Genomic DNA, 57,671 nt, shown 5'->3' with positions numbered 1-57,671 from the left:
CCACGGTGCGCCGCCACAGGTGACCGGCGTAGGACAACACGTTGTGCTTGTGCAGCAGCGTCAGCTGCTTGCGCTCCCGGGTCTGGGCACGGGCGAAGGCATCCCGGACCGTGCGTTCCACGCCGAAGCGGGTGTTCACGCTGACCTCGGTGGCCAGTTCCTGCGCAGTGCCGACGCGCAATGCGCCACCGTTACCGGTGTAGGGGCCCTCGGTGCCTTCGCGGACGACGACGAAGTCGATGCCGTCGGGGGCGACTCGGGCGACATCCAGTGGCGAGGACACTCCGGGGAACAGCTTCGCCGGGCGCAGGTTGATGTAGTGGTCCAACTCGAAGCGGATGCGCAGCAGCAACTGCCGCTCGAGGACGCCGCTGGGGACGGTGGGGTCACCGATGGCTCCGAGCAGAATGGCGTCGTGGTCGCGCAACTCCTGCAGAACGGAGTCCGGCAGCGTTTCACCCGTGGCGTGCCAGCGCCGCGCACCGAGGTCGTACTCGGTGCGGGCCACCTTCGCCGTGGTCACGGCATCGAGGACCTTCAGACCTTCGGCGACTACTTCGGGGCCGATTCCATCGCCAGCGATGACAGCCAGATTCACGGTTTCGGCAGAATTCGACATGTTTCTAGCGTAGGACGGCGTCTTGCCATTCGATATGCAGGTCTCGCAATGAGAGACACGAACGAGGTGCCGGCGTAGCTCATTCGGACCACTTCTCACCGGTTTTCCGGCATTGCTAGCGGTTGTGGTCTACGTCACTTACCATTGCGTAGCCATGACTAGCGCAGCCCCGATCTCGCCTGTGGCTAGTGCCGCTCCCCCATCGCGCAATGCTCATCGAGTCGCCGCCGAACGGCCGCTGCGCAGCCACCGTCCTGCACTGGACGGCGTCCGAGCGCTAGCCGTTCTTCTTGTGATGATCTATCACGCCACCACGCACCAGCCCCGCGGAGGCTTCCTCGGCGTGGACGTGTTCTTCGTGCTCTCGGGCTACCTGATCGCCGGGTTGTTGATCAAGGAGGACTGGACCTGGGGCTCGATCGATCTGGTCGCCTTCTACATACGACGCGCCCGCCGGCTGTTCCCCGCACTGATCGCCGAAGTCCTGGCCATCGCCGCTGTGTGCCCGCGCGTGCTCTCCGAGCAGGCGGTCGTCGGCATGCGCGGCGACGGGTTGGCCACGCTGTTCTACGTCGCGAATTGGCGATTCATTGCCACCGGGGACTCCTATTTCGCGCAGTTCGGCGACCCCTCGCCGTACCGGCATATGTGGACCCTCTCGATCGAGGAGCAGTTCTACCTGATCTTGCCCCTCCTGCTGATCGCCTTGATCGCACTCACCAAGGCGAACCTGAGGTACATCGCCGGCGCCCTCATAGCACTGGCCGCGCTGTCCGCGGTGTGGATGTGGACGCTGTACGTGCCCGGCGAGGATCCGTCACGGGTCTACTACGGCACGGACACCCGCGCTCAGGACCTCCTGCTGGGCTCGGCGCTGGCCTGCGGGATGACCCTGATCAGCAAGAACCCAGGGGGCCAGCGGGCGCGGCTGATGACCCTCATCGGCGCACTCGGGTTCGGTGTCGTGGTCGTGTGTTTCCTGGCCCTCGCCGAAGATCAACCCTTCCTGTACGGCGGTGGGTTCCTGGTCTTCTCCCTTGGCACCTGCGCGTTGATCGCCTGCGTTGAACTGAACCAGCACGGCCCGTTCGCGCAATTGTTCGGCTTCGCGCCGTGGGCCTGGATCGGCAGGATCTCCTACGGCCTGTACATCTACCACTGGCCGGTGTTCCTGGTGATGAAGCACTCCGCGCTGAGCGGGCCGGCCCTGTTCGGTGTCGAGTTCGCCATCACCTTCGTGCTTGCCGCACTGTCGTACTACCTGCTCGAACAACCGATCCGCCAGCGCGGGCTCAAACCATTGATCGGGCGCAAAGCCGCGGTCACCGTGGGTTGGCTGTGTCTGCCCGTGACCGCTGCCCTGACAATGGCCCTCACGCCCGCGGCGACTGCCAGCAGTCTGGTTGTCGTGGCCAAACCCGGTCAGGGTTCCGATATGGGCACCCTGAATCCCACTGCGGCCATGAGGGTCCTCGTCCTCGGCGACTCGGTCGGCTTCTCGTTGGGCTACGCCTTTGATCAGAAGGCGTGGCCCAAGGTCCAGGTGACTGGCGACGTCATCTTCGGCTGTGGAACGGCCGAACAGCACCTGGCGATCAACGGCGTCGATCAGACACCGAATCCGACCCAGTGTCAGGACGTGTTCGCCAAATGGCCCGCCGACGTCGCGAGCGACAACCCCAACGTCGTTCTGTGGTCGCTCGGGGGTTGGGAAGTGTATGACCACGTCGTCGACGGAAAGATCCTGAAGGTCGGCTCACCCGAGTACGCGAACTACCTGACCTCCAGACTCAACCTGGGCCTGAGCAAGCTGGGCTCGACCAAGATCGTGATTCCCAACGTGGCGTGCTACGCCCAGGCCAGTTACATCGTGGACGGTCAGGACATGGCGCCCAACCGCAACGATCCCGCCCGCGCCAGCGCGGTCAACAAGATCCTCGACAACTTCGCCGCCGAGCATCCGCAGCAGGTGCACATCTTCAACGTGGCCAGCAAGCTGTGCCCCGACGGGTCCCCGAAGCTGAAGGTCGATGGGGTGCAGGTGCGAAGCGACGGCGTTCACTACACCCTCGACGGAGCCCGGCTGTTCTGGACCTGGGTCATGCCGACATTGCAGAAGGTCACCGGTATCACCGTCGACTGACCGTGCCTCCTGGCTGCCAGGAGGTGTGCGGCATGGCTCGGATCAAGACGGTGGTCCTGCGGTATCTGCCGGCGGAGGTTCTCGCCCTGGCCGGCATGGTGCTCGGGTGGTGGCTGGGCACGCGCTGGACGCAGTCGCCGTGGTTGATCGCAGGTATCGTCACGATCGCGGAGAACGTTGGCTTCTACGGTTACCTCGCGGTCGCCGTGTGGCGGGAGCAGACGCCGCAGAATCCGAGCCTGCGACGCCGCTTCCAGCGCACCGCGCTGCTGCTCGGAGCGGAGTTCGGGCCGGCGGAGGTCGTGGACTGCCTGCTGATCCGGCCTGCCTTCATGACGGCCGCCATCGTGTGGCTGGACAGCACTGGCTGGGGCGTCGCGGTGGGCAGTTACGCCGCTGATGCGGTGTTCTGGACCCTGGCCGGGGCGTCGTACCTGCTGACCGTGAAGTTCGGGTGGCGGCACCGGAGGATGGAACTGGTCCGGGCCGCCCATCCCGCGCAGGCACCGTCCGACCTCTCACCCGACACCTTCCTGGCGCGGCCAGCGGTCGCGAGAACCCTTGCAGTGCAAGGCACGCCGGTGCTCTTTCTCGAACCAGACGTGGTGGCGCGTCGCTACGAAGACCTTCGCCGGGCTCTGCCGTACGCCGAGATCCACTACGCGCTGAAGGCCAACCCGCACGGTGCCGTGATCGACACCCTGCTCGGATGTGGCGCGTCCTTCGAGGTCGCCAGCGTGCGCGAACTCGATGCTCTGCTGGACCGACACGTCGACGTGTCCCGCGTCATCTACACCCACCCGGTCAAGTCCCCCGCCGATATCCGGTACGCCGTCGGCTGCGGGGTGCGGACCTTTGTGGTCGACGCACCTGGGGAGATCGACAAGCTTGCGGGGTACGACGTGTCCGTCCTGGTGCGCCTGGCGGTGGACAGCAGCGCCGCACAGATCGACCTGTCGGCCAAGTTCGGCGCCTGCCCGGACCTGACCCGGGATCTGGTGTTGGCCGCCCACGGGGCCGGACTCACGGTCGCGGGGCTCAGCTTCCACGTCGGCAGCCAACAGTGCGACATCGGCGCGTACACGGCGGCAGTCACCAGTGCGCTGGCCCTGATGGATGAACTGGCTGACCTCGTGCCGATGGACACCTTGGACATCGGCGGCGGGTTCCCCGTTGCCTACGACCGCCCCGTGCCGTCGATCGAGGCCATTGCGGCGGCGATCACTGCGTTACTCGAGCCGCGTCTACCGCGGTTGCGGATCATCGCGGAGCCCGGGCGTTTCCTGGCCGCAGACGCCATGACTCTGGTCTGCAGCGTGGTCGGCACCGCGGAGCGCGAGGGGCGCCCGTGGTACTACCTCGATGACGGCGTGCACGGCTCGTACAGCAACGTGCTGCAGGAACGGATACGCCCCCCGATGCGACCACCGGTGTGGGGCAGCCTGGCTCCGTCGGTACTCGCCGGACCCACGTGTGACTCGATCGATGTGGTCGCCGACGGCATCCTGCTGCCGCCGCTGGAGGCGGGCGACCGGGTGGTGAGCCCGACGATGGGTGCCTACACCGCCGTGACGGCAAACGGTTTCAACGGCATCGCGCCGACTGCGATCGTGGCGCTGCCCGCCGTACGCCGTCTCAACGCAGTGCGGCCGCCTGCCCCCACGGTGGGGAACAGACGGCCGCTATCGGCGCTGCCTCAGCGCGCCGCCGAGCCCTCGACGTAGTCCTCATCGCGGCTGCCGGACCAGGAGAAGTGCGAACGCAGTTCCTTACCGGTGGCCTCGATCGGGTGACCGGCCTCAGCCTCACGCAGCTTCAGGAACTCCGGTGCGCCGGCGTCCTGGTCGGCGATGAAGCGCTCGGCGAAGGCACCGCTCTGGATGTCGGCGAGCACGCCCTGCATGCGCTCCTTGACCCCAGCGTCGATGACGCGCGGGCCAGAGACGTAGTCGCCGTACTCCGCGGTGTCGGAGATCGACCAGCGCTGCTTGGCGATGCCGCCCTCCCACATCAGGTCGACGATCAGCTTCAGCTCGTGCAGCACCTCGAAGTAGGCGATCTCCGGCTGGTAGCCGGCCTCGGTGAGGACCTCGAACCCGGCCTGGACCAGGTGCGACATGCCACCGCAGAGCACCGACTGCTCACCGAACAGGTCGGTCTCGGTCTCCTCGGTGAAGGTGGTCTTGATGACGCCGGCGCGGGTGCCGCCGATCGCCTTGGCGTAGGACAGCGCCAGGTCCCAGGCCTTGCCGGTGGCGTCCTGCTCGACGGCGACGATGTCGGGAATGCCTCGGCCGTCGACGAATTCGCGGCGGACGGTGTGCCCCGGCGCCTTGGGGGCGACCATCGCGACGTCGACACCCTCGGGCGGGGTGATGTAGCCGAAGCGGATGTTGAAGCCGTGGGCGAAGAAGATCGCGTCACCGGGCTGCAGATTCGGCTCGATGTCTTCGCGGTAGAGGATCCGCTGCACCTGGTCGGGGGCCAGGATCATGATGACGTCGGCCTCCTGCGCGGCCTGGGCGACGGGTACGACGCGCAGCCCCTCGGCCTCGGCCTTCGCGGCGGACTTGGAGCCCTCGCGCAGACCGACCCGGACGTCGACGCCCGAGTCGCGCAGGTTGAGGGCGTGCGCGTGGCCCTGGCTGCCGTAACCGATGATCGCGACCTTGCGGCCCTGGATCACCGAGAGGTCGGCATCGTCGTCGTAGAACATTTCAGCCACAGCTGGGTACTCCTTTGTGAGTGTTATGCGGTTCAGGCGCTCTTGCGAGCGCGGTCGGTGATGGATCGGCTACCCCGCCCGACGGCCACCAGGCCGGACTGGACGAGTTCCTTCACGCCGTACGGTTCAAGCACTTCGAGCAGCGCGATCAACTTGTTCGGTGCCCCGGTCGCCTCGATGACCACCGAGTCGGCGGTGACGTCGACGACGTTGCACCGGAACATCTGGGTCAGCTCGAGGATCTGGCCACGCGTCGTACCGTCGGCGCGCACCTTGATCAGCACGATCTGGCGCTGGACGGCGGCATCGGGTTCCAACTCGACGACCTTCAGGACCTCGACCAGCTTGTTGAGCTGTTTGATGACCTGCTCCAGGACCAACTCATCGACGTCCACGACGATGGTCATCCGCGAGATCTCAGTGTGCTCGGTCTCGCCCACCGCGAGGGAGTCGATGTTGAAGCCGCGGCGCGAGATCAGGCCGGCGATCCGGGCGAGCACACCGGGTTTGTTCTCCACCAGCACCGAGAGCGTGTGCTTGGCCATCAGTCGTCCTCACCTTCGGATTCGCGGTCCCACACCGGGGCCATCGAGCGCGCCACGGTCACCATGTCGTTGCTGACACCGGCCGGCACCATCGGCCACACCATGGCGTCACGCTCCACGACGAAGTCGATCACGACGGGAACGTCGTTGATCTCCAGCGCCTTGGCGATCGTGGCGTCGACGTCCTCGGCGCGTTCGCAGCGCAGTCCGACACAACCGTACGCGTCGGCCAGTTTGACGAAGTCCGGGACCCGGGCGCCGATGGCCGTGTGCAGATCGGTGTTGGAGTAGCGCTCGTTGTAGAACAGCGTCTGCCACTGGCGCACCATGCCCAGACTGGAGTTGTTGATGATGGCGACCTTGATCGGGATGTTGTTGATGACGCAGGTCGCGAGCTCCTGGTTGGTCATCTGGAAGCAACCGTCACCGTCGATCGCCCAGACCGTCCGGTCCGGTTCGGCGGTCTTGGCGCCCATCGCGGCAGGCACCGAGTAGCCCATCGTGCCGGCGCCACCGGAGTTCAACCACGAGTTCGGGCGCTCGTAGTCAACGAACTGGGCCGCCCACATCTGGTGCTGACCGACACCCGCAACGTACGTCGCGTCCGGGCCGGTCAGCGCACCGATCCGTTCGATGACGTACTGGGGTGACAAACCCTCCTCGGGAGTCGTGTAGCCGACCGGGAAGTCCCGCTTCCAACCCGTCGTACGCTCCCGCCAGGGGGTGAAGCGGCTGGGGTCGATGTCGTCCTTCAGCGCCCCGATCAGTTCGCGCACGACCTCGTCGATGTCACCGACGATCGGCACGTCGGCCTGGCGGTTCTTGCTGATCTCGGCCGGGTCGATGTCGGCGTGGATCACCTTGGCCTCGGGTGCGAACGACGCGAGATCACCAGTCACCCGGTCATCGAACCGCGCGCCGAGCGTGATCAGCAGATCAGCCTTCTGCAGTGCGGTCACGGCCGGAACCGACCCGTGCATCCCGGGCATCCCGAGATGCAGCGGGTGGGTGTCCGGCACGGCGCCGCGCGCCATCAGCGTGGTCACCAGCGGGATCTGGGTGAGCTCGACGAGCTCCTTCAGAGACTCGCTGGCCCCCGAGCGGATCGCTCCTCCCCCGATATAGAGGACTGGCTTCTTGGCCGCGCGGATCAGTTCGGCGGCCGCTTTGATCTGCTTGGGGTGCGGACGCGTCACCGGGCGGTAGCCCGGCAGATCGACCTGCGGCGGCCAGGAGAAGGTGGTCTTGGCCGTCAGGGCGTCCTTGCTGATGTCCACCAGGACCGGGCCGGGTCGGCCGGTCGCTGCGATGTGGAACGCCGCGGCGATCGCGGATGGGATCTCGTCGGCGTTGGTGATCAAGAAGTTGTGCTTGGTGATCGGCATCGTGATGCCGCGGATGTCGGCCTCCTGGAAGGCATCGGTACCAATGGTCTTGGAATTGACCTGACCGGTGATCGCCACGATCGGCACCGAATCGAGGAACGCGTCCGCGATCGCAGTGACCAGGTTGGTGGCACCCGGACCGGAGGTGGCCATGCACACACCGACCTTGCCGGTGGCAGAGGCATAGCCCTCGGCGGCGTGACCGGCGCCCTGCTCGTGTCGCACCAGGATGTGGCGGACCTTCACCGAGTCCAGCAGCGGGTCGTAGGCCGGCAGGATCGCGCCGCCGGGGATGCCGAACACGGTGTCCACGCCGACGGACTCCAGCGACAGGACCAGACTCTGCGCACCCGTTACCTGGATCGGCGGGGTCGGAGGGGTGTCCGGCAGCGCCTGCGGGACGTCTCCGGCGCTGCGGTCACGCGCCTTGTGCTGCAAGGGCGTCACCTGGGCCGGGCTCGGGATGCGGGACGCCGCCTTGGGGGCCTGCACATTCGTCACGGTGGTCACCTGTTCTTGGTCTGCTGGGTCGGTATGGCGCTCGCGGGGCATAAAAAAACCCTCAGCCGCTGGGGCAGTGAGGGTAGGCGCGCTTGCTGATCTGGTCAGCTTGCGCGCTTGCGGAGTACGAGAATGCGTGCCACGTCAGTCAGTGTGTGCCTCGGGTCGCCAGATGGTCAACATGATGAGATGCGAATCTCACTATTCGGTCATGTGTCGTGCAGCCGCGACTCCTCACGGTTTGGAAGGCGCTGCACCTCGATACCGACATCCGAGGTTAATCCAGTTCCAAACTCCAGACGCCGGTGGCAGAACGCTCGCTATTCGTCAGTCGCAGAGCCCATGCTGCGACTCCTCGACCTCACACTCCGGCGCCCTTCGCTGCGCTCAGGACACCTCCGCGCTCGCTCTTCGTCAGTCGCAGACCGCCCCGCCCGAAGCGCTGCCCACCAGCTTTCGATACTTGGCCAGCACCCCACGGGTGTACTTCGCCTCTGGGTGCTTGACGCCCGACGTACGCCGATCGGCCAGTTCCGCGTCATCGACCAGGAGGTCGAGAGTCCCCTGCGCGACGTCGAGGCGGATGCGGTCGCCGTCCCGCACGAACGCGATCGGGCCTTCGTCCACGGCTTCGGGAGCTACGTGTCCGACGCACAGACCCGTCGTACCCCCGGAGAACCGGCCGTCGGTCAGCAGCAAGACGTCCTTGCCCAGCCCGGCACCCTTGATCGCGCCGGTGACCGCGAGCATCTCGCGCATCCCCGGCCCACCCTTCGGCCCTTCGTACCGAATCACGACGACGTCGCCGGCCTTCAACGAGCCGTCCTCGACAGCATCCATGGCCGCCCGCTCGCCATCGAAAACCCTTGCGGTGCCTTCGAATACGTCGTTGTCAAAGCCAGCAGACTTCACGACAGCGCCCTCGGGCGCGAGTGAACCTTTCAGGATGGTGATCCCGCCGCTGGGGTGGATCGGCGATGCCATCGCACGCAGGACCTTGCCGTCGACGTCCGGCGGGCGGATGTCGGCGAGGTTCTCGGCCATCGTCCTACCGGTCACGGTGAGACAGTCGCCGTGCAGCAGACCCGCGTCGAGCAAGGCCCGCATGACGACAGGCACGCCACCGACACGATCGATGTCGGTCATGACGAACGCACCGAACGGTTTCACGTCGGCCAGGTGCGGCACCTTGGCGCCGATCCGGGCGAAGTCGTCGATGCTCAGGTCGACATCGGCCTCGTGGGCGATCGCGAGCAGATGGAGCACCGCGTTGGTGGAGCCGCCGAACGCCATGACAACGGCGATCGCGTTCTCGAAGGCCTCCTTGGTCATGATGTCGCGGGCGGTAATGCCCTTTCGCAGGAGTTCCACGACCGCCTCCCCTGACTTGCGGGCGAACCCGTCGCGGCGGCGGTCGGTCGCGGGCGGGGCGGCGCTGCCGGGCAACGACATCCCGATCGCTTCGGCGACCGAGGCCATCGTGTTGGCGGTGTACATCCCGCCGCACGCACCTTCACCGGGGCAGATGGCGCGCTCGATCGCGTCGACGTCGTCCCGCGACATCAGACCGGCTGCACAGGCGCCGACCGCTTCGAACGCGTCGATGATCGTGACCTGCTTCTCGGAGCCGTCGGAGAGCTTGGCGATACCGGGCAGGATCGAGCCGGCGTAGAGGAAGACGCTGGCCAGGTCGAGTCGCGCGGCGGCCATCAACATGCCCGGCAGCGATTTGTCGCAACCGGCGAGAAGCACTGAGCCGTCGAGGCGTTCGGCACTCATCACCGTCTCGACAGAGTCGGCGATGATCTCGCGGCTCACCAGCGAGAAGTGCATCCCTTCGTGGCCCATCGAGATGCCGTCGGAGACACTGATCGTCCCGAACTCGAGCGGGTACCCGCCGGCGGCGAAGACACCGTCCTTGACCGCCTTCGCCAAGCGGTCGAGCGACAGGTTGCACGGGGTGATCTCGTTCCACGAACTGCCCACTCCCACTTGGGGTTTGGCGAAGTCCTCGTCGGTCAGGCCGACCGCTCGCAGCATCCCTCGCGCGGCGGTCTTCTCCAGACCATCGGTGACGTCGCGGCTGCGGGGCTTGATGTCCGGCGTACCTTCGCTCATAACCAGAGTCTAGGGACGCCGGCAAGGGTGCTGCCTCCTTCAGCAGCCACACCCACAACCACAACCGCAGCCCGGCTCCTGCGCGGACTCGAACACCTCAAGGCGGCAGGCGCACGATGCGAGGACGGGCACGTCGGCGCGCGCGGCCGCTCCGGTGAGCAGTTGTTGGATCACGCGCGCCTCATCCACGCGACCGAGCCGCTCAAGACACTCGTGGTAACCGTGCAGTGCCCAGACGTTGCGCGGGTGGTGCACCGAGCGACTGATCGAGGGATCGAAACCCAGGTCCGCGGCGTACACCTCGGCGGCTTCCTGCACCCGGTCCTGCTCGAGCAATAGGGCACCGAGGGCGTGGCGGGTCGGCTGCATCCAACCCCATGGCTCGTCATAAGGCAGGGCGTCGTCCCGCTCGACGGCCGTTGCCAGCAATGCGAACGCGTCATCGAATCTGCCCTGCCGGTAGGCGATTTCACCGTCCAGCATGGCCGAGGCGACGCCGAGGATGTCTCGCGCGGTGTTGTTGAACAGGTAGCGAGACTCCGGTACCTGCGCCACGGCCTGCTCGAAGTCGACCTGCCCGGCCAGCGCGGCCGGCACGTCACCGAGGGCAGCATGTGCCAGAGCCCGCCCGTAGCGGACCATCGCGGTAGTCGTGCAGTAGAGGGCCCGATCCTGCGGCAACGGTTCCTGCGTCAGTTCGGCCCACCGCCCGAACCGGACGAGGACATGCACACGCAGCGGCACGAACGCCTCGAGCCAATCGGCCATCGGCGGCGATTCGACGGACAGGACCTCGGGAGTCAGTTGGTCCCGCAACTCGTCGGCCGCCGCAATCGCATCCCCGAACCGGCCAAGGAACATCGCGGAGTAGACGATGAAATGCAGGTCGTGCGCACGATAGAGCGAGTAGAAGTTGAACGGACCCTCGCGCTCTACGAACCGTCGATCAGCTTGCACCGCAGCATGATTGGCCACGATGGATGCCTGGTAATCACCGCACAGCACATCGATGTGGCTCGGCATGTGTTGCAGATGGCCCGCGTCGGGCACCAGTCCCCGCAGCAGGTCCGCGCTGGGGATGGCCGCTTCGGGCCGGTCGGACATCTCCAACAGGTGAATGTGCAGGTGCAGCACGCCCGGATGTTCAGTGCCTCCAGGCAACGCCAGGGCCGTGTCCAGCAAGGCCTCGGCCTCCAACGCTCGCGAGCCGGGCGCCGGCTCACCGGTGAGCGGATCCCACAAGGCCCACGCCGTGACGTTGACCAGGGCATCGGCCGCGAGCGCCAGCACGTCCAGGTCGGTGGGGTAACGGTCGGCCAGTGCCACCATCGCATCGGCGTACGCCGCGTGGCCGGCCGGCACTAGCGACAAGTCGTCCGCGTCGATCCCGTCGAACCGGGTGGCGAGGGCGGCCGCGAGCTCGCCGTCCAGTCCTGGTGCCTGGCCAGCCAGCTCGAGTTCGGCGCGCGCTCGGGTCAGCGACGCGGCCAGGTCGAGCGGATCGAAGGCGTCCCACCCCTTGTTGTAGTTGGGGCCGACGGCGTAGGCGATGCCCCAGTGGGCCAGGTGCAACTGTGGGTCCGCTTGCAGGGCTCGTTCGAAACAGGCGATGGCTTCCTCGTGATTGAAGGCGTAGGCCCAGACCAGCCCCCGGTCGAACCATCGCTGCGCGGTCGCTGACGCCGTGCCGGTGGCGCGGCTGTAGGAGCCGAGGTCGAAATAGCCGTCGTCGGCGGCGTCGCGCACACACCCAGGCTACTGAGCGCGTCGATACGTGACCTGGCAATCTCGCTAATCTTGCAGGGTGCGGGATGGTGAGGTGCTGTCAGTGAATCTGGGCGACGTCAAAGCGTTGCCCGGGGTGCGCGGGCGCACAGCGATCGACAAGCGTCCGACAAAGCACATCGACGTACGCGACCCTGGGCCCAAGAAGGGTGGGCTGGGCAGCGGGGTGGTCGGCGACGGGATCGGTAGCCACAAGCATCACGGCGGCTACGCCCAGGCCGTATACGCCTACGCCACAGAGGATTACGCGTGGTGGGCGGCGCAGCTGGGTCGGCCGCTGGAGCCGGGACTCTTCGGGGAGAACCTCACGACGCGCGGGCTGGAGCTGACCAACGCTCTGGTGGGCGAGCGCTGGACGATCGGGTCGGTGGTGTTGCGGGTGGAGGTGCCACGGATCCCGTGCGCCACCTTTGCGGCGCGGATGGGCGAGAAACAGTGGGTACGCCGATTCACCGAGGCCGGGCGCACCGGCGCCTACCTGTCAGTGCAGGTGCCGGGACGTATCTCGGCGGGCGATGCCGTGAGAGTGTCGCGACCAGCCCACGACATCACGTTGCTCGACGCGTTCCGGGCAGTCACCGGAGACCGGGAGTTGGCTCGGCGGGTGTTGGATGCGGGCGTGCTGTATCCGAGCGAACACGAGTACCTCGCGCGTTCGACGAATCACTAATCCGTGCTCGAGGCGCCAAGCGCAGATGACACCTCAACGGCCGCGCTGGTCAGGGTAAGCGACTTCCCGTTGACCTGCATGGTGCAGGCAGCCGTGGCGTGCAGGACGAAGATCGGTTTGGAATCGAGCTCACCGCTGGCCTCGAATTTCCCGTCCCGACCTGCCACTGCCGGGATCGTCAGCTTCACCACATCCTCGGCCTCGAACACGCGCACCTTTACTTGACTGGCGTCCAAGCACTGGCCGCTGACGCGAATCAGACGTCCGGTCAGATCTGCTCGCAGCTCGGGGGTTATCGGTCGGGACGGAGTCGTGGTCGTGCCCATCTCGATTCCCACGCGGTAGGTCGTCGCGGTGTCCGAAGACCCCTCACCGCGGCATCCGGTAGCGGCCATCACCAGCAGTCCGGCAGCGACCACTCGCTTGCCTCTAAAGCCGAAGTAGGCCACAGCCGGCCTACCGCACCAGGCGGTTGGTCGAGGTCAGAACCTGCACTTGCTGGGTCGGCCCCGCAATAGTGGCGGTGCCGGGAATGTCCGCCCAGTCGCCGCCGTCCACTCGGAACTGTCCGCCGTACGTCGTGCTCACCCCCACCGTGAACGTCCCCGGATCGTTGTAGGCGTGCGTGATGTCGCCGTTCGGGTACGCCCCGCCGGAGCTCTGAGTTGGACCACTGCCTGCGCCGTCACCGAACTGGAAGTTGTTGGACTTGAACGTGGGTCGGATTTCGACGCGATGCCCGATCAAGGTTGTCGCACGGACCTCGCCCGGTTGGTAGCCCGCCTGCGGCCACACCAGCGCAAAATAAGTCGGCAAAGTGACCAGGGTGCGGTTGTTGACCGGTTGGATCGACAGGCCAGGCTTGGCGAACGGGGTCTGCTTCCATTCCTTCACGATCATCGCCATCGTCAATTGCGGCCGGTCCGCGCCACCGGGGAGCAAGGACGTGTAGCAGGTGTTTCCCACGAATTCCCAGTTAACAGGGGTGGTCTCGTCCTCGGGATGGCGGTAGATCTTCACGTAGGGACCGCTGGCGTCCGGCACGTACTGGCAGCCGGTCATGGCTTGACCACACGCATTCCCACCGTCAGCGTCCTCTGGACCGTTACCCGGACAGTTCATCGGCACCGAGTAAACAAGAGGCACTTTCTTGCGGACCTTCTTGCCGCCCTCGACAACATCCTTCTCTATATATGTCGGCTGGCCCTTCGTCTCGGCCGCAGTCATGCCCGTGTAAATATGTCCATGGTCGGTGCACGACTCACCAACACATGGAGGGCGCTCTGCCACCGCAGGTGCAGACGCCGATGCCAGCACCAGTACTGCGGATAGGGCATAAATCGGGAGCCGCGCACTACGTCTAAGCCACATCGCGCTGAACATCACTCACAAGCCATCCGCTCTCGGTCCAACGGAGCAGAAAGACTTCGACCGCGGCAGCCACGTGCTGGGACGTCTGCGAACCATCAGCGGACTTAATGGGCACGTCGGCCGCTTTGAACGCGACGCCAATGTGTGCGGCAGGCGGCGACTGATCGATAAGGTCCGCTTTCACATCCCACCCTGTACCGCCGGGAAGTTGATCACCGACGATTTTCTGGTCGTGTTGCGCGAAGTAGGCAGCGGATGACTCCCACCGATCGCACGTCTCACAGGTGTCTAGGGAAAGACTCTTAACCAGTCCCGTCTGAGGCTTGCTCCCTGCGTAATTCACCACCGCGACGTAGTACTTCACGAACGCGATCGCGCCGTCAGTCGTCTTCTGCTTCGCGGCATCCGGCAGCCCCTTGATTCCCAACGCAGGGTTGCCCGTAGCGGGTGCGCTCGGCGTACTGGAAGCCGGTGAACTAGCCGACGTCGGAGACGCGGGTGCCGACGACACGGATGTCGATGAGCTGGGTACCGACGGGCTGGTTGCCGCTGACGAACCCCCTGCGTCCGTCTTCCCCCGCAACCAGCCACGCCGGTGACCACCGTGAGCATGATCGCCGAACACATGAGCGCACGCGAGCGACGGCCATTACCCATCCCAGGCACGACATCCCCTCCTTGCAGTCGTCCAGGTCCCGCCATTCTGGTGGCGCCCGACAAGCGGTTTGGGGTTATCCACCGTAAAGAATTCGTAAAGCGCTACACCCGCGCGGCGGTGTGCAAAGCGGTCAGGCGGGCGGTCCCTGGCGCGATGTCGACCCAGTCCACATCGACCGCCAGCACCGCGGCCGTGCACGTGGGAAATCCCTCTTCCAACGCACCGAGTGCTGCCTCATCCCCGTGGCCGTCAGCGAGCAGCGCCGCCAGCAGCGGTACGCCCGGCGAGTGACCGACCAGCACCAGATCCCTGGTGTGTTCGCTGGCTTCCCGCAGCACCTCGATGAGCGTCTGCGGATGCGCCAGGTAGATCCGGCGATCGTTCTCCACCAATGCGCCGATGCCGCTCGCGTCGACGACGCCGGCCCAGGTTTCGCGGGTGCGCACGGACGTCGAGCAGAACACTTCCGACGGTGAGATTCCTTGCGCCTTCATCCAATGCCCGAGCGCACGAGCATCAGCAGCGCCTGTTTGCGTGAGGGCTCGCTCGTGATCCTCGGCCAACCGCGGGTCTTCTGCCTTCGCGTGCCGGATCAGCGTCAGTCTGCGGGTCCGCGCCATGCGCTCAGGATGACACGACGTGCTGCAGACCGTCGCCTGCGACATACCGCCGCAATTGCTCATCCACGAAGCGCCGAGCCCGCGGCCAGAAAGCCGAGCTCGCCCCACCGACGTGCGGGCTGATCAGCACGTTCGGCAGCTGCCACAGCGGGTGATCGGCGGGCAACGGCTCCGGGTCGGTGACATCGAGCGCGGCACGCAATCGCCCGGAGCGGCACTCCACGAGCAAGGCATCCGTCTGCACAACCTTGCCGCGGGCAACGTTCACGATCAGCGCGTTATCGGGCAACGCCGCCAGGAATTGCGCGTCAACCATCCCGCGGGTGGAGTCGGTGAGCGGTACGACGACGATCACCACATCGTGTCCCGGCAGCAGCGCTGGGAGTTCGTCCGTGCCGTGCACGATGTCTACCAGGTCATCACCGGCACGGGCCCGCGATGCCACAGGCGTCACGGACGCCTCGAACGCGAGAACCCGACGAGCCACGGCTCGGCCGATCTCGCCGTACCCGAGGATGAGCACGTTCCTGTCCGCCAGAGACGGATAGTCGCCGTCGTGCGTCCAGCTGCCCGTCTGCGCGGCCCGCACGAAGTCGGGGATGCCGCGCTGAGCGGCCAGCGTCAGAGCCAACGCCAACTCGGAGGTGGACGTGTTGTGAATGCCCGCACCGTTGGCCAGCACGACGCCCGCGGGCAGGGTGGGTAGCACGTGCTCGTACCCGGCCGTCACCAGCTGAACCGCCTTCAGAGAGTGCAACTCTCCTAGATCGTCGAAGGCGTGCGGGCGCGCGTCGTACGGGCCGATGAAGACCTCGATGTCAGGGCGCGGAGGTGTGCCGAGACCGTCGAACAGCACGGCCTCGACACCCGGCACGGCGCTGACCGTGTCGAAGAGTTCCTGGTTCCCGACCGATACGACTGTCACAGATCAATGTGAGCACGGGCCTATCCGGCGCCTGACACCGGGATCCTCAGGTCAGACGGGACAGCAGCAACTCGCGCACCTTGGCCGCGTCCGCCTGCCCCTTCATCGCCTTCATCACCTGACCGATGAGGGCACCGGCCGCCTGCACCTTGCCGTCGCGGACCTTCTGTGCCACATCGGGATTCGCGGCGATGACCTCATCGACCGCAGCCTTCAACGCGCCGTCGTCCTGCACCAACTGCAGGCCACGCGCGTCGGCGACAGCCGTCGGGGTGCCCTCGCCGTCCAGCACGCCCTCGAACACCTGCCGGGCCATCGCGTCGTTCAACCGGCCGGCCTGCACCAGGGCGTCCAACTCGGCGATGTGCGCCGGCGTCACACCGAACTCGTCCAGCCCCTTGCCCTGCGCGCTGGCGCGGCGAGCGATCTCTCCGGTCCACCACTTGCGCGCCGCAACCGGCGTCGCACCAGCGGCAACGGTCTCCTCGATCAGCTCCAGGGCACCGGCGTTGATGACGTCCCGCATCTCCAGATCGCTGTAGCCCCAGTCGGATTGGAGACGACGGCGTCGCACGTTCGGGGGCTCGGGCAGCGTCGCGCGCAACTCCTCGACCCACGCCGGATCCGGCGCGATCGGCACCAGGTCCGGCTCGGGGAAGTAGCGGTAGTCATCCGCATCCGACTTGGGCCGGCCGGAGGTGGTGACCCCGGTGTCCTCGTGCCAGTGCCGCGTCTCCTGCAGGACCGGCTGCCCCGAGTCGAGTACGGCGGCCTGCCGGCTGATCTCGTACCGCACCGCCCGCTCGACCGAGCGCAGCGAGTTGACGTTCTTGGTCTCCGTCCGCGTCCCGAACTTCTCCGCGCCCGACGGCTTGAGCGAGACGTTGGCGTCGCATCGCAACGAGCCCTGTTCCATCTTCACGTCGGAAACGTTCAGCGCCTTGAGCAGATCGCGCACCGCACCGACGTAGGCTCGCGCGATCTCCGGTGCTCGATCCCCCGCTCCCACAATGGGTTTCGTGACGATCTCGATCAGCGGGATGCCGGCCCGGTTGTAATCGACCAGCGAGTACTCGGCGCCCTGAATGCGGCCGGTCGAGCCACCGATGTGCAGCGACTTGCCGGTGTCCTCCTCCATGTGGGCCCGCTCGATGTCGACCCGGAAGACCGAACCGTCCTCCAACTCGACGTCCAGATACCCGTCGAAGGCGATCGGCTCGTCGTACTGCGAGGTCTGGAAGTTCTTGGGCATGTCCGGGTAGAAGTAGTTCTTCCGGGCGAACCGGCACCACGAGGCGATCGAGCAGTTCAGCGCCAAGCCGATCCGGATGGCCGACTCGACACCGATCACGTTCACGACCGGCAGCGCACCCGGCAGGCCCAGACACACCGGGCAGACCTGGGTGTTCGGCTCCGCACCAAAACCAGTCGCGCAACCACAGAACATCTTGGTGGCCGTACCGAGTTCGACGTGCACCTCGAAGCCGAGCACCGGGTCGAACCGGGCCACGGCATCGTCGTAGTCGACAACCTCTTCCAGCACCGCGCTCATCGGACAACCTCCTTCGCCTGCAGCGCGGGCGCTTGCGCGAGCAGCGGCCCACCCCACTGGTCCTCCAGCAACCGCTCCAGCGCGGCGCCCACGTTGTAGAGACGATCGTCGGCCTGGATCGGGGCGAGCACCTGGAAGCCACTGGGCAGACCGTCCTCGGCCAACCCGTTGGGCAGCGAAAGCCCTGGCACACCAGCCAGATTCGCCGGGATGGTCGCGACGTCGTTGAGATACATCGCCATCGGATCGTTCAGCTTCTCGCCCAGTTTGAAGGCCACCGTCGGCGCGGTCGGCGTGACCAGCACGTCGGCCTGCTCGAACGCCGCGGCGAAGTCCCGGGCGATCAAGGTGCGGACCTTCTGCGCCTGGCCGTAGTAGGCGTCGTAATACCCCGAGGACAACGCGTAGGTGCCCAGGATGATCCGGCGCTTGACCTCGTCACCGAAGCCCGCGTCACGGGTCGCCGCCATGACCTGCTCAGCGGACGGCGACTCGACGCCCTTCGGCGCAACCCGAAGGCCGTACCGCATCGCGTCGAACTTGGCCAGGTTGGACGACGCCTCGCTCGGCAGGATCAGGTAGTAAGCGGCCAGGCCCTTCTCGAAACTCGGGCACGACACTTCCACGATCTCGGCGCCCGCCGCGGACAGCAGATCCAGCGACTCGGTGAACCGCGCCCGCACCTGCGGGGCGAAGCCCTCCCCCGAGATCTCCTTGATGACGCCGATCCTTAAGTCCCTGACGTCGCCGCGGCGGGCCGCCTCGACCACCGGCGGCACCGGAGCATCGATCGAGGTGGAGTCCATCTGGTCGTGCCCGCCGATGACGGTGTGCAGCAGCGCGGCGTCGAGCACCGAGCGGGTGCACGGACCCGCCTGGTCCAGCGAGCTGGCCAGTGCGATGAGCCCGTAACGCGACACCCCGCCGTACGTCGGCTTGACCCCGACCGTGCCCGTCACCGAGGCGGGTTGGCGGATCGAGCCGCCCGTGTCGGTGCCGATGGCCAACGGTGCCTCGTACGCCGCAACGGCCGCGGCGGAGCCACCTCCGGAGCCGCCGGGGATGCGGTCGAGTGACCACGGGTTGTGGGTGGGGCCGTAGGCGGAGTGCTCGGTCGAGGAGCCCATCGCGAACTCGTCCATGTTGGTCTTGCCCAGGATCGGCAGGCCCGCGGCGCGCAGCCGCGTGACCAGGGTCGCGTCGTACGGCGGCACCCAGCCTTCGAGAATCTTGGAGCCCGCGGTCGTCGGCAGACCCTTGGTCGCCACGACGTCCTTCACCGCGATGGGCACGCCGGCCAACGGGCCGAGCGGGGCTCCGGCGGCACGCTGCTCGTCGACGGATCGGGCCGCAGCGATCGCCCCCTCGGCGTCAACCTGCAGGAAGGCGTGCACATCGTCATCGACGGCGGCAATGCGGTCCAAGTGGGCCTGGGTGGCGTCAACAGCGCTGAGCTCACCGGCGGCCAGCGCGTCCGCGAGCGCGGCGGCGGTCAGTCGGGTGGGGTCGGACACGTTCACTCCTCGTCCAGAATGCGCGGAACCTCGAAGCGCTGCGCCTCGGCCTGCGGCGCGCCGGACAGCGCCTCTTCGGCGGTCAGGCTCGGGCGCACCACGTCGGGGCGAGTCACGTTGGTCAACGGCAACGGGTGCGACATCGGCGGGACGTCGTCGGAGGTGATGTCACCCACCTGCCCGACGTAGCCGACGATGGTTTCCAACTGGCCGGCCAGCGTGTCCAACTCCGCATCGGTGAGTTGGATCCGCGCCAGCATGGCGACGTGCGCGACATCGTCGCGCGAGATCGAGGACATGTCCGCCAGTCTAATGCGGCGCCCGTGCGGGAATTTCCGGCACTGAGGCCGCGCGAGGAGACCGCTCAGTCGCCGGTCAGGGCCGCCAGCACCAGTGCGGGCTCGGGGTTGGTATGCGCCTGCCCGTCGATGACGACGGTGGGAACGATCTCGTTGCCGTTGTTCACGCTGCGCACGAAGGCCGCGGCGTCCTCGTCCTGCCAGATGTTGTGCCAGGTCGCGTTGTCGCGCACCGCACTGATGGTGTCCTCGAGCTTGGCGCAAAAGCCACAACCGGGTCGCCAGTAGATCGTCACATCACTCACGAGGTGGTCAACCAGTCCGCCGCGGCGGACATTCCGTCCACCACTAAGCTGGAGTTGCATAGTCCGACGATGGGAGTTAGCTCATGCCTGGGATCACCATTTCGTCCGAGTACGGCGCGGGTGGCGCCCTCGTCGCACCGAAGGTGGCGCAGCAGCTGGGCCTACCCCTGTTGGACAAGGCCATCGATGCCGACGTGGCGCGATCACTCGACGTCAGCGAGGCCGAAGCGCACCACGGTGAGCGCAAAGGCGGCTGGGCGGACCGGTTCTTCTCCGCGATCGCACCGGTCGCGGACACCGTCTTCGGTGACACCGAGCAGTACAGCCACGCTCCGAACGAGTTCCGCGATCAGGCGGAGAACATCATGCGTTCGGCGATCAAGACCGGTGCCGTGGTCTTCGGCCGGGCCGGGGCCGCCGCCCTGGCGGACCAGCCCGATGTGTTGCGCGTACGGCTGTACGGCGAGTTCGAGGACCGCGTCGCCAACCTGGTGCGGACTGCATCGGTGAGCGAGGAGCAGGCTCGCTCGGACATCGCATCGGTCGATGGCGGACGGGCGAAATACATGCAGCACCTCTACGAGCGCGACATCACCGACCGGTCGCTCTACCATCTGATGATCAACGGCCCGACGCTAACGGTGGACGAGTGCGTCGGAGTCATCGTCGCGGCGTACGGCGCCCTGAGCGAAGCCTCGACGGCACCTGCCGCTGGTTAGGCTTCCGGTCCTTCTGCGGCAGGATCGGCCGGCGGGCCGTCTTCCAGCAGACTCACGAAGCCGGCCTCATCCAGGATCGGAACCCCGAGCTCCTCGGCTTTGGTCGCCTTCGACCCCGCTCCGGGCCCGATGACGACGAAGTCAGTCTTCTTACTCACCGAGCCGGCCGCTTTGCCACCGCGAGCGATGATCGCTTCCTTGGCCTCGTCGCGGCTGAACGCTTCCAGCGACCCGCTCACCACGACAGTCAGGCCCTCCAGGGTGCGGGGCACGGACTCGTCCCGCTCGTCGGCCATCCGCACCCCATCGGCTGCCCAGGTGTCGACGATGGCGACGTGCCAGTCGACCGTGAACCACTCGATCACCGCATCGGCAATGACCCCACCCACGCCGTCGACACCGGCGAGCTCCTCCGCGGAGGCGGCCCGGATCGCGTCCATCGAGCCGAAGTGGGTGGCCAACGCCCGAGCCGCGGTCGGTCCGACGTGCCGGATGGACAATGCGACGAGAACCCGCCACAACGGCTGCTCCTTGGCGGACTGCAGGTTCTCCAGCAACCGGATCCCGTTGGCGGACAGCACCTTCCCGTCTCGCACGGATGCGGGATCGTCAGTCTTCTTCGCCGTCCGCGTGTACAGCGGGACCCGCGCCAGGTCGTCGGCGGAGAGTCGGAAAAGGGTCGACTCGTCCTCCAACACCTTGCTGTCGAGCAGAGCCGTCGCGCCCTCCCAACCCAACGCCTCGATGTCGAACGCACCCCGACCAGCCAGACTGAACAACCGCTCGCGCAACTGCGAGGGGCAGCTACGGGCGTTCGGGCACCGGATGTCCTTGTCGCCGTCCTTCTCGTAGGCCAGCTCGGTGCCGCACGACGGACAATGCGTCGGCATCACGAAGGGCCGCTCCGACCCGTCCCGCAGGGCCACGACCGGCCCGACGATCTCCGGGATCACATCGCCGGCCTTGCGCAGGACCACGGTGTCGCCGATCAGCACGCCTTTGCGCTCGACCTCGAACGCATTGTGCAGCGTGGCCATCTCCACGGTTGACCCGGCCACCTTCACCGGCTGCATCACCCCGAACGGCGTCACCCGCCCGGTGCGACCGACGTTGACCTGGATGTCCAGCAGCTTGGTGTTGACCTCCTCCGGCGGGTACTTGAAGGCAATCGCCCAGCGCGGTGCCCGCGATGTCGCGCCGAGGGCCCGCTGCAACGCGACCTGGTCGACCTTGACCACCACGCCGTCCAACTCGTGCTCGACGGAGTGCCGGTGCTCCCCGTAGTACTGGACGTAATCGCGCACTTCGGCGGCGGTGATGAGCACCTTGGTGTGGCTGGAGGTCGGCAGACCCCAGCCGTGCAACAACTCGTACGCGTGCGACTGGCTGTCGATGTCGAACCCGCGCCGCGCGCCGATCCCGTGCACAAGCATCCGCAAGGGCCGCGATGCGGTCACCTTCGGATCTTTCTGCCGCAGGGACCCCGCGGCGCTGTTGCGGGGGTTGGCGAACGGCGGTTTGCCCTGCTCGACCAGCGAGGCGTTCAACTCCTCGAACGCCGCCACCGGGAAGAACACCTCGCCGCGCACTTCGACCAGCTGCGGCACGTTGTCGCCGACCAGTTGCAGCGGCACGCCCTTGATGGTGCGGACGTTCAGTGTGACGTCCTCACCGGTGCGCCCGTCGCCGCGCGTGGCCCCCCGCGTCAACCGGCCGTTCTCATAGGTCAGGTTGACCGCCAGACCATCAATCTTCAACTCGCACAACCACTTCGGCTCCCCCGGCGCCTCGCGCTCGGCCCGCTCCAGCCAGGCGTCGAGTTCCTCGAGCGAAAAGACGTTGTCCAGGCTGAGCATCCGCTCGCGGTGCTCGACGGGGGCGAACTCCGTGCTGAAGGTGCCGCCGACCTGCTGGGTCGGCGAGTCCGGCGTCCGCAGCGCCGGGTGGGCTTCCTCCAGTTCCTGTAGGCGACGCATGTCCGCGTCGTACTCCGCGTCGCTGACGGTGGGCGCGTCCTTCAGGTAGTACTCGAACTGGTAGCCGCGGATCTTCTCCGCCAGATCGGTCCATTCATGCCGGGTGTCCTCGTCGACATCCATCCCAGCCGCGGTTTCGATGGGACTGTCGGTGCGCTCGCTCACCGGACCATCGTGCCGCAGAGCACCGACAACGCCGTCAGGCAGCCGCCCGTTCGGCCAGCGCCGATGCGGCGTCCACGGCCAGCCGCTGGATCCGAGCTGCCTCCCGCCGGGTCGCCAGACCGCAGGCGGGAGTCACGACCAGGTCGGCCAACGCAGCGTCCGGCAGGCCGACCCGATGCCAGGCATCAGTCAGGGCGTCGACGAACGCACCCGGATGCGTGCCAACCGCGTCGGTCGGGATGGCTCCGGCCCACAGCGTGCGCCCGGACTCGATGAGTTCGGCGACACCCTCCCAGGCCGCCGGGGACAACAACGAGGTATCGAGGCTGATCTCGGTATCGACCGAGCGCAGCAACGCCGTGGGGACTTTCGGGGCGCAGCAGTGCACGACGACTCGTCCGTCGTGAGCCTCGCGCACCGTGGCCAGTCCGTCACGAACGATCGGCAGGTCGACCGGCCGCACCTGGTTCAACCCTGACGCCGAACGCAGCGACCCCGCCAGCACTGCAGGCAGACCCGGCTCGTCGAGTTGGAGGATGACCTGCGCACCGGGTACGGCGGCCCGCACCTGGCCAGCCAGGACCCGGACCGCCTCGGCCAGGGACTGGACCAGGTCACGGCACGCGCCGGCATCGGTGACGACTCGTTCGCCGCGCGGCAGCCAGAGCGACGCAGCCAGGGTCCAGGGCCCGGTCAGTGCCACCTTCAGCGGACCCTGCCACCCGTCGTACGTCTCGGCGAGCACTTCCAGGTCATCGCGCAGGAAGGCGCGCCCGCGACGAACGTTGCGATCGGCCGCCGGCGCCAGACGCCACCCGGACGGCTGCAGGTCCACCTCGAGGTCAACCAGGGCGGCGGCGGTGCGGCCGATCATGTCGGCGCCGGGCCCACGGTCGGGCAACTCGACCAGATACGGAATCCCGTTGTCGCTCAACAGATCCCGCACCTGCCGGGCGGGAGTCACCGGGTCGGTGCCGGGCCACGACCCGACACCGGAGGGCAGCGTCACGAGCGGCCGGTGGCGCTGATGGTGGCCGAGCCGACGACCCGGGTGCCGTCGTAAAGAACCACGGACTGACCGGTGGCCACCCCGCGAGTACGCCGATCCAAGACGACGCGAACCTGCTCACCGTCGACGGTGGCCAGGGCGGGGAACTCTTCGCCGTGCGCCCGCAACTGGGCGCCCACCCGGATCTCGCCAACGGGCGACGGTCCGCACCAGCGCAGGTGGTCACCGTCGATGACGTCGACACCCAGCAGGTCCTCGGTGCCGACCACGACGGTGTTGCTGGCGACCTGCACGTCCACGACGTAGCGGCGAGCGCCGTCGGCTCGCGGCTGCTTCAACCCCAACCCGCGGCGCTGCCCGACGGTGTAGGCGAAGGCACCCTCGTGCTGGCCGACGACGGCACCGGAGTCGTCGACGATGGGCCCGGGCTCCGAGCCCAGCCGCTTCGCGAGGAAACCGGCGGTGTCGCCGTCGGGGATGAAACAGATGTCGTGGCTATCGGGCTTGCGGGCGATGTAGAAGCCCCGCCGCTCGGCCTCCGCCCGGATGTCCGGCTTGATGGTGTCCCCCAGCGGGAAGAACGAGCGGGCCAACTGGTCGGCGTCCAGCACGCCGAGCACGTAGCTCTGGTCCTTGGCCATGTCCACGGCGCGGTGCAACTCGCGGCCGTTCGGTCCCTCGACGATCTGCGCATAGTGGCCGGTGGCGACGGCGTCGAAACCGAGGGCCAGTGCCTTGTCCAGCAGGGCCGCGAACTTGATCCGCTCGTTGCACCGCAGGCACGGGTTCGGAGTGCGGCCAGCGGCGTACTCGGCGACGAAGTCCTCCATGACGTCTTCCCGGAAGCGCGCCGCCATGTCCCACACATAGAACGGGATGCCCAGCATGTCGGCGACCCGGCGGGCGTCCCCGGCGTCCTCGATGGTGCAGCAGCCACGGGCGGATTCGCGCAGCGTCGCCGCCGACTGCGACAGCGCCAGGTGCACGCCCACGACCTCGTGTCCGGCATCCAGCATCCGGGCGGCGGCGACCGCCGAGTCCACTCCCCCGCTCATGGCGGCCACAACGCGCATCAGGCGACCTGTCCTGCTCGTTGGGCCCGCTCGACGCAGGACGGCAGCACTTCCAGGAAGCGGTCGACGTCGGCGTCGGTCGAGGTGTGGCCGAGGGTCAGCCGCAACGCACCGCGCGCACCGCTTTCCGGGATACCCATCGCCAGCAGCACGTGACTGGGCCGCGGCACGCCCGCCTGGCAGGCCGAACCGGTGGAGCACTGGACCCCGGCAGCGTCCAGCAGATACAGCAGCGAGTCGCCGTCGCAGCCGGGCACGCGCAGGTGGGCGTTGCCCGCCAAGCGGTGGTCGGCGTCACCGACCACGTGCCTGCCGCTGACCTCGATCCCGAGATCCAGCCCCAGAGCCTCCTCGATGAGGCGATCGCGTAGTCCGACCAGGTGCTTGCGGTGGGTGTCCAAGGTGGCGACCGTCTCGGCGACCGCTACCCCGAAGCCGCGGATCCCGGCCACGTCGAGGGTCCCACTGCGCAGGCCGCGTTCCTGCCCGCCCCCGAAGGTGCCGGGTTGCAAGACCGCGTCGCGTCGCGCGATGAGCGCACCGACTCCGGTCGGACCGCCGAGCTTGTGGGCGGCGATGGCCATCAGGTCAGCCCCGCTGGCAGCAAAGTCGACGGGCAACTGTCCGGCCGCCTGCACCGCGTCGGTGTGGAACGGGACACCGACCGAGTGCGCGATCGCGGCGACCTCGGCGACCGGTTGGACGGTGCCCACTTCATTGTTGGCCCACATCATCGAGACCAGCGCGACGTCCTTGGGGTTGCGCTGGATCAGTTCGGCGACGGTGTCCGGATCGTGCCGGCCCTGTCCGTCGACCTCGATCCAGTCCACGAGCGCACCGTGCTGGGTGACCAGGTATTCGACGGCGTCCAGGACCGCGTGGTGTTCGGTGGCTCCGACGATCAACCGGGTACGCCGTGGATCGGCTGACCGACGCGCCTCGAACGTGCCGATCACCGCCAGGTTGTCTGCTTCGGTTCCCCCGCTGGTGAACACCACTTCGGAGGGCCGAGCGCCCAGCCCGGCCGCGATCTGCTCGCGGGCCTCCTCCACGACGCGCCGAGCCGCGCGGCCCGCAGTGTGCAAGGAGGACGGGTTGCCGGGGATGCGGAACTGATCGGCGACGGCCGCCGCGACCGGCTCGCGCATCGGGGTGGTCGCCGCGTGATCGAGGTACACCGCGGACACATTCATAACCAAAACAGTGTAGGCGTCATCGCGAGAGTGGTTGACCGCTCAACGCTCCCCCGGACGGGTGCGCGTGTGCACAGCGAGCTTTGCGACACTGACCGGGACATGGGGACGGGAACCGGGCGCGCGCGATGGGCCACATCCATCGTGAGCGCGACAGCCCTGGCCGCGCTGGTCACAGCGTGCAGCGGAAGCAGCGCCCAGTCGTCGAGCTCGACCCAGCCGACCTCCACCTCCACATCCACCGCGGCACCGGCGTGCGCGGCCGGCGCCGCGCCCACCCTTCGGGGGCAGCCAACCGCCTACTCGACCGCGGCCGACCTCGAATCCACCCACGCCCTGGCCGGCCAGGTCGGGCAACCCACGGTGAGCACGACCCCGAGCGGGGTCGCGGGCTGGGATCTGGCCAGTGTGCCGGTCAACGTCCAAGTGCGCACGAACGGCATCTTCGCGGTGTCGCCGGCCTCGTTCGTGCTGGTGTCACCGGCCGGTCAACGCTGTCCGCAGCCGGCGACCAATCCGCTCAGTAGTTCGTTCGCGATCATGCAGGTCGACGAGAGCCACCCCGGTTCCGGCGAGGTCGCCTTCCTCGTGCCGCACGGGACCGACCTCACGACGTACTCCGTGATGTACACCGATCAGGCCGGCGGGAAGGTCGCCAACGCCCAGTGGGCCGCGGATGCCCCGACCCCGTCGGCCACCGCCGCATCCGGGTGCGACGGCAAGAAATCGACGTACGACGTCGCGAAGGTCACCCGCAAACCGTTCGGCACAGCGCAGCGCGCCGGCGCCGACGCGATCACGGTCACACTCGACCCGCGGGCCCCGGTGATGGTGGATCTGCCGCCCAGCGACCGGCAACCCAGTGACGTCGACGGCGTGGAGATCACGGTCACGGTCGCCGCGCAGGGGTCCGTGGGATTCGTCGAACGCGGCCAGTTCCAGCTCATCGACTCGCACGGCATGTTGTGCCGGTACGGCGAACTGGGCAGCACCGGGGAGACCCTCTCCAGCGATCTGGTGCCGGCCGGGCAGGAAAAGACCTACAACCTGATCTTCTGGCTGCCCCGCGGCAGCGCCATGAACTCCTGGACCTTGGTCTACGTCAAGGATCCCACCAGCCGGACGGTCGGTGCCGCCTGGACCGGCCACACCGTAGCGACCAGCACCAGCGCCAGCCCTGCGGCCAGCACCGCAACGGCCGGCCAACCCACGAAGGGCTGACCGGCCGCGGCGAGGTTCTCGAGCGAGTTGCTCAGCCCTTGGCTTCCTTGACCTTCTCGGTCGCCTGCGGCAACACGTCGAACAGGTCGCCAACGACACCGAAGTCGACCAGTTCGAAGATCGGCGCCTCGTCGTCCTTGTTGATGGCGACGATCGTCTTGGACGTCTGCATGCCGGCGCGGTGCTGGATCGCACCGGAGATGCCCGCCGCGACGTACAGCTGCGGCGAGACCTGCTTGCCGGTCTGACCGACCTGGTTGCTGTGCGGGTACCAGCCGGCGTCGACGGCGGCGCGGGAGGCACCGACAGCAGCGCCCAGCACGTCGGCGAACGCCTCGACGGGACCGAAGTCACCGCCGGTGCCACGGCCACCGGAGACCACGATCGCTGCCTCGGTCAGTTCGGGGCGACCCGACTTCGCCTTCGGCTCGACCTTGACGATCTTGGTGCCCTTGGCGGCGTCGGAGACGGTCAGCTCGACCGGCACCACCGTCGCGGAGGCCTGGCTGGCCTGCGGCGGAGCGACGTTCGGCTTCACGGTGATGATCGGCGTACCCTTCGTGACCTGCGCCTGCACGGTGAACCCACCGGCGAAGGCGGACTGGGTGGTCACGATCTTGCCGTCGGTCACCGACACGGCGGTGGCGTCGGTGATCAGACCGGAGTCGGTCTTGATCGCCAGGCGCGCGGCCGCTTCCTTGTTGGTGCCCGAGGACGGGATGAGTACGGCGGCCGGGGACGCCTGCGCGACCACGGCGGCCAACGCTTCGGCCAACGGGGCGACGAGGTAACCGGTGACGTCGGGGTTGTCCACGACGTACACCTTCTCGGCGCCGAACTGGGCCAGCCGCGGACGGGCGGCCTCGACGTTGCTGCCGACGAACACGGCGGACGGGGTGCCGATCTGCCGGGCAATCGTCAGCAGTTCGGCGGTGGTCTTCTTGACGGTGCCGTCGGTGTGGTCGACCAGCACGAGTACTTCAGCCATGGTGGATCTCCTTGTCTCGCAGGGCCGGTCAGACGAACTTCTTGGCGGACAGGAATTCGGCCAGCTTCACGCCGCCGTCACCCTCGTCCTTGACGATCTCGCCCTGCTCACGCGGCGGACGCTGCGCGAAGGAGTCGACCGTGGTCCAGGCGCTGGACAGACCGACCGCGGCGGCGTCCAGACCCAGGTCGGCCAGCGACCACGTCTCGACCGGCTTCTTCTTGGCGGCCATGATCCCCTTGAAGGAGGGGTAGCGCGGTTCGTTGATCTGGTCGGTGACCCCGATCAGCGCCGGCAGGGTGGCTTCGATGGTCTCCGAGGCGCTGTCGCTGTCGCGGCGGCCGGTCACGCTGGTGCCGGACACCTCCAACTGGGAGACCTGGGTGACCTGGGGCAGACCCAGCCGCTCGGCGAGCATCGCCGGCACAACACTCATCGTGCCGTCGGTGGACGCCAGACCGGTCAGGACGACGTCCGGGGTGCCGATCTTCTTGATCGCCTCCGCGAGCACCAGGGAGGTTGCCGGGGCATCCGAACCGGCGATCGCGTCGTCCAGCACGTGCACGCCCTTGTCGGCGCCCATCTGCAGGCTCTTCTTGATCGCTTCGGCGGCGCCGTCGGGGCCGACGGTCAGGACGGTGACCTCACCCTCGCTCGCTTCGACCAACTTCAGTGCTTCCTCGACGGCGTACTCATCGAGTTCGGACAGCAGACCGTCGACGTTCTCGCGGTCGGTGGTGTTGTCTTCGGTGAACGTGCGCGCCCCTTGGGCGTCGGGCACGTACTTGACACAGACGACGATGTTCATGTGTCGCTCGGCCTCTCCTGTACGTAGTGATGGCAGTCGTGCGGAGTTCTGGGGCACCGCACGTCGGTTCTATGTTACCCGCCAGTAGTGGAGCCGGCGGTGTCGCTCCCGCTCAGTGGTAGCGCAACCAGATCAGCAGGATTCCGACGGCGGTGATCAGCACCAGCAGCCAGGGCGCCAGTCGGTTGGCCAACGTCTGGAAGGTAGTCGGCTGCGCACCCTCGGCGACCTGGAACACATCGGAACGGCGACCCAGGATCGCGTCGGCGATGGCGGCCAGCAGCACCAGTGCCAGACCGACTCCGAACGGAACCCAGGGCGACATCCCGGCGGTCGTGTACTGATCCCACCAGGTGACGGCGTTCTTGCGGATACCGGTCCAACCCCACAGTGTGAGGAAGGTGCCCAGCAGGCCGGCGACCAACAACGCCAGGGCGATCGCCCGGCTGTCCTTGGCGGCGCCGGTGGACAACGGCTGTTCGGCAGCGGCTGCGTCGTTCATGGTCGTTCCTTCGCTAAGGACGCTCAGCGTCCGGTGAACGTGGCTTTACCCGGTCCGTTGGCCACGAATGATGCCATCCCCGACCGCTGGTCGTCACTGCCGAACAATCCGGCGAACAACGCCGTCTCGATCGCCAGACCGGTGTCCAGGTCGACGTCCAGACCTCGATCGATCGCTTCCTTCGCGGCGCGCAACGCCAGAGCGGGACCATTGACGTACGGCGCGAGCTTGGCTTTCGCGGCGGCCAGGACGGTGCCGGGCTCGACCAGTTCGTCGACCAGACCGATCGCCAACGCCTCCTGCGCCGGGACGAACCGGCCCGAGTAGACCAGATCCTTGGCCTTGGCCGGACCGACCAACCGGGCAAGTCGCTGGGTGCCGCCGGCGCCGGGGATGATCCCGAGCAGGATCTCCGGTTGACCGAAGGTGGCGTTGTCGGCGGCGATCCGGAAATCGCAGGTCATCGACAGTTCCATCCCACCGCCGAGCGCATACCCCTCGACCGCGGCCACGGTGGGCTTCGGGATCGCGGCCAGTTCGCGGAAGGCGTCCTGCAACTGCCGTCCCCACAGGACGATCTCGGCGTAGCCGTACTGCTCCATCTCCTTGATGTCGGCGCCGGCAGCAAAGACCCGCTCCCCGCCCCACACGATCGCGGCCCGTACCTGCTCGTCGGCGGACACCGAGCGGGCCGCGTCGCGCAGACCGTCACGAATCGCGCCGTTGAGCGCATTCATCTTCGGCCGATCGATGCGGATGACGGCAATCGCGTCCTCGACCTCGACGGTGACGAACTCCCCGAAGCTCACCGTCACGCGAACTCCCCGCCCTGTTGGGCGGCCCGGGCCTGCTCGGCGAGCGCGTCGGCGCTGGCCTGCAACTGCTCCGGGGTGGCTTCTGCGACGTGCGGACCTGCGCCGGTAACGGCCTGGTGCCACGCCTGGACGGCCTGCAGCAGCATGCCCGAGGTGCCCTTGATGAGTTCGGCGACGTCGTCGTACGGGCCGACGAGGTGGTCCCCCGCGACGATCAGGTTGTCCCCGGCGATGCCGAGTTTGACGAAGTTGATGGCCAGGTTCACGTCGTTGGCGGCGTTCAGACGCTTGGCGGGCTCACTGGGTAGGTCCTCGGTGATCTGCCACTGGCCGAAGATGCGTAGCAGCGCCAGACCCGGCTCGCTGTCGATGCAGCGCACGAGCAACTGCTGCTCCTGCAGCGAGAACACGATGTCCCCGTCGTCGTCGACCTGGGCGGGGATGTTGTCGGCGGCCAAGGCGGCCAGCGCCTTCTCGCGCAACGACCCACCTGCCTGCGGGGGCGCCGCCGGTGATTGCGGGGGCCCCGCCTGCGCGAAGTTGGGCAGCGATGTGGGATCAGTCATAGTCCAAAACTAGCGTGCCGACAGATTCCGGCCGCACCGGCGGCATGACCGCCTCGCCACCGTGCGAGCAAATGCACGAATCCGCCTCTGCGCTAAGAACTACGCTGAACCCCATGCAGCGGCCCGCCGTCGACTTCCCCCCGGCCTTCGGCGCGCACCTGCGCGACAGCGGCTGCGAATTCAGCGTCTACGCAGGACAGGCCGAGCAGGTGTGGCTGTGCCTGTTCGACGACCAGGGCGCCGAGCGCCGGATCGCCCTCGATCCGTACGTCGGCGGCGTCTGGGCGGGTTTCGTCGACGGGATCCGGGCCGGCCAGCGGTACGGCCTGCGCGCGGCCGGGCCGTGGGATCCGTGGGCCGGGCAGCGGTACAACCCACAGAAGTTGCTGGTCGATCCTTACGCGCGCGCTCTCGAAGGTGCCGTGCGGTGGCAACCGGAGGTGTTCGGCCACCAGGTCAGTTCCTACTTCGACGGTGACGGATACCAGCGCGATGAACGCGACAGCGCGCCGTACGTCCCCCGCAGCGTGGTACTCGACAGCCAGTTCGACTGGGGCGATGATCGACCGCCCCAGGTGCCGTGGGACCAGACGGTGATCTACGAAACCCACGTGCGCGGTCTGACGATGACCCATCCAGGGGTACCCGAGGAACTGCGCGGCACCTACGCAGGGGTGGCGCACCCCTCCGTGATCGCCCACCTGCGCCGGCTGGGGGTCACCACGATCGAACTGCTGCCGGTGCACGCCTTCACCTCAGAGCCGCACTTGGTCAAGGTCGGGCTCGAAAACTACTGGGGATACAACACTCTCGGCTTCTTCGCCCCGCACGCGGCGTACGCCAGTTCCGGCGACCCGCAGGGTGCCGTCGATGAGTTCAAGGGCATGGTCAAACTCCTGCACGCCGCCGGTTTCGAGGTCATCCTCGATGTCGTCTACAACCACACCTGCGAGCAGGGTGCCGCCAGCGGGGCGACATTGTCCTGGCGGGGGCTGGCCGGACACGACTACTACCGCCTGGACGAACGCGGCCACGACGTCGACATGACCGGCTGCGGCAATACCCTCGACATGCGTCACCCCACCGCGGTCCGCATGGTGTTGGACTCGCTGCGCTACTGGGTCAGTGAGATGCACGTCGACGGTTTCCGGTTCGACCTGGCTGTTGCGCTGGGCCGGGGTCAGGACGACGGCTTCAGCCCGGACCACCCGTTCCTGGTCGGTTTGCGCACCGATCCGGTGCTGACGGGCGTCAAACTGATCGCCGAGCCGTGGGACCTGGGCTCCCACGGGTGGCGCACCGGTCAGTTCCCACCGCCGTTCGGAGACTGGAACGACCGCTTCCGGGACACGGTCCGCAACTTCTGGCTGGGCGATCTGGCCGCCGATCACGCTGGCCATCCCCGGCACGCCCTGGCCGATCTCGGCGCTCGCATCGCCGGCTCACCGGACCTGTTCGGGCACCGCAGCCCGCAGGCGGCGATCAACTACGTGACCGCCCACGACGGCTTCACGATGGCCGATCTCACCGCGTACAACCACAAACACAACGGCGCCAACGCCGAGGGCAACCGGGACGGCACCGACAACAACCGGTCCTGGAACTTCGGGGTCGAGGGCTGGGAATTCGGCGACGAACCGATCCAGACCCTGCGGCGACGAGCGATCCGCAACCTGTTGGCGACCCTGCTGTTATCGGGTGGGACGCCGATGCTGCTGGGCGGCGACGAACTGGAACGCAGTCAACGCGGCAACAACAACGCGTACTGTCAGAACAACGAAATCGCCTGGTACAACTGGGATTTGGACTACACCCAGGACGACCTGATCGACACGACGGGATTCCTGATCGCGCTACGTCAGGCGCACCCGGTGCTGCGCCGGCGAGGGTTCTTCACCCCCGATGTTCCCTCCGGTGATCTGTCGGAGGTGTCACTGCGGTGGTGCAACGCCGATGGTGGGTTCATGGACTCCGCGCACTGGCAGTCACCACAGACCTCGACCGTGCAGGCGATCTTCGACGGCTCGCCCATCGACGACACGACGCTGCTGTTCGTCCTGCACGGCGCCTCTGTCGACAGCGCGGTGACGGTGCCGGCCCACGATGGCGTGGCGACCTGGGAACTGCTGTGGAGCAGCACCGCGGAGCACCCGTCGTGGGTGCCCGACCTCAGTCTGGCTCCTGGCGATGCCTACAAAGCGGCCGCAGCCTCATTCGCCGTCTTCGCGGGAGTCCGCTGAGAGCGGAGCCGTCCGCGCCAGCCACCACAGACCGACGATCGGCAGCACCAACGGCAGATAGCCGTATCCCTGGCCGAAGTGCGACCAGACGGTTTTGTCGGGGAAGGCGGCCTTGTCGAGGTAACTCCACAGACCCACCGCGAGCACACCGATCAACTCGATGGTGATGGTCACCCGTGCCACCCGCACCGACGTGCGGTCACCACGCACGAGCGCCACGGTCGCCACCAGGTAGATCACGGCGGCCACCGCCGAGAGCAGGTAGGCCAGCGGTGCTTTGTGGAACTCCGTGGTCAGCTGCAGCACCGAGCGGCCGGTCGCCGCGAGCGCGAGCAGCGCGTAGATCGCAATGAGGACCCGTCCGAATCCCTGGGATGTCTTGCCTGCCACTTAGGCTGCTCCGTTCCACAACTGCACCAGTCGCACCACCATCACCAGCAGGCCGAGCACCCCAACCAGCAAGACTCCGGTCCCCCAGCGGGTCGTGCGTTCCGCGATGGCCCACGCCCCTGCGACCGGGAGGACGAAGACCAACCCCACCAGGTACGCGATGAACACCGGGCGCGACATGCTGGCAGCACCGTCCCCGGATCGCAGGATGCCCACGACCAGTTGGACCAGTAGTACCAGCTCGGTGGCGAGGGCCACATACAGGGTCGGGTCGTCCATCGGCCGACCGCGCACGGTGAGGTACCCGACGTACGCCGCGAGCGCGCCGAGCAGCGCGAACAGCACGATCGTCAGGGGCATCAGCACCGCGCCATCGTATGCGGTGCGGTGGACCTCCCTGACACGGCGCTGCGCGCCTGACCAGCACCTTCGACCGGCTCTGCCGCGGTCCGTTTTGATGCACTGCAGCCGGTCGAAGGTCCGGTGTGGCGTACGCCACATGAGACGGATCTTGGTTGCGGGTGCCCACCGGGGGCTGATTGTCGTTAGCGTTTTAGCCGTGACCGATGCAAAGCCACAGTCCAGCTACCCCTCTCCCCGGCCGACCAGCCCCGGGGGCCTCTCGCCGTACGACAAGGACGCGCCGATCCACACGGTCGATGAATTCATCAACGGGTTCATGGACGAACTGAACTTCGGTCGTGGCGTCAGCCTGGCCCGCAGTTCGCGCAACGACCAGTACATCGCGTTGAGCAAGGCGGTCCGGCAGAATCTGCAGGCCCGGTGGATGAAGACCCTCGCCCGGCAGTACGAAGAGCAGGCCAAGTCCGTGGCCTACCTGTCCGCCGAGTACCTCCTGGGCCGCCAGTTGGACAATGCGCTGCTGGCGACGGGGATGACCGACGTGGTCGAGGAGGGTCTGGACGCCCTCGGTCTGTCGTTGGACCGCCTACGGGCCCAGGAGACCGAACCCGGCCTGGGTAACGGTGGCCTGGGTCGCCTGGCGGCCTGTTTCGTGGACTCGCTGGCGACGATGAGTGTGCCCTGCATCGGGTACGGGATCCGGTACGAATACGGCATCTTCCGTCAGGAGTTCGAGGACGGCTGGCAGGTCGAACACTCCGACCGCTGGTTGGCGCTGGGGAACCCGTGGGAATTCCCGCACCCGGAGCACGCGGTCACCGTGCACTTCGGCGGCAGCACCGAGACCTACACCGACGACCGGGGCCGTGAGCGCACCCGGTGGCTGCCGGCGTGGGACGTGCAGGGCGTGCCCTACAACTACATGGTCCCCGGCTACCGCAACGGCCGGGTCAACACGCTGCGGCTGTGGAGCGCACGGGCGACGCGGGCGTTCGACCTGCGGATCTTCAACGCCGGGGACTATGTCGAGGCAGTGCGCGCACAGACGTTCGCCGAGAACATCTCCAAGGTGCTCTACCCCGAGGACTCCACCCCGCAGGGCAAGGAACTGCGGCTGCAGCAGCAGTACTTCTTCGTGGCGTGCTCGCTGCGCGACCAGCTGGAGAATGTCCTGCCGAAGTACTTCGATCTGGCCAACCTGCCCGACCGAGTCATCTTCCAGCTCAACGACACTCACCCGGTCATCGCCATTCCCGAACTCATGCGGCTGCTGGTGGACGAGAAGGGCATGGAGTGGGACGACGCCTGGGCCATCACCCAGAAGTGCTTTGCCTACACCTGCCACACGCTGTTGCCCGAGGCGCTCGAAGTGTGGTCGGTCGAACTGCTGGGCAAGCTGCTGCCGCGCCACCTGGAGATCATCTACAAGATCAACGAGATCTTCCTCGACGAGGTGCGCGCAGCGTACCCGGGTGACGAGATCAAACTGCGCCGGATGTCGATCATCACCGACCACCCCGAGCGCTCCGTGCGAATGGCCTACCTGGCGACGATCGCGGGATCGAAGGTCAACGGCGTCGCGGCGTTGCACTCAGAATTGTTGCGGGACAAGGTTCTTCCGGATTTCAGTGCCTACTGGCCGGACAAATTCACCAACGTGACCAATGGCATCACACCGCGCCGCTTCATCCGCCTGTCCAACCCCGGTCTGTCGGATCTGATCACGCAGACCCTTGGCGACGAGGGCTGGGTGACCGACCTGGAGCGGCTACGGGAACTGGAGCCGCACGCCGACGACCCGGCGTTCCGTGAGAAGTTCCGGCAGGTGAAGGCGGCCAACAAACAAACGCTGGCACAGGTGCTCTCGACCCGCGACAACATCACGTTGCCTACCGATGTGATGTACGACGTCATGGTCAAGCGGTTGCACGAATACAAGCGCCAGACGCTGAAGCTGCTGCACATCGTGACGCTCTACGAGCAGATCCTCAGCGGCAAGGTCGCCGTCGAGGACGTCATGCCGCGGGCCTTCCTCTTCGGCGCGAAGGCGGCGCCGGGCTACCGCATCGCCAAGGAGATCATCGCGTTGATCAACGCGGTCGGTAAGACCGTCAACAATGATCCGCAGGTGCAGGGTCGCCTGACTGTGGCGTTCCCGGCCAACTACAACGTGACCCTCGCCGAGCGGTTGATTCCGGCCGCCGACCTGTCCGAGCAGATCTCACTGGCGGGCAAGGAGGCCTCCGGAACCGGCAACATGAAGTTCGCCCTGAACGGCGCGTTGACGATCGGCACCGATGATGGAGCGAACGTCGAGATCCGCCAGTTGGTGGGCGACGACAACTTCTTCCTCTTCGGGATGCTCGAACCGGAGGTCGAAGCAACCATCGCCGAGGGCTACTCGCCCGTTTCGGTCTACGAGAACAACCCGCAGTTGAAGGCGACCATCGACCTGATCGCCTCGGGCCACTTCTCCGACGGGGACCGCAACCGGTTCGAGCCGGTGATTTCCAACTTGCTCGGTGAGGACCGGTTCTTGGCGCTGGCGGACTACGCGGCGTACCTGGAGGCCCAGCAACGGGTGGAGGCGGCGTACGCCGATCCGGACGACTGGTCCCGCAAGGCGATCCTCAACGTGGCTCGCTCCGGCTTCTTTTCCTCGGACCGTTCGATGGTCGATTACATCGACCGCATCTGGCACACACCGGCGATCACCCAGTAGGCGTGGCCGCCACCGTGCACGCTCCGGCGCAACCTTGTAGCGTCGGAGCGTGAGCCAATCCCTGCAGGTCGGTCGTATCCCCGCGCTCGGAGTGGGCCCGCTCGTCGATGGTGGTGCCTTTCCCACCAAATCGGTGGTTGACGAGGAATTCACCGTCACCGCAACGGTGTTCCGCGAGGGGCACGATGCGGTGAACGCCTCCGTTGCCCTCACGGATCCGTCGGGTGCAACCACGCTGTTGCCGATGACGTGCGTCAACCGCGGGCTGGATGCCTGGGAATGCGTGGTGAGCGCTGCAACGCCCGGTATGTGGACACTTCGTGTCGAAGGCTGGTCCGACCCGTACGCCACGTGGCGGCACGACGCGATCATCAAGATCGACGCCGGCGTCGACGTCGACCTGATGCTCGCCGAGGGCGCGCTGGTGCTGGATCGTTGGGCGAAGGACGCGACCGTCACCGATGCCGATCGATCCACGCTCACGGCGGGAGCGGCCACCCTGCGCGACCAGACGCTGTCGGTGGCTGACCGTCTCGCGGGCGGCACGGGTGAATCGGTGGAAGCCGTGCACGCGACACACCCGTTGCGCGAATTCGTCACGGGTACGCCGGACTACCCGTGGCTAGTGGAGCGCGAACTAGCCCTGACCGGAGCGTGGTACGAGATCTTCCCCCGCTCAGAGGGTGCGCATCTCGACGAGGACGGCCACTGGGTTTCGGGCACCTTGCGCACCGCCGCGCAGCGACTGGACGCCATCGCCGCGATGGGATTCGACGTCGTCTACCTGACCCCGATCCACCCGATCGGCGAGGTCAACCGCAAAGGCCCGAACAACACCCTCGACGCCGGGCCGCTCGACCCGGGGTCGCCGTACGCCATCGGGAGCAAGGACGGTGGTCACGATGCGATCCATCCCGATCTGGGTACCTTCGAGGACTTCGACGCCTTCGTGGCCCATGCCCGCGAGTTGAACCTGGAGGTCGCCCTGGACCTCGCCTTGCAGTGCGCGCCGGACCACCCGTGGGTCAGCGAACACCCGGAGTGGTTCACGACCCGCGCCGACGGCACCATCGCTTACGCGGAGAACCCGCCGAAGAAATACCAGGACATCTACCCTCTGAACTTCGACAACGACCCGGAGGGGATCTACCGCGCAGTGCGCGATGTCGTCCAGGTCTGGATCGACCACGGCGTCACCCTGTTCCGGGTGGACAACCCGCACACGAAGCCGTTGGATTTCTGGCAGTGGCTCATCGCCGATGTGGCCCAGGATCACCCCGAAATCATTTGGCTGGCAGAAGCTTTCACCCGGCCCGCGATGATGCACACCCTGGGCAAGATCGGCTTCCAGCAGAGCTACACCTACTTCACCTGGCGCAACGAGCCGGCAACGATGCGGGAGTACTGCGAGTCGCTGGCTACCGAGTCGGCGCACTACATGCGCCCCTCGTTCTGGCCGACGACGCACGACATCCTCACGCCGTACATGCAATTCGCCGGACCGACCGGGTGGACGATGCGCGCGGCGATCGCGGGCACCCTGTCCCCCACCTACGGCATCTACACCGGTTACGAACTCATCGAGGACGTGCCCCGCCCCGGTGCAGAGGAGCAGATCGACAACGAGAAGTACCAGTACAAGGATCGGCGCTGGTCGGACTACGAGTTGGGCGGCCCCAAAGAGGGGCAGTCGCTCGCCCAGTTCCTGGGTTTGCTGAACAAGATCCGACACGAGCACCCGGCGCTGCACTGGTTGCGTAACCTGCGCTTCCACCACGTCGACGACGAGACCATGCTGGCCTATTCCAAGAAGCGCGGTGACGACGTGATCCTGGTGATCGCCTCGTTTGATCCGCACGCCACCCGGGAATCCACCGTGCGACTGGACATGCCGGCGCTCGGTCTGCAGCCCGGGGATCGATTCACGGCCCGCGATCTGCTGTCGGGCATCGAATACGACTGGCGGGCAGAGAATTTCGTCAGACTCGGGCCTGCCACCACGCCTGTCCACATCTTCCACGTGAGGGGCTGAGCGTGCCGAACCCCGCATTCAACCTTCAACAGCCCGGTCTGCGCCACGACCCGAACTGGTTCCGCAAAGCCGTCTTCTACGAGGTGCTCACCCGCGGTTTCGGGGACAGCAACGGCAGCGGCTCAGGTGACTTCAGCGGCCTGATCAATCGCCTGGACTACCTGCAATGGTTGGGTGTCGACTGCTTGTGGTTGCCGCCGTTCTTTGCCTCCCCGCTGCGCGATGGTGGCTACGACATCGCCGACTACAAAGCCGTGCTGCCCGAGTTCGGCACGCTGCCGGAGTTCATCGAGTTGGTGTCGCAGGCGCACGCCCGCGGCATTCGGGTGATCATCGACCTGGTCATGAATCACACCAGCGACCAGCACCCGTGGTTCCAGGCGTCCCGCTCGGACCCGGACGGCCCGTACGGCGACTACTACGTCTGGTCCGACACCGACGAGAAGTACTCCGACGCCCGAATCATCTTCATCGACACTGAGGTGTCCAACTGGACCTTCGACCCGGTGCGCCGCCAGTTCTTCTGGCACCGCTTCTTCTCCCACCAACCGGATCTCAACTTCGAGAACCCGAAGGTCAAGGAGGAGATGTACGACATCGTCCGTTTCTGGCTCGGCCTGGGCATCGACGGCTTCCGCCTCGACGCAGTCCCGTATCTGTTCGAGGAAGAGGGCCACAACGGCGAGAACCACCCCAAGACCCACGAATTCCTCGCTGAACTAAGACAATTCGTCGACGAGGAGTTCCCCGGACGGATCTTGCTGGCCGAGGCGAACCAGATGCCGCAGGAGGTGGTCGACTACTTCGGCAGTGTGGAAGAACCCGAATGCCACATGTGCTTCCACTTCCCGGTGATGCCGCGGTTGTACTACGCGCTGCGCGATGAGAAGGCGACCAGCATCGAGAAGGTCATGGCCGAGACGCCGGACATCCCGGCGGGGACTCAGTGGGGCACCTTCCTGCGCAACCACGACGAGCTGACCCTGGAGATGGTGACCCCGGAGGAACGGGTCGCGATGTACGGCTGGTACGCACCCGACCCGCGGATGCGCGCCAACGTCGGCATCCGGCGGCGGTTGTCGCCGCTGCTGGACAACAGCCGCCCGGAACTGGAACTGATCCACGCCCTGTTGTTCTCGTTGCCCGGTTCCCCGTGCCTGTACTACGGGGACGAGATCCAGATGGGTGACAACATCTGGTTGCCGGACCGGGACGCGGTCCGGACGCCGATGCAGTGGTCGCCGGACCGCAACGCCGGCTTCTCCACCGCCGACCCCGGCAAGCTCTATCTGCCACTGGTCACCAGTCTGGTCCACAACTACTCGACGGTGAATGTCGAAGCGGCGCATGCCACTTCGTCGTCGTTACTGCACTGGTTGCGGTCGATGCTGAGTGTGCGCAAGCAGTTCCCGGTCTTCGGACTCGGCAGCTACGTGCCGTGCCAGAGCAGCAACGAAGCGATCCTGTCCTTCATGCGCGTCGCCAGTGAGCAGGACGCCGCACGCGAGGAACTGGACGTCACCGCCGTGCTGTGCGTCAACAACCTGTCCAGCCGGCCCCAGTCGGTGACCGTGACGTTGCCCCCGCCGTACGCCGGGGCTCGGTTGCGCGACGTCTTCGGCGGTGCGCACTTCCCGGCCGTCGAGGAGACCGGAACGATCACCTTGACCCTTGGCTCGCGGGACTTCTTCTGGCTTGCCGTGACCACCACCGACCGCACAGGAGCGTGACATGGCCACGATTCATCGCAACGCCACACTGACCCCCGGGAAGGTCGAGTTGCTGACCCCGTGGATCGAGCAACAGCGTTGGTACGCCGACAAATCCCGGACTCCGCAGCTGAGAAATCTCGGTTCGTATCGCTTCGACGATCCGGCTGGCGAGGTGGGTGTCGAGGTGCTGCTACTCAGCGACGATTCCGCCGCGACGCCGACGGTCTATCAGGTTCCGGTCACCTATCGCGGCGAACCCCTGGAAGTCTCCGAGCACGCGCTGATCGGGACCATGGAACACAGCGAACTCGGCCTTCGCTACGTGTACGACGCCTGCCACGATCCGGTCTTCGTCAGCCAGCTGTTGCGCACGATCCAGACCGGTGCGCAGCAGTCGACCTTGGCCACCCCGTCCGGCGAACCGCTTCCGAGCAAGGTCACCGTGACCGGAAGCGGACGCGCCGGTGCCCACGTCAGCGAGGTGGCCTCCTCGCAGGTGCTCAGCGGCGAACAGTCCAACACCTCGGTGATCATTCACCTCACCGACGGTCCGCCGGTGATCGTGAAGGTTTTCCGAGTCCTGCACGACGGCCACAACCCCGACGTCGAACTGCAGACCGCGTTGTCGGCTGCCGGCAGCGAAGTGGTCCCGCACGCTATCGGCGCGCTCAGCGGCTCGTGGACGCAACCGGACGGCACAGGCGCACACGGTGACTTGGCGTTCGCCGAGGAGTTTCTACCCGGCGTACTCGACGCGTGGCGGCACGCCAGCGCGGCCGCCGAAGCCGAGCAGGACTACTCCGCTGCGGCCCGGTCACTGGGCGCGGCCACGGCTGCGATGCACGTCACCCTCGCCGACACCATGGGCCGGACACCATCCACCCCCGAGCAGGTGACTCACCTGGTCGGCCAGATGCGGGACCGGTTCGACCGCGCGGTCGCCGATGAGCCCGCGCTGGCAGACCTCCAGGACAGTTACGAATCGGTCCTCGCCCGCGCGGAAGCCGCTCAGTGGCCCCCGCTGCAACGCATCCATGGTGACTTCCACCTCGGCCAGGTGCTCCAGGTGCCGGACCGCGGCTGGGTGATGTTGGACTTCGAAGGTGAGCCGCTGCGACCGCTGGCCGAGCGCAGCCTGCCGGACAGCCCGATGCGCGATGTCGCCGGGATGCTGCGTTCCTTCGACTACGCGGCCGGTTCGGCCGAGGTGCGCGGCGCCGGTTCACGGCGCGACTGGTCGGACTCATGTCGTCGGGCCTTCCTGGAGGGGTACTCCGCGGGCAGCCCGATCAGCGGCGCCGTGCTCAACGCCTACGAGATCGACAAAGCGGTCTACGAAGTCAGTTACGAAGTGCGAAACCGACCGGCCTGGAAGCACATTCCGTTAGCTGCGGTCGACCGGCTCCTTGGTTCCTCGGAGTCCCCCTCAGCGGCGCCGTCGGCACCGCCGGTGGCCGAGCACGAGGCAGACGCGCTGCTGGCCGGGTTGCACCGCGACCCGCACAGCGTGCTCGGTGCCCAGATGGATGCCGAGGGGCCGTTCATCCGGGTGCTGCGCCCGCTGGCTGCGACCGTGCAGATCGCGCTGGCCGGTGATGAGCGAGTGCCGTTGCAGCATGAGTACGAAGGGATCTGGTCAGCCCGGATCCCAGGAAGTGACGTGCCCGACTACCGGATCGTCACGACGTACGGCGACGGCGTCGAACACGTCGCCGACGACCCCTACCGGTTCCTGCCCAGCCTCGGGGAGATGGACCTGTTCCTCATCGGTCAGGGCCGGCACGAGGAGTTGTGGAACGCACTGGGCGCACGAGTGCACCGCTACGACGGGCCGCTGGGTGAGGTGACCGGTACGGCGTTCGCGGTCTGGGCGCCCAACGCCAAGGGCGTGCGGGTCATCGGTGAGTTCAACGGCTGGAACGGCACCACCCACCCGATGCGGTTGCTCGGCGGTTCCGGGGTGTGGGAACTGTTCGTCCCCGATGTCGGCGCAGGAACGCGCTACAAGTTCCAGGTGCTAGGGGCCGACCGGGTGTGGCGGGAGAAGACCGACCCGATGGCGCGGTTCACCGAGACGTCGCCGAAGACGGCGGCCATCGTGACCGAATCCGCTTACGAATGGGGCGATTCGGACTGGATGACCAAGCGGGCCAACACCGACCCGCACACCGGACCGATGAGCACCTACGAGGTGCACCTGAGCTCGTGGCGTGAGGGTCAGTCGTACCGCGACCTGGCCGAGCACCTGGTCAACTACGTCAAGGATCTGGGCTTCACGCACGTGGAGTTCATGCCGGTGATGGAGCACCCCTACCCGCCGTCGTGGGGTTATCACGTGACGGGGTACTACGCACCGAACTCCCGGCTCGGAAACCCCGACGATCTGCGTTATCTGATCGACACCCTGCACCAGAACGGGATCGGCGTCATCCTGGACTGGGTGCCGGGCCACTTCGCCACCGACGAGTGGGCGCTGGTGCGCTTCGACGGGACGGCCCTCTATGAGCACCCGGACCGGCGACGCGGCTGGCACCCGGAGTGGGGTTCGTACATCTTCAACTTCGGCCGCACGGAGGTGCGCAACTTCCTGGTCGCCAACGCAACGTACTGGTTGGAGGAGTTCCACGCCGACGGGCTCCGGGTCGACGGGGTCGCTTCGATGCTCTACCTCGACTACGCCCGCAGCGACGGCCAATGGCTACCCAACCGGTACGGCGGCCGGGAGAACCTCGAGGCCGTCGAACTACTCCAAGAGGCCAACGCGACCGCCTACCGGCGCTCCCCCGGCAGCGTGATGATCGCCGAGGAGTCAACGTCCTGGCCAGGGGTCACCCAGCCGACGGACGCCGGCGGTCTCGGCTTCGGACTGAAGTGGAACATGGGCTGGATGCACGACACCCTGGACTACTTCCACGAAGAACCCATCCACCGGCAGTACCACCACAACAAGATCACCTTTGGTTTCGTCTACGCGTGGAGCGAGCGGTTCGTGCTGCCGATCAGCCACGACGAGGTCGTGCACGGCAAGGGATCGCTGCTGCGCAAGATGCCCGGGGACCGGTGGAACCAGTTGGCCAACGTGCGTGCGTTTCTGGCCCACCAGTGGTCCCACCCCGGCAAACAACTGCTTTTCATGGGGTGCGAATTCGCTCAGGAAGCTGAGTGGGCCGACGGACGCAGCCTCGACTGGTGGCTGCTTCGCCACCCCGAGCACTACGGCGTGCACGCACTGGTGAAGGACCTCAACCAGCTCTACGTCGACACCCCGGCGCTGTGGTCGTTGGACCACCAGGGCGATGGTTTCGAGTGGATCAACGGCGACGACGCGGGAGGTAACACCTTCAGCTATCTGCGCTGGGGCGCCGGCGAGCGGGGTCCGGACAACGTGGTGGCGGCCGTCCTGAACGCCTCCGCGACCGAGCACCGCGACATCACCTTGGGTTTGCCGTTCACCGGTGAGTGGGCAGAAGTGCTGAACACCGATGCGCAGGCGTACGGCGGGGCCGGGCGCGGCAACCTGGGCGCCGTGACGGCCGTCTCCGAGGCAGCCAACGGCCAGCCCGCATCTGCCCGGATAACCCTTCCCCCGTTGTCCATGATCTGGCTCATCCCGATTCAGTAGTAGGAGTTCAACGATGAATGACGCCGCATCCCGAGCCGGTCAACCGGCGCTGCCCAGCGACCTGGTCGACGTACCCGCCTTGATCACGGCGTATTACACGCTGACCCCCGATCCGGAAAACCCCGACCAACAGGTTGTTTTCGGCACGTCCGGGCACCGCGGGTCGTCGCTGGACAGTGCGTTCAACGAGGCGCACATCCTGGCGACGACGCAGGCGATCGTGGACTACCGACGCGAGCAGGGGTATGACGGTCCGCTGTTCATCGGTCGGGACACCCACGGGTTGTCCGAACCGGCATGGGTCAGCGCACTGGAGGTACTGGCAGCGAACGACGTCACGGTGCTGGTCGACAGTCGGGACGGCTACACCCCGACGCCGGGTGTCTCCCACGCGATCCTCAAGGCGAACGCGGGCCGCACCACGGGCCCTGGCCTGGCCGACGGCATCGTGATCACCCCGTCGCACAACCCGCCGCGGGACGGCGGGTTCAAGTACAACCCGCCACACGGTGGTCCCGCCGACAGTGATGCCACCAAGGTGATTGCAGCGGCAGCCAATGCGTACCTGCGGGCCGGGCTGGACGGCGTACGTCGGGTGCCGATCAGCACGGCGCGTGCCAGCGCAGGCTCGTACGACTTCCTGGCCGAGTACGTGACCGACCTGCCCAACGTGATCGATCTGTCGCGGATCAAGGACGCCGGCGTCAAGATCGGGGCGGACCCGCTCGGCGGTGCGTCGGTCGCCTACTGGGGCGAGATCGGTTCGCAGTACGGGCTGGATCTGACCGTGGTCAATCCCCTGGTGGACCCGACGTGGCGGTTCATGACGCTGGACTGGGACGGCAAGATCCGGATGGACTGCTCATCGCCGTACGCGATGGCCTCGTTGATCAAGCAACGCGACCACTACGACATCGCTACCGGCAACGACGCGGACAGCGACCGGCACGGCATCGTGACCAAGGGCGGGTTGATGAACCCGAATCACTATCTGGCCGTGGCGATTTCGTATCTTTACGGCGGAGCGCGCCCGGACTGGAAGTCGCACCGCGTCGGGAAGACCCTGGTGTCGTCGTCCCTGATCGACCGCGTGGTGGCCGGGATCGGCGCCGAACTGTGGGAGGTGCCAGTCGGCTTCAAGTGGTTCGTGCCGGGCCTGTTGGACGGGTCGGTCGGATTCGGTGGTGAGGAGTCGGCGGGGGCGTCGTTCCTGCGGTTCGACGGGTCGGTGTGGACAACGGACAAGGACGGCATTCTGTTGGCGCTGTTGGCTTCGGAGATCACTGCTGCGACCGGGAAAACGCCGTCCGAGCACTTCACCGAACTCACGGCGCAGTATGGCTCGTCGGCCTACGCCCGTGTCGACGCGCCGGCGTCACGGGAGCAGAAGGCCAAGCTGGCGGCCCTCAGCCCGTCGGACGTCGCGTCCACAAGCCTTGCGGGAGAGGACATCACGGCCACACTGACCGAGGCGCCGGGCAACGGTGCCGCGATCGGTGGCCTCAAGGTCACGACCCAGAACGCCTGGTTCGCTGCTCGGCCGTCAGGCACCGAGGACGTCTACAAAATCTACGCCGAGTCGTTCCTCGGGGAGGATCACCTGAAGCAGGTGCAGACCGAGGCCAAGCAGATCGTCGACGCTGCCCTCGGGGTGTAGCTGATCAGTACAGCGCCGACATCAGGGCGGTGCGCGCCTTCTTCACCCGCTCGTCGGTCGAGCCGATGATGTCGAACAGGCCGATGAGGTGTTCGCGAGCTGCGCTGCGGTCGTCGCCGCTTGTTGCTCGGACCAGGTCGATCAGGCGGGCGAAGGCGTCCTCGACGTGTCCGCCGAGCAGGTCGAGGTCGGCGACCTGGGTCTGGGCGGCGACATCGGTGGGGTTCTGCGCGGCCGCCTCCCGGACGGTTGTCGCGTCCAGGTCTGCGGTGCGCTGGAGCAGCAGCACCTGCCCGCGGCCGAGGCGGGCACCCTCGTCCTCGGGGTTGGTGGCCAGCAGTTGGTCGTACGCCGCAATGGCGGCGTCGTAGTCCCCCGCCTCGATCGCGTCGTACGCCTGGGCCAACAACGGATCCTCATCCGACTCTGGCTCCTGCGCCGCGGGCGGCGCACCCTCGACGGGAACAGTGCCGGTGACGCCCGCCTGCTGGGCCGCCTGGAGCACCTGATCGAACACCCCGCGCACGGCATCGGCCGGCTGCGGGCCCATGTAGAGCGGCAACGGCTGACCCTTGATCAGCGCGAGCACCATCGGTACCTGTTGGACTTGCAGCGCTTGGCGGATCTGCATCGCGGAGTCGATGTCGGCGGTGGCGAGGACCAGCCGACCGCCGTACTCCCCACGATTGAAGCCAACTCATCGACGTGCTGCTGGCTGGCGGGTCGGGCTCCGGAATAGACGGCGAGGATCACGGGGACATCGAGGGACATCTCGACGGCGGCGCCGAAGGTGTTGTCGTCGACCTGTTGGACCAGGCCATTGGGCGTGCCGGAGGCTTCCGTGGACCGCGGCGCGGCGCCAGGTCGGGCGGCGGCAGGTTTGGCGAGCGCGGACAGGTCGACGGCACCCCGCAGCGATGCGGCGGTCAGCGGCTTTTCAGGCATGTCTTCATTCTGACGGACGCGGCGTGTGGAAAATCAATCGGTTACCGAAGGGGTCAGCGATCTGCAACTCGTCACCCCCTCAGATGCAGCACGCACCCCTGACGGGACACCTGTAGGTAGAGCGGCAGGCCGGGTTCGAAGCGGTGCTCCAGTCGATCGTGAAGCCAAGGAAATCGCGGTAGAAGCGGATCGCCTCACCGCCGGGAAACACCCGCACGATGGGTACGACGATCGGCGGTCTCCCGGGCACACAGTCAGAATCGAGCGGGCTCGCGGTAACTACCCCACAGCTCCTTCATGGCGCCGCAGATCTCCCCCAGCGTTGCCTCCGCGCGGACCGCGGCGAGCATGGGCTCGATCAGGTTGCCATCGCCTTGCGCCACCCGGATCATCTCGGCGAGCGCCGCCTGGACCGCGGGCTCGTCGCGGGCCGCCTTGCGTGCCTGCAGGACGCGGACCTGCTCGCGTTCGACCTCGTGCGAGACCCGCAGGATCTCCAACTCCTTGGCGGACGACTCGGTGTGCACGTTGACGCCGACGACCCGCTTGTCGCCCTTCTCAACGGCGGTTTGGTATTGGAAGGCGGCCTCGGCGATCTCGGACATGAACCATCCGTCCTCGACACCGCGTAGCAAGCCGCTGGTGATCGGGCCGATCGGATGCTCGTATCCCTCCGGTTTGCCCCGCTGCCCCATGACCCGGATCTGCTCGAAGATCGCCTCGGCCTGCTGCTCCATCCGGTCGGTCAGCGCTTCGATGAAGTACGAACCACCAAGCGGGTCAGCGACATTCGTCACGCCGGTCTCTTCCATCAGCACCTGCTGGGTGCGCAGGGCAACCTCGGCGGACTCCTCGGTGGGCAGCGCCAACGTCTCGTCGAGGGCGTTGGTGTGCAAAGAGTTGGTGCCGCCGAGAACTGCAGCGAGGGCTTCGACCGCCGTGCGGACCACGTTGTTGATCGGCTGCTGCGCGGTCAGGGAGACGCCGGCGGTCTGGGTGTGGAATCGCAGCCACTGGGCCTTGGCGGTCTTCGCGCCATAGACGTCACGCATCCAGCGAGCCCAGATGCGACGGGCGGCGCGGAACTTGGCGATCTCCTCGAAGAAGTCCACGTGGGCGTCGAAGAAGAAGGACAACCCGGGCCCGAACACGTCGACGTCCAAGCCCCGGGAGAGACCCAACTCGACGTACCCGAAGCCGTCAGCCAGGGTGTAGGCCAACTCTTGCGCGGCGGTAGAGCCGGCCTCACGGATGTGGTAGCCAGACACCGAAAGCGGTTTGTAGGCAGGGATTTTCGCACTGGTGTACTCCATCAGATCACCGATGAGCCGCAGGTGCGGTTCGGGACCGAAGAGCCATTCCTTCTGTGCGATGTACTCCTTGTAGATGTCGGTCTGCAGGGTGCCGTTGAGCTTGCCGACGTCGACGCCCTGACGCTCGGCGGCCACGAGATACATGCAGAAGACCGGGACCGCCGGGCCGCTGATGGTCATCGAGGTGGTGACTTCGTCCAGGCGGATGCCGTCGAAGAGCACCTCCATGTCGGCCGCCGAGTCGATGGCGACACCGCAGTGACCGACTTCGCCCAGGCTCATCGGGTCATCGGAGTCGCGTCCCATCAAGGTGGGCATGTCAAAGGCGACGCTGAGACCGCCACCACCGCGACCAAGGATCATCCGGTAGCGCTCGTTGGTCTGCTGGGCGTTGCCGAAGCCAGCGAACTGCCGGATCGTCCACGGTCGCCCGCGGTAGCCAGTGGCGTACAGGCCTCGGGTGTAAGGGAATTGGCCTGGCCACTCACCGTCGTCGACGCCGTACGCCGGATCGACCTCGTCGCCGGACAAGGTCGTGAAGTCGGCGTCGCGGACCCGACCTGAGGCCTCGGCGGCGGCGTACTGGCGCTCCCATTCCACACGTGACATGCGGATAGCGTACGGCAATTTACTAGGACGTCCTAGTAACTTACCCCTCCGTCAGCCTCCGCACGCGTCCTGAGCAGCCACGGCGTCATTCGGGCAAGCAACCTCGCAACGGCATCAGCTATTGCGGACGCCTCAGCGACGATCAGGGGCTGCTGCCCATCCACCGGCTGCTCGCATAATGCGACGTACGCCGCAGCCAGAGTCGTGTAGACGTTGTGGATCCAGTCCGGCGGACGGGCCGGCTGAGGAGCGCGCTCGAACTCCGCGAGCGCATCCACGACCTTGCCCAGCCACACCGTGTGGCCCCCCGGGTCGACTGATAGCGCGACAATCGCCGCCCCTGCGACACGGGCATACTCTTGGTCGTGCCACGCTTGTCCGTCGAAAACCATTCTGACCGCGAGAGTTTCGAGGACTTCGCCGCCACCGGCAATGCCTGCCTTGACGGCCTCTGCGAAGTAGTCGGCGCCGTGCGCAACTGCGTGCAACCAACCCAGCCGATCGTCATACCCGCGGGTGTCGGACTCGGTTGTGTACCAGTCCCGGAGCTGCTCGAAGGCACCGCGATCGCGATCGCCTGCGAGCACCAACCACGCGAGGGTAAGAGGCGCGAAGGTCCGGGCCTGCACATGCGGGCTGCTCAGCTGATCGATCGCACTCGCCCGGATCTCATCGCTCGACGCTGCGAAACGGCCCGAAAGAATGCCCCGCGATAGCTCGGCGTACGCCCATCCATCGCGGGTCGTAGGGTCCGGCGAGGCCATGGCCGACAGCAGGGTAGACAGATCATGATCGGTCACGTGGCAAACCTACGTGGCGGGCGAGCTTAGAAGTCGCCGGAGCGTTTGCGGATGTTGCGGAGTAGTCGCCACAGCTGGCCGTGCTCTCGCTCGGACACGCCCGCTAGACCAAAATCAATGGCGTGCAGCGCCGCGGTTGCCTCCTCCATCCGATTGGTGCCCGCGGGAGTGATCCGGGCCAGGGTGCCGCGGCCGTCCTGCGGGTTGGGCACCCGCTCGACCAGACCGTCGGCGGCCAGCCGCTGAACGATGTTGGTGGCGCTGGTGGGGTGGATCATCAGCCGCTCCCCCACCTTGCTCATCGGCAGGTCGCCGGTCCGTGAGAACGCCAGCAGGACCAGCGCCTCGTAGCGGGCAAAGGTCAATCCGTACGGCGCGACCGCGGCATCCAGGTCGGCGAGCAACCGCTGCTGGACCCGCATGATCGAGGTCGCGGTGGCCATCGCGTCGTACGGCGCATCCGCCCCCCAGCGCGCCCGCCAGAGCTCCCGGGCGCGAGCGATCGGATCGAAGGGAAGTTTGCCGCTCACCCGCGGACCATCCGCGACTCGTGACAAGACCAGGCGTCGTCGTACTGCGTCTGCCCGTCCAGTTCGAACCCGTGTTTGCGGTAGAACGCGATGGCGCGGTCGTTCTGGGTCGCAACCCACAGGTACGCCGGTCGGTCACCGATGAGGACATCGAGCAGTTGCGCTGCTGCTCCGGTTCCGTGGAACTCAGGGAGCACGTTCAGTGACCACAACTCCGTCGCCCGCGGCGGGTCCTCGTCCCGCGGCCGACCGCCGGTACCGAAACCGGCGATGCGACCGGTTGCCGGGTCCACGGCGCACCGGGTGAGGGTCTCACCCGCAGCTTCTCGGGCGACCTGACCAGGGATGATCTGCTCGCGCCAGCCGGTGATCCGCTGCTCGGGCTGCAAAGCGTCCAATTTGGCCTGGTCCATCATCCCGGCGTAGGTGTGCTGCCAGATACGTACGTGCGCCGTGCCGACCTCCTCGGCGTCTGCGTCGACGATCGGCCGCAGCACGAAGTCAGTCATCGGCCAGCCGCTCCTCGACCCGCTGCACCTTGGCACTCAGCTGATCGGTGAAGCCAGGGCGGATGTCGGCCTTGATCACCAGCGACACTCGCGAGGAGTACTTCTGCACCGCCTCCGTGGCCGCCTTGATGACGGCCAGGCAGTCATCCCAGTCACCCTCCAGCGTGGTGAACATCGCGGTCGTCTCGTTCGGCAGCCCCGAATCACGCACGATGCGGACCGCCTCGGCGACGGCTTCGCTGAACGAACCGTCGGGGTCGTCAGTGCTAGCAGGAGCAACGGAGAACGCGAAGAGAGCCATGCGGCAAGGCTATGGCGTACGCCAGACCGACACGTGGGAGGTGCTGTCGCTCGTGAACGGTTCGCCCGACCACCCGCCCCACCGCGACTCCAGCTGCATGCCAGCCAACTGCGCCATCAGATCCAGTTCCGATGGCCACACGTAGCGAAAGTTGCTGGCGCCGTAGCGGAACGAGCCGTCCGGCTGACGGGTGTAGTGGTGGGACGTACCTTGTTGCGTGGCGATGTCCAGCGTGTCGAATCCGACGTGCTGATCGGTGACATCAAACGGTACGGCGTTCTGCCCGAGCGGCATCCGGCGCAACTCCGGCACCCACAACTCGACAACGAAGGCACCGCCCCGAGCCAGGTGGCGGGCAGCGTTGGCGAAGCAGGCGACCTGCTCAGCCTGCGTGCGCAGATTGCCGATCGTGTTGAACACCAGATAGACCAGGCTGAACGGCCCGCCCGGCACTGTTTGTGTCGCCATGTCGCCGATGACGATCGGTAGAGCCGGATCCTTCCGATGAAGACGCTCGGCCATCGGTGCTGAGAACTCGATACCACTCACCGAGAGTCCGCGCTGCTTGAGCGGGATGGCAACCCGTCCAGTGCCGATGGCGAACTCCAGCACCGGCCCGTGGCCGGCCAGTTCAGCCAGTACGTCGATCGTGGGCTCCAGCACCCGCGGTGCGAACATCTCCGACGAATCCTCGTCGTACCGCTCGGCGTCGGCCTCGGTCCATAGGTCACTGCTGGTCATGCTGCTCAACCAACCGCAGCAACGCGGAAGCGGCAAACCAATTACCGCCATATCCTGCTTGCCGTGCAGCTGGAACTTCGCGATCTGTGGGATTTCGACGACCCCCTACGCAGCGAGAGCCGTTTCCGAGCGGCGGCGAATGATGCCGGCCAGCGCGCCCTCGCGCTCACCCAGGTCGCTCGCGCCCTGGGATTGCAGGGGCGGTTCGACGAAGCGGAGGAGCAACTCGCCGCCCTCGACCGTCGCGACCCTGAAGTGGACGTGCGCGTCGATCTGGAACGAGGTCGGATCGCCCGCGACACCGGCCGATCCGAGGCCGCGCGCGGTCACTTCACGGCAGCCGCCACCAAGGCCGAGGACGCGGACCTGCAGGAGCCGCTGGTTGACGCCCTGCACATGCTGGCCTTGGTCAGCGATCAACCAGAACGCGACGACGCGCACCAGCGCGCGCTGCACGTTGCGCGTCGCGCCGACGACCCCGCAGCCCGCCGCTGGGAGGCCTCCGTGCTCAACAACATCGCCATGGATCACGCCGATGCCGGCGACTTCGAAGCGGCGCTGCCGCAGTTCGAAGCTGCCCTCGACGCTCGGCGCAGGCTCGACCCGGACCCCGGGCGAATCGTTGTCGCCCGGTGGATGATCGCCTGGGCACTGCGCAACCTGGGGCGCGACGACGAAGCCCTTGTCATCCAGCGCGACTTGAAGGCGGAGCTTGCTGACCGTGGCCAACAGGATCAGTACGTCGAGGAGGAACTCGCCCTGCTCGAACGAGGCTGACTACCCATCAGGCGCGCCAGCGCAGATTTCGTTGCCACTGCAAGCCCGTGGCCGGGCCAGCACCGCCGGCTGCGTCGACGAGCACACCGTCAGCCACGCCACCACTATCCGGGTCCGCACCGGTGAGCAGGTCCGAGTCGTAGATCTGCAACGGCCGTAGCGGTGGAATCAGGAACTCCAAGTAGCCGCCCCGCTCCCGGACCGGGATGTTGCGTGCGTGCACCAACCGGTGGTGGTCGGCACACAACAGACATCCGTTATCAAGGTCTGTGTTGCCGAGCCGCTCGCCCGGTCGGGTAGGTGTCCACGGATCGCGCCAGTGATGCCCCTCGGTCCAGGCCGCCGTGCGATCACACCCGGGAAAGATGCAACCGTGGTCGCGTTGGGCCAACGCCCGACGCTGGGTCGCGGTGAATGACCGTTTCAACCGGCCCAGGTCCAACGGCAACGACGCGCCGCCCATCACCCGAGGGATGATCCCCGCCGAACACGCCGCTTCCCGCACCAGCCCCGCGGACACCCTCGCCCCCGAGGGCAAGGTGCCCGGACCCAACTGCCCGGCGATGGCGTCGTAGTCCACGTTGACCGTGAGTACCGCGCTCATCCCACCGGCATTGGGCAACTGATCGGCCGGCAACCGCCCGCAGATGGCGGCGAATGCCCGCCCCTCGCGGTGCCGACGATCCATCGGTAGATCCTCGTCAACCCCGGCGGCGCCCTCGGTGACCGGGTCATCGTTGGCGCGGTCGGCCAGTGCGGGGTTGGTACGCCGTGGCGCCGCGCCGGCTTCGACCGCCGCCATCAGCGCTTCGGCTTCCGCTTCGGGCACGGTGAACCCACCGCGCCACGTCCCGTCCCGGTTGTCCGCCATCCAGAACGCACTGCGGGCACGGGCACGGTGCTCCCGGGCAGCAAGTTGCGCATCCTCGTGCACGTCCGCCTCAGCGCGGGTCTTGAACGCCGCCGCGGAACGCATCGCCGCGCGGGCCAGGTCCTGGATCGACAAGACCTTGGCCTGCGCGATCAGCCAGTCTTCGAGCCCCCGCCGCGCAGCGGCATCCAGGCCCACGGGCAACCGGGTCAACGCGGCCGCGATGATCCCGGCCTGCTCCCCGGCCAACGCACCCGCACCCAGGGCGGAATGGGTCGCCGGAGCATTGGTCAACCGGCGGGCCGTACGCACCATCCGAGCCGCGGCGGGCCGGTCGCCACCGAAGTCCCCAGCCAACATCGCCCCTGTCGATGTGGCGCCCGCAGCCCGGGCCGCGCCCCGCTCATCCAAGGTACGCGCGAGCACCATGAGCACAGCGTCTATCCGGGCCTTTGCTTGGGCGAGCGACCTGCTCGCGGCCCGCACCCCTGCGTCACCCACGTCCTCCAGGTCGCTGTCCGACAGGGCCGCGAACTCATCCAGCACCCCATGCAACCGACCGATGACCGAGGCATGTGCGCCCGTCGCAGCAACGCCATCCGCAGCCACCTCAGGGTCAACGGCAATCGCAGACATCCAGCCCTCCTCCAGGTCCTGGACGCCACGCTAGGAGCCCGCCACACCCCGGGAAAAGACCGAACCCGCGCGGTGTGGACAACCGATCACACTGCGCAGTGGCTGTGGAAAAGCTCAGGAGACCGACGCCACCAGCTCATCAGCGGCTGAGTACGGGTCTGCAGAGCCCGCGACCACCGACGACGCCAACGACGCCAACAACGCGTGGTCGTCCAATGTGCCCATCCGCGAACGCAATTCGCCCAGCGCAAGAGCCAGGATCTCGTCCGAAGCCCGCCGGGTACGTCGCGCGGCGAGCTCGCCAGAAGAGGCGAGCCAGGACCAGTGTTTATCCAATGCAGCGAGCACTTCGTCCAATCCGGAGCCGGACGCCGCCACCAGCTTCTCCACCGGAGCCCGCCACGCCCCTGCGGCAGGCGCAGCGCCCAGCGTCAGCATCTGCCGCAACTCCCGCACTGTCGCGTCCGCTCCGTCGCGGTCGGCCTTGTTGACCACGAAGACGTCCCCGACCTCGAGGATCCCCGCCTTTGCGGCCTGCACCCCGTCGCCCATCCCGGGCGCCAGCAGAACCACGGTGGTGTCAGCCATTCCCGCGATCTCGACCTCGGACTGACCAACACCCACCGTCTCGATCAGGATCACGTCGCACCCGGCCGCGTCCAGCACCCGCAGCGCCTGCGGAGCCGCCCACGCCAGACCGCCCAGATGCCCCCGCGTGGCCATCGACCGCACGTAGACGCCCGGGTCCAGCGCGTGATCGGACAACCGGATCCGGTCCCCCAGTAGAGCTCCACCGGAGAACGGTGACGACGGATCAACCGCCAACACTCCGACCCGCAGATCCTGTGCGCGAAAGGCGGCCACGAGCGCCGACGTGGTCGTGGATTTGCCGACCCCAGGCGACCCGGTCAACCCGATCAGCCGGGCGTGACCGGCGTACGGCGCCAACGCCTTCATCGCCGGACGAAGCTGGGGGGAATCGTTCTCCACCAGGGTGATCAGCCGAGCGACCGCGCGGTGGGAGCCCGAGCGTGCCGCCGCGACCAGATCGTCGACGGCGAGCGTTGCGCGGCTCACGAAGCGGAGGGGACTTCGATCAGCAGCGCGTCGCCCTGTCCACCGCCGCCGCACAGCGCCGCCGCGCCGACCCCGCCACCGCGCCGCTGCAACTCCAACGCCAGATGCAGCACCAGCCGCGCGCCGGACATGCCGATCGGGTGACCCATCGCAATCGCACCGCCGTTGACGTTGACGATGTCCGGCGAAACCCCCAGCGACGCAGTCGAAGCAAGTCCCACGAGCGCAAAGGCCTCGTTCAACTCGAAGAGCGAAACGTCGGACACCGAGATGCCCTCCTTGGCGCACGCCGCCCGGATCGCGTTCGCCGGCTGCAACTGCAGCGACGAGTCCGGACCGGCGACGACGCCGTGCGCACCGATGTAGGCCAGCACCGGCAACCCGAGCGACTGTGCCTTCGCAAGGGACGTCACGACCACGGCCGCGGCCCCGTCCGAGATCGGCGACGCCGTCCCGGCCGTGATGGTGCCCTCAGGGGAGAACGCCGGGCGCAGACCGGCCAGCGACTCCACCGTCGTGTCGGATCGGATCCCTTCGTCCTCCGCGAAAACCACTGGCTCGCCACGTCGCTGCGGGATCGACACCGGCACCACCTCGTCGGCGAACAGGCCGTCCTTCCAGGCACGTGCCGCCAACTGATGCGAGCGCGCCCCAAAGGCGTCCTGCTCCTCGCGGGTGTAGGCAAGCTCCCCCACGTTCGCCTGCTCGGTCAGTGCCCCCATCGGCTGATCGGTGAACGCGTCCCACAGACCGTCAAGATCCATGTGGTCCTTCATCGTCACGTCGCCGTACTTGTAGCCCTTGCGACTGCCCACGAGCAGGTGCGGCGCATTGGTCATCGACTCCTGTCCGCCGGCGACCACGACCTCGAACTCCCCCGCCCGGATCAGCTGTGCGGCCAGCGCGATCGCGTCCAGCCCTGACAGGCACACCTTGTTGATCGTCAGGGCCGGCACGGTCATCGGGATCCCGCCCTTGACCGCGGCCTGACGGGCCGGGATCTGCCCGTCTCCGGCGGGCAGCACCTGGCCCATGATCACGTAGTCCACCTGGTCACCGGTGATACCGGCACGGGACAACGCACCCGCGATGGCGAAGCCACCCAGGTCGGTCCCGGAGAATCCGGCGAGGGAGCCGAGGAGTTTGCCCATCGGCGTACGGGCTCCCGCGACGAGGACGGGCTGACGGTCCGGATCAACAACAGTGGCCATGCTCACAAGTCTAGTGTTGAGGTTATGGACCCGCTCTTCGAAGCAGTCGACCACGTCGGCATCGCGGTGCCCGACCTCGACGACGCGATCACCTTCTACACCCAGACCCTCGGCATGCGCGTGGTCCATGAGGAGACCAACGAGGGGCAGGGGGTGCGCGAAGCCATGGTCGAGGTCACCCCGGGCGGCACCCAGTTGCAGTTGCTCGCTCCGCTGTCCGAAGACTCGTCCATCGCCAAGTTCCTTGACCGCTCGGGCCCCGGGGTCCAGCAGGTCGCCTACCGCGTCAAGAACGTCGATGACGTCTCGAAAGCCCTGCGAGACAGAGGATTACGACTGTTGTACGACGAGCCACGCCCGGGCACGTACGGCTCCCGTATCAACTTCGTGCACCCCAAAGACGCCGGCGGCGTTCTCGTCGAACTGGTCGAGCCGCCGACGAACTAGCGCCAGGACCCCCGTGGCGGGCGACGATCTCGCGCCTGCCAGCAGGGCGTGTGCCAGTGGCGTCGGTCGGTCACGTCGCCGAGTCCCTCCGCGGGCCAGACCACGACGTGGGCCTGCGCTGCCGACACCTGCTGCTGGCAGCCCGGGCAGGTGTAGCTCTTGCCCGTCGCGTTGCCCCGCACCGTGCGCACCGTCCAGACCTGACCGGCGTACGACGCACTGGAGGTCCCGCCGCCCAGCACCTCGGTCAGGGGCCGAGTGGGCGGTCGTCGCGGTGGCTTACGCCGGGGCACGGCAACTCAGTCCAGGAACTTCCGGCCCCGCACCGCATGCTCGACCAGCAACGGTGAGGGGCCAGCGCCACCGACGGTGGTCGCCATGACAGCCAGACCTTCGGTGACCTGGTCCGCGCCGAGTCGGTCGATCATCGTGAACGGGCCCTCGGGGTATCCGCACCCCGCGGTCATCGCCGTGTCGATGTCTTGGGCGCTGGCGTAGCCGGAGTCGAGCATCGCGACGGCGTCGTTGAGATGCGGGTAGAGCAAGGCGTCGACCACCAGCCCCGAGCGGGCCCGACCGACCACGGGCACCAGCCCCGCGCGGTCCGCCGCGGTGCGCACGGCGGCGACTTCCCGGGCACCACTGTCCAGTCCGGTACCGATCTCCAGCACCTGACCACCCTTGGTGGGCTCGTGCAGGCGCACCGGCACGACGACCCGGGCGTGCTCATCCGGCGTCCCGATTGCCCATTCCGCCAGGCCGTCCATCGGCGCCAGGATCGCGTTCTTCCCGATCTTCGAAAGCCCCGCCGAGATGGCTTCCTGGGCCGGACCCATCTGGTCGCACTCACACGCTCCGGCAGCGCATTCCCCTGTCGCGCAACCGGCGTCGGTGCCCACGAACACGATCTGTGCTTCGCCCAGCGCAGCCGACGCAGTGACCGAATGGACGACCTTCAAACCGCCGGCTTCCATCGTCTCGCCGAGCTGCGCCAACGCCTCGCCGGTCCCAAGCAGGCCGATGGTGCTGACTGCGAGCGCCCGGCCGCTCGACGCCGGCTGCTCCGACTCGTCGGCATCGGGGCCGTAGTCGTAGAAGCCCTGGCCCGTCTTGCGGCCCAGGCGGCCCGCGGTCACCATCTGCTGCAACAGCGCTGGCGGCGCCGCCGACGGGTCCTTGGTCGCCTCGTACAACACGTCGCAGACCTCTTTGACCACGTCGAGTCCGATCAGGTCCGACAGGGTCAATGGCCCCATCGGGAAGCCCGCACCGACGCGCATCGCGTTGTCCAGGTCTTCACGCGACACGCTTCCGGTCTCATACAGCCGGATCGCTCGCGCCAGATAGGTGATCAGCAGCGCGTTGGCGACGAACCCGGCCCGGTCCCCGACCACAA

At 67.1% G+C, this 57,671-nt stretch carries 54 protein-coding genes (2 of these 54 only partly in view); 14 read left to right on the top strand and 40 right to left on the bottom strand.

What is annotated here, in order from left to right; genetic code table 11:
• Positions 1–619, bottom strand: partial view of a 3-isopropylmalate dehydrogenase gene (locus DR843_RS03160; protein WP_109684071.1) — the 5' portion only. Its footprint begins 440 nt before the window's first position; the window shows 619 of its 1,059 coding nt (coding positions 1–619); it begins with the start codon at positions 617–619; the stop codon falls past the left edge of the window.
• A 154-nt stretch (positions 620–773) separates the two neighbouring features.
• On the opposite strand from DR843_RS03160, the gene DR843_RS03155 reads away from it, so the two are divergent.
• Together DR843_RS03155 and DR843_RS03150 are read left to right on the top strand one after the other, a co-directional pair.
• Positions 774–2,762 (top strand): acyltransferase family protein, encoded by a 1,989-nt coding sequence (locus DR843_RS03155; protein ID WP_109684070.1) that lies wholly within the window; start codon positions 774–776, stop codon positions 2,760–2,762.
• A gap of 32 nt (positions 2,763–2,794) precedes the next feature.
• Positions 2,795–4,486, top strand: a complete 1,692-nt coding sequence (locus tag DR843_RS03150; protein WP_109684069.1) for a type III PLP-dependent enzyme — start codon at positions 2,795–2,797, stop codon at positions 4,484–4,486.
• On the opposite strand, the gene ilvC is transcribed toward DR843_RS03150, so the two are convergent.
• The 5 genes from ilvC to DR843_RS03125 all read right to left on the bottom strand — a co-directional run bounded on the left by ilvC (position 4,459) and on the right by DR843_RS03125 (position 11,782).
• On the bottom strand, positions 4,459–5,478 hold the full coding sequence (ilvC, locus tag DR843_RS03145) for a ketol-acid reductoisomerase (RefSeq protein ID WP_172461511.1): 1,020 nt from the start codon (positions 5,476–5,478) through the stop codon (positions 4,459–4,461). The two genes, DR843_RS03150 and ilvC, sit on opposite strands and share 28 nt — an antisense overlap.
• A gap of 41 nt (positions 5,479–5,519) precedes the next feature.
• Positions 5,520–6,032 carry an acetolactate synthase small subunit gene (gene ilvN / locus DR843_RS03140; protein WP_109684067.1) on the bottom strand — a complete coding sequence of 171 codons (513 nt, stop codon included), beginning with the start codon at positions 6,030–6,032 and terminating at the stop codon, positions 5,520–5,522.
• Positions 6,032–7,807, bottom strand: coding sequence for an acetolactate synthase large subunit (locus DR843_RS03135; protein ID WP_281268888.1), 1,776 nt, complete (start codon positions 7,805–7,807; stop codon positions 6,032–6,034). The genes ilvN and DR843_RS03135 overlap by 1 nt, the downstream gene beginning before the upstream one ends.
• Positions 7,808–8,332: 525 nt before the next feature.
• Positions 8,333–10,036: a dihydroxy-acid dehydratase gene (gene ilvD / locus DR843_RS03130; RefSeq protein ID WP_109684066.1), complete on the bottom strand. Its 1,704-nt coding sequence runs from the start codon at positions 10,034–10,036 to the stop codon at positions 8,333–8,335.
• 39 nt (positions 10,037–10,075) lie between these two features.
• Complete coding sequence (locus tag DR843_RS03125; RefSeq protein WP_109684065.1) at positions 10,076–11,782, bottom strand: tetratricopeptide repeat protein; 1,707 nt, start codon at positions 11,780–11,782, stop codon at positions 10,076–10,078.
• 82 nt (positions 11,783–11,864) lie between these two features.
• Between DR843_RS03125 and DR843_RS03120 the strand changes: the two genes are divergently transcribed.
• Positions 11,865–12,491, top strand: a complete 627-nt coding sequence (locus DR843_RS03120) for an MOSC domain-containing protein (RefSeq protein WP_245933965.1) — start codon at positions 11,865–11,867, stop codon at positions 12,489–12,491.
• Here DR843_RS03120 and DR843_RS03115 read toward each other — a convergent pair.
• The 3 genes from DR843_RS03115 to DR843_RS03105 form a co-directional block, all read right to left on the bottom strand.
• A complete protein-coding gene (locus tag DR843_RS03115; protein WP_146202470.1) occupies positions 12,488–12,817 on the bottom strand; it encodes a hypothetical protein in 330 nt (109 codons plus the stop codon). The two genes, DR843_RS03120 and DR843_RS03115, sit on opposite strands and share 4 nt — an antisense overlap.
• Positions 12,818–12,947: 130 nt before the next feature.
• The gene (locus tag DR843_RS03110; protein ID WP_146202469.1) at positions 12,948–13,718 is read right to left on the bottom strand and encodes a hypothetical protein; all 771 of its coding nucleotides are present in this window, start codon (positions 13,716–13,718) and stop codon (positions 12,948–12,950) included.
• A gap of 133 nt (positions 13,719–13,851) precedes the next feature.
• Entirely contained in the window at positions 13,852–14,289 is a 438-nt protein-coding gene (locus tag DR843_RS03105) for a DUF6318 family protein (RefSeq protein WP_109684061.1), read from the bottom strand.
• Here DR843_RS03105 and DR843_RS19740 point away from each other — a divergent pair.
• Positions 14,279–14,461 (top strand): hypothetical protein, encoded by a 183-nt coding sequence (locus tag DR843_RS19740; RefSeq protein ID WP_146202468.1) that lies wholly within the window; start codon positions 14,279–14,281, stop codon positions 14,459–14,461. The two genes, DR843_RS03105 and DR843_RS19740, sit on opposite strands and share 11 nt — an antisense overlap.
• 160 nt (positions 14,462–14,621) lie before the next feature.
• Here the strand turns inward: DR843_RS19740 and DR843_RS03100 are convergent, their stop codons facing one another.
• The 6 genes from DR843_RS03100 to DR843_RS03075 all read right to left on the bottom strand — a co-directional run bounded on the left by DR843_RS03100 (position 14,622) and on the right by DR843_RS03075 (position 19,735).
• Positions 14,622–15,140 carry a SixA phosphatase family protein gene (locus tag DR843_RS03100; RefSeq protein WP_170119729.1) on the bottom strand — a complete coding sequence of 173 codons (519 nt, stop codon included), beginning with the start codon at positions 15,138–15,140 and terminating at the stop codon, positions 14,622–14,624.
• A gap of 4 nt (positions 15,141–15,144) precedes the next feature.
• On the bottom strand, positions 15,145–16,065 hold the full coding sequence (locus tag DR843_RS03095; RefSeq protein ID WP_109684059.1) for a 2-hydroxyacid dehydrogenase: 921 nt from the start codon (positions 16,063–16,065) through the stop codon (positions 15,145–15,147).
• A gap of 46 nt (positions 16,066–16,111) precedes the next feature.
• Positions 16,112–17,617: an Asp-tRNA(Asn)/Glu-tRNA(Gln) amidotransferase subunit GatB gene (gene gatB / locus DR843_RS03090; protein WP_109684058.1), complete on the bottom strand. Its 1,506-nt coding sequence runs from the start codon at positions 17,615–17,617 to the stop codon at positions 16,112–16,114.
• Positions 17,614–19,131 carry an Asp-tRNA(Asn)/Glu-tRNA(Gln) amidotransferase subunit GatA gene (gene gatA / locus DR843_RS03085; RefSeq protein WP_109684057.1) on the bottom strand — a complete coding sequence of 506 codons (1,518 nt, stop codon included), beginning with the start codon at positions 19,129–19,131 and terminating at the stop codon, positions 17,614–17,616. Before gatA ends, gatB begins: the two co-directional genes overlap by 4 nt.
• Positions 19,132–19,133: 2 nt before the next feature.
• Positions 19,134–19,430, bottom strand: a complete 297-nt coding sequence (gene gatC, locus DR843_RS03080) for an Asp-tRNA(Asn)/Glu-tRNA(Gln) amidotransferase subunit GatC (RefSeq protein WP_109684056.1) — start codon at positions 19,428–19,430, stop codon at positions 19,134–19,136.
• Positions 19,431–19,495: 65 nt separating this feature from the next.
• Entirely contained in the window at positions 19,496–19,735 is a 240-nt protein-coding gene (locus tag DR843_RS03075) for a glutaredoxin domain-containing protein (protein ID WP_245933964.1), read from the bottom strand.
• A gap of 83 nt (positions 19,736–19,818) precedes the next feature.
• Between DR843_RS03075 and DR843_RS03070 the strand changes: the two genes are divergently transcribed.
• Positions 19,819–20,454 carry a cytidylate kinase-like family protein gene (locus DR843_RS03070; protein ID WP_109684054.1) on the top strand — a complete coding sequence of 212 codons (636 nt, stop codon included), beginning with the start codon at positions 19,819–19,821 and terminating at the stop codon, positions 20,452–20,454.
• Here the strand turns inward: DR843_RS03070 and ligA are convergent.
• From ligA to DR843_RS03050, 4 genes are all read right to left on the bottom strand, one after another.
• Complete coding sequence (gene ligA / locus DR843_RS03065) at positions 20,451–22,553, bottom strand: NAD-dependent DNA ligase LigA (protein WP_109688365.1); 2,103 nt, start codon at positions 22,551–22,553, stop codon at positions 20,451–20,453. The genes DR843_RS03070 and ligA overlap by 4 nt on opposite strands.
• Positions 22,554–22,629: 76 nt before the next feature.
• Entirely contained in the window at positions 22,630–23,604 is a 975-nt protein-coding gene (locus tag DR843_RS03060) for a uroporphyrinogen decarboxylase/cobalamine-independent methonine synthase family protein (RefSeq protein ID WP_109684053.1), read from the bottom strand.
• Positions 23,601–24,677 (bottom strand): tRNA 2-thiouridine(34) synthase MnmA, encoded by a 1,077-nt coding sequence (mnmA, locus tag DR843_RS03055; protein ID WP_109684052.1) that lies wholly within the window; start codon positions 24,675–24,677, stop codon positions 23,601–23,603. The genes DR843_RS03060 and mnmA overlap by 4 nt, the downstream gene beginning before the upstream one ends.
• The gene (locus tag DR843_RS03050) at positions 24,677–25,870 is read right to left on the bottom strand and encodes a cysteine desulfurase family protein (protein ID WP_109684051.1); all 1,194 of its coding nucleotides are present in this window, start codon (positions 25,868–25,870) and stop codon (positions 24,677–24,679) included. Before DR843_RS03050 ends, mnmA begins: the two co-directional genes overlap by 1 nt.
• Before the next feature lie 144 nt (positions 25,871–26,014).
• Between DR843_RS03050 and DR843_RS03045 the strand changes: the two genes are divergently transcribed.
• Entirely contained in the window at positions 26,015–27,091 is a 1,077-nt protein-coding gene (locus DR843_RS03045; RefSeq protein ID WP_109684050.1) for a hypothetical protein, read from the top strand.
• 31 nt (positions 27,092–27,122) lie between these two features.
• Here the strand turns inward: DR843_RS03045 and DR843_RS03040 are convergent, their stop codons facing one another.
• From DR843_RS03040 to DR843_RS03020, 5 genes are all read right to left on the bottom strand, one after another.
• Entirely contained in the window at positions 27,123–28,079 is a 957-nt protein-coding gene (locus DR843_RS03040; protein ID WP_109684049.1) for an electron transfer flavoprotein subunit alpha/FixB family protein, read from the bottom strand.
• Positions 28,080–28,107: 28 nt separating this feature from the next.
• The gene (locus DR843_RS03035; RefSeq protein ID WP_109684048.1) at positions 28,108–28,887 is read right to left on the bottom strand and encodes an electron transfer flavoprotein subunit beta/FixA family protein; all 780 of its coding nucleotides are present in this window, start codon (positions 28,885–28,887) and stop codon (positions 28,108–28,110) included.
• A gap of 112 nt (positions 28,888–28,999) precedes the next feature.
• On the bottom strand, positions 29,000–29,389 hold the full coding sequence (locus tag DR843_RS03030; protein WP_109684047.1) for a hypothetical protein: 390 nt from the start codon (positions 29,387–29,389) through the stop codon (positions 29,000–29,002).
• 23 nt (positions 29,390–29,412) lie between these two features.
• Positions 29,413–30,204, bottom strand: a complete 792-nt coding sequence (locus tag DR843_RS03025) for an enoyl-CoA hydratase/isomerase family protein (protein ID WP_245933963.1) — start codon at positions 30,202–30,204, stop codon at positions 29,413–29,415.
• The gene (locus tag DR843_RS03020; RefSeq protein WP_109684046.1) at positions 30,201–30,770 is read right to left on the bottom strand and encodes a hypothetical protein; all 570 of its coding nucleotides are present in this window, start codon (positions 30,768–30,770) and stop codon (positions 30,201–30,203) included. The genes DR843_RS03025 and DR843_RS03020 overlap by 4 nt, the downstream gene beginning before the upstream one ends.
• Positions 30,771–30,883: 113 nt before the next feature.
• Between DR843_RS03020 and glgX the strand changes: the two genes are divergently transcribed.
• Complete coding sequence (gene glgX, locus DR843_RS03015) at positions 30,884–33,010, top strand: glycogen debranching protein GlgX (RefSeq protein ID WP_109684045.1); 2,127 nt, start codon at positions 30,884–30,886, stop codon at positions 33,008–33,010.
• On the opposite strand, the gene DR843_RS03010 is transcribed toward glgX, so the two are convergent.
• Complete coding sequence (locus DR843_RS03010; RefSeq protein ID WP_109684044.1) at positions 32,981–33,400, bottom strand: hypothetical protein; 420 nt, start codon at positions 33,398–33,400, stop codon at positions 32,981–32,983. The two genes, glgX and DR843_RS03010, sit on opposite strands and share 30 nt — an antisense overlap.
• Positions 33,401–33,766, bottom strand: a complete 366-nt coding sequence (locus tag DR843_RS03005; RefSeq protein WP_109684043.1) for a hypothetical protein — start codon at positions 33,764–33,766, stop codon at positions 33,401–33,403.
• A gap of 193 nt (positions 33,767–33,959) precedes the next feature.
• Between DR843_RS03005 and DR843_RS03000 the strand changes: the two genes are divergently transcribed.
• The 5 genes from DR843_RS03000 to pgm are packed head-to-tail and all read left to right on the top strand — an operon-like array spanning position 33,960 to position 45,508.
• Positions 33,960–36,485, top strand: a complete 2,526-nt coding sequence (locus DR843_RS03000; protein ID WP_425451540.1) for a glycogen/starch/alpha-glucan phosphorylase — start codon at positions 33,960–33,962, stop codon at positions 36,483–36,485.
• A gap of 49 nt (positions 36,486–36,534) precedes the next feature.
• Positions 36,535–38,517, top strand: coding sequence for an alpha-1,4-glucan--maltose-1-phosphate maltosyltransferase (locus DR843_RS02995; RefSeq protein ID WP_109684041.1), 1,983 nt, complete (start codon positions 36,535–36,537; stop codon positions 38,515–38,517).
• Positions 38,518–38,519: 2 nt separating this feature from the next.
• Positions 38,520–40,247 carry a maltose alpha-D-glucosyltransferase gene (treS, locus tag DR843_RS02990; protein WP_109684040.1) on the top strand — a complete coding sequence of 576 codons (1,728 nt, stop codon included), beginning with the start codon at positions 38,520–38,522 and terminating at the stop codon, positions 40,245–40,247.
• A gap of 1 nt (position 40,248) precedes the next feature.
• A complete protein-coding gene (gene glgB / locus DR843_RS02985) occupies positions 40,249–43,851 on the top strand; it encodes a 1,4-alpha-glucan branching protein GlgB (RefSeq protein WP_109684039.1) in 3,603 nt (1,200 codons plus the stop codon).
• A gap of 13 nt (positions 43,852–43,864) precedes the next feature.
• Positions 43,865–45,508 carry a phosphoglucomutase (alpha-D-glucose-1,6-bisphosphate-dependent) gene (pgm, locus tag DR843_RS02980; protein WP_109684038.1) on the top strand — a complete coding sequence of 548 codons (1,644 nt, stop codon included), beginning with the start codon at positions 43,865–43,867 and terminating at the stop codon, positions 45,506–45,508.
• Positions 45,509–45,512: 4 nt separating this feature from the next.
• Here the strand turns inward: pgm and DR843_RS20475 are convergent, their stop codons facing one another.
• From DR843_RS20475 to DR843_RS02940, 9 genes are all read right to left on the bottom strand, one after another.
• A complete protein-coding gene (locus DR843_RS20475; protein WP_245933962.1) occupies positions 45,513–46,100 on the bottom strand; it encodes a tetratricopeptide repeat protein in 588 nt (195 codons plus the stop codon).
• Positions 46,085–46,453: a hypothetical protein gene (locus DR843_RS20470; RefSeq protein ID WP_245933961.1), complete on the bottom strand. Its 369-nt coding sequence runs from the start codon at positions 46,451–46,453 to the stop codon at positions 46,085–46,087. The genes DR843_RS20475 and DR843_RS20470 overlap by 16 nt, the downstream gene beginning before the upstream one ends.
• A gap of 79 nt (positions 46,454–46,532) precedes the next feature.
• Entirely contained in the window at positions 46,533–46,670 is a 138-nt protein-coding gene (locus DR843_RS20905) for a hypothetical protein (RefSeq protein WP_425451576.1), read from the bottom strand.
• Between the two features lie 37 nt (positions 46,671–46,707).
• Positions 46,708–48,375 carry a coenzyme B12-dependent isobutyryl-CoA mutase large subunit gene (gene icmA, locus DR843_RS02965; protein WP_109684037.1) on the bottom strand — a complete coding sequence of 556 codons (1,668 nt, stop codon included), beginning with the start codon at positions 48,373–48,375 and terminating at the stop codon, positions 46,708–46,710.
• Positions 48,376–48,407: 32 nt separating this feature from the next.
• Positions 48,408–49,175, bottom strand: a complete 768-nt coding sequence (locus DR843_RS02960; RefSeq protein WP_109684036.1) for a DUF2785 domain-containing protein — start codon at positions 49,173–49,175, stop codon at positions 48,408–48,410.
• Positions 49,176–49,201: 26 nt separating this feature from the next.
• The gene (locus DR843_RS02955; RefSeq protein WP_245933960.1) at positions 49,202–49,705 is read right to left on the bottom strand and encodes a MarR family winged helix-turn-helix transcriptional regulator; all 504 of its coding nucleotides are present in this window, start codon (positions 49,703–49,705) and stop codon (positions 49,202–49,204) included.
• A complete protein-coding gene (locus tag DR843_RS02950) occupies positions 49,702–50,214 on the bottom strand; it encodes a GNAT family N-acetyltransferase (protein ID WP_109684035.1) in 513 nt (170 codons plus the stop codon). The genes DR843_RS02955 and DR843_RS02950 overlap by 4 nt, the downstream gene beginning before the upstream one ends.
• Positions 50,207–50,515, bottom strand: a complete 309-nt coding sequence (locus DR843_RS02945) for a thiamine-binding protein (protein ID WP_109684034.1) — start codon at positions 50,513–50,515, stop codon at positions 50,207–50,209. Before DR843_RS02945 ends, DR843_RS02950 begins: the two co-directional genes overlap by 8 nt.
• Before the next feature lie 9 nt (positions 50,516–50,524).
• On the bottom strand, positions 50,525–51,256 hold the full coding sequence (locus DR843_RS02940) for a class I SAM-dependent DNA methyltransferase (RefSeq protein WP_109684033.1): 732 nt from the start codon (positions 51,254–51,256) through the stop codon (positions 50,525–50,527).
• Between the two features lie 63 nt (positions 51,257–51,319).
• Between DR843_RS02940 and DR843_RS02935 the strand changes: the two genes are divergently transcribed.
• Positions 51,320–52,033 (top strand): tetratricopeptide repeat protein, encoded by a 714-nt coding sequence (locus tag DR843_RS02935; RefSeq protein WP_109684032.1) that lies wholly within the window; start codon positions 51,320–51,322, stop codon positions 52,031–52,033.
• 7 nt (positions 52,034–52,040) lie between these two features.
• Here the strand turns inward: DR843_RS02935 and DR843_RS02930 are convergent, their stop codons facing one another.
• The 3 genes from DR843_RS02930 to DR843_RS02920 form a co-directional block, all read right to left on the bottom strand.
• Positions 52,041–53,540 (bottom strand): HNH endonuclease signature motif containing protein, encoded by a 1,500-nt coding sequence (locus tag DR843_RS02930; protein WP_109684031.1) that lies wholly within the window; start codon positions 53,538–53,540, stop codon positions 52,041–52,043.
• 114 nt (positions 53,541–53,654) lie between these two features.
• Positions 53,655–54,617 carry a methylmalonyl Co-A mutase-associated GTPase MeaB gene (meaB, locus tag DR843_RS02925; protein ID WP_109684030.1) on the bottom strand — a complete coding sequence of 321 codons (963 nt, stop codon included), beginning with the start codon at positions 54,615–54,617 and terminating at the stop codon, positions 53,655–53,657.
• The gene (locus DR843_RS02920; RefSeq protein WP_109688359.1) at positions 54,614–55,828 is read right to left on the bottom strand and encodes an acetyl-CoA C-acetyltransferase; all 1,215 of its coding nucleotides are present in this window, start codon (positions 55,826–55,828) and stop codon (positions 54,614–54,616) included. The genes meaB and DR843_RS02920 overlap by 4 nt, the downstream gene beginning before the upstream one ends.
• A gap of 24 nt (positions 55,829–55,852) precedes the next feature.
• On the opposite strand from DR843_RS02920, the gene mce reads away from it, so the two are divergent.
• Entirely contained in the window at positions 55,853–56,275 is a 423-nt protein-coding gene (mce, locus tag DR843_RS02915) for a methylmalonyl-CoA epimerase (RefSeq protein WP_109684029.1), read from the top strand.
• Here the strand turns inward: mce and DR843_RS02910 are convergent.
• Positions 56,272–56,568: a hypothetical protein gene (locus DR843_RS02910; RefSeq protein WP_109684028.1), complete on the bottom strand. Its 297-nt coding sequence runs from the start codon at positions 56,566–56,568 to the stop codon at positions 56,272–56,274. The genes mce and DR843_RS02910 overlap by 4 nt on opposite strands.
• 6 nt (positions 56,569–56,574) lie before the next feature.
• Positions 56,575–57,671 carry the 3' portion of a 3-hydroxyacyl-CoA dehydrogenase family protein gene (locus DR843_RS02905; RefSeq protein WP_109684027.1) on the bottom strand. 568 nt of this gene lie beyond the right edge of the window, so 1,097 of the gene's 1,665 nt are visible here — the last part of the coding sequence; its start codon lies beyond the right edge, outside the window; the stop codon is at positions 56,575–56,577.

Source organism: Branchiibius hedensis (assembly GCF_900108585.1).
Classification (GTDB): domain Bacteria; phylum Actinomycetota; class Actinomycetes; order Actinomycetales; family Dermatophilaceae; genus Branchiibius; species Branchiibius hedensis.
This window is presented reverse-complemented; position numbering and strand designations above follow the sequence as displayed.

Coding starts and splice junctions, on each gene's coding strand:
- DR843_RS03155 (WP_109684070.1), top strand. CDS start 774: ATGACTAGCGCAGCCCCGATCTCGCCTGTGGCTAGTGCCGCTCCCCCA.
- DR843_RS03150 (WP_109684069.1), top strand. CDS start 2,795: ATGGCTCGGATCAAGACGGTGGTCCTGCGGTATCTGCCGGCGGAGGTT.
- ilvC (WP_172461511.1), bottom strand. CDS start 5,478: ATGTTCTACGACGACGATGCCGACCTCTCGGTGATCCAGGGCCGCAAG.
- ilvN (WP_109684067.1), bottom strand. CDS start 6,032: ATGGCCAAGCACACGCTCTCGGTGCTGGTGGAGAACAAACCCGGTGTG.
- ilvD (WP_109684066.1), bottom strand. CDS start 10,036: ATGAGCGAAGGTACGCCGGACATCAAGCCCCGCAGCCGCGACGTCACC.
- DR843_RS03115 (WP_146202470.1), bottom strand. CDS start 12,817: ATGGGCACGACCACGACTCCGTCCCGACCGATAACCCCCGAGCTGCGA.
- DR843_RS03110 (WP_146202469.1), bottom strand. CDS start 13,718: ATGACTGCGGCCGAGACGAAGGGCCAGCCGACATATATAGAGAAGGAT.
- DR843_RS03100 (WP_170119729.1), bottom strand. CDS start 15,140: ATGGCGCGGACCCGCAGACTGACGCTGATCCGGCACGCGAAGGCAGAA.
- gatB (WP_109684058.1), bottom strand. CDS start 17,617: ATGAGCGCGGTGCTGGAAGAGGTTGTCGACTACGACGATGCCGTGGCC.
- gatC (WP_109684056.1), bottom strand. CDS start 19,430: ATGTCCTCGATCTCGCGCGACGATGTCGCGCACGTCGCCATGCTGGCG.
- DR843_RS03070 (WP_109684054.1), top strand. CDS start 19,819: ATGCCTGGGATCACCATTTCGTCCGAGTACGGCGCGGGTGGCGCCCTC.
- ligA (WP_109688365.1), bottom strand. CDS start 22,553: ATGGATGTCGACGAGGACACCCGGCATGAATGGACCGATCTGGCGGAG.
- mnmA (WP_109684052.1), bottom strand. CDS start 24,677: ATGCGCGTTGTGGCCGCCATGAGCGGGGGAGTGGACTCGGCGGTCGCC.
- DR843_RS03050 (WP_109684051.1), bottom strand. CDS start 25,870: ATGAATGTGTCCGCGGTGTACCTCGATCACGCGGCGACCACCCCGATG.
- DR843_RS03040 (WP_109684049.1), bottom strand. CDS start 28,079: ATGGCTGAAGTACTCGTGCTGGTCGACCACACCGACGGCACCGTCAAG.
- DR843_RS03035 (WP_109684048.1), bottom strand. CDS start 28,887: ATGAACATCGTCGTCTGTGTCAAGTACGTGCCCGACGCCCAAGGGGCG.
- DR843_RS03030 (WP_109684047.1), bottom strand. CDS start 29,389: ATGAACGACGCAGCCGCTGCCGAACAGCCGTTGTCCACCGGCGCCGCC.
- DR843_RS03020 (WP_109684046.1), bottom strand. CDS start 30,770: ATGACTGATCCCACATCGCTGCCCAACTTCGCGCAGGCGGGGCCCCCG.
- glgX (WP_109684045.1), top strand. CDS start 30,884: ATGCAGCGGCCCGCCGTCGACTTCCCCCCGGCCTTCGGCGCGCACCTG.
- glgB (WP_109684039.1), top strand. CDS start 40,249: ATGGCCACGATTCATCGCAACGCCACACTGACCCCCGGGAAGGTCGAG.
- pgm (WP_109684038.1), top strand. CDS start 43,865: ATGAATGACGCCGCATCCCGAGCCGGTCAACCGGCGCTGCCCAGCGAC.
- DR843_RS20475 (WP_245933962.1), bottom strand. CDS start 46,100: ATGGTGCTCGCGCTGATCAAGGGTCAGCCGTTGCCGCTCTACATGGGC.
- DR843_RS20470 (WP_245933961.1), bottom strand. CDS start 46,453: ATGCCTGAAAAGCCGCTGACCGCCGCATCGCTGCGGGGTGCCGTCGAC.
- icmA (WP_109684037.1), bottom strand. CDS start 48,375: ATGTCACGTGTGGAATGGGAGCGCCAGTACGCCGCCGCCGAGGCCTCA.
- DR843_RS02950 (WP_109684035.1), bottom strand. CDS start 50,214: ATGACTGACTTCGTGCTGCGGCCGATCGTCGACGCAGACGCCGAGGAG.
- DR843_RS02945 (WP_109684034.1), bottom strand. CDS start 50,515: ATGGCTCTCTTCGCGTTCTCCGTTGCTCCTGCTAGCACTGACGACCCC.
- DR843_RS02940 (WP_109684033.1), bottom strand. CDS start 51,256: ATGACCAGCAGTGACCTATGGACCGAGGCCGACGCCGAGCGGTACGAC.
- DR843_RS02930 (WP_109684031.1), bottom strand. CDS start 53,540: ATGTCTGCGATTGCCGTTGACCCTGAGGTGGCTGCGGATGGCGTTGCT.
- DR843_RS02920 (WP_109688359.1), bottom strand. CDS start 55,828: ATGGCCACTGTTGTTGATCCGGACCGTCAGCCCGTCCTCGTCGCGGGA.
- mce (WP_109684029.1), top strand. CDS start 55,853: ATGGACCCGCTCTTCGAAGCAGTCGACCACGTCGGCATCGCGGTGCCC.